Below are 45,149 nucleotides of genomic sequence, written 5' to 3'. Positions count from 1 at the left end.
GGCTGTGGAGATAAACGGCCACCGAAACGGTGGCACCAAGGGTTGGGGCCGCGTTAGCGACCCCGTTTTGCCGCTTTGAGCGGCTCACAATTTGAAAGCCCCCGGCTTTGCCGGGGGATGGTTACTACGCGCTTCCATCAGTCCTCTCGTGAACATAGGTATGACCTCCGCTTAACCAATTTGTAGTACGCCCAATGTAGTACTGAAAGGTCTGAAATGGGCCCGTTTCCGAATTTGCATCAGCGCAGCTGTACGACCGGTTCCAGCCTATACCGGGCAGCCACACGCCGACCAAAGGGGCGAGTTTGCGTGAACGATAGACGAATTGCGAGACTAAGTTTCGCGACAGGCCAGAAACGACCGTTTTTGAGACACGGCATAACCCGCTTAAGGGCCCAGTCACGAACCGGTAGCCTTTGTATTTAGACATCAATTTACTGTCAACACGATAAGCCAACCACCCTAGGCGATACACCGCGGGCGACAAGAAGGCTTTGGGCATCGTCCTTACGCCGCGTCACGTAGCGGAGTTGTTTTCTTTGATTGCCAACGTGGGCCCGAAGTCGAAGGTATTGGATACCAGTTCGCCAGGCGCAAACAAGCAAAAGCTAACGATTGGCAATCCTGACGTGACATTGCTTCGCAGTTGTGACTCGTAACTCAACAAATGCAAGCAGTATGCTTGCATTTTGCTTTTATATGCTAATATGCAAGCTCATTAACTTCATGAGCTTGCATTCCATGGATGAAACAAACAGTCGTGCCGCAGGGGGGTTGGCAAGAGCGGAAAGCCTGACAACCGAGCAACGCAAAGAAATAGCGGTGAAGGCAGGGAAGGCCAGATGGGCTGCCGTCAAGAAGGCTCAAACGCTCCCGGCGGTGCTCTACAAGGGCGTCGACCTGAACTTGGCGGGCATCTCCATTCCTTGCGCTGTCGTCACCGCAGACGACGGGTCCGAGCCAATGCGCGTACTCACGGAGCATGGCATCACTACGGCGTTGCTGGGCAGCCGAAGTGGTGCGTCCAAGCGAATTAAGAAGAAATCTGAAGAAGAAGGAATTCCTTTGCCTCTGTTCGTAGCGCCCGGACAGTTGAGCGCCTTTATTGATGATGACATGCGCAATGGCCCCCTGCGGGTTATTGAATACATGGACGGCGGCAGACTTGTACGGGGATACGACGCCCAGGCGCTGCCCACCATCTGTGAGATTTGGCTCAAGGCTCGTGAGGCCGGCGCCCTGCAAGCCCAGCAACTGGATAAGGCGCAGAAAGCCGAATTGCTGACAAGGGCTTTGGCCCATGTTGGTATCGTGGCGCTGATTGACGAGGCCACAGGTTATCAAAAGCACCGCGCCAGTGATGCTTTGGCAAAAATCCTGGAACAGTTCATTGCCAAGGAACTGCAGCCCTATGTCAAGACGTTCCCCACTGATTTCTATGAGCACTTGTTCAGGCTTCGCGGCCTGCCTTTCCCGCCTGAAAAACCGCAACTCAGGCCCCAGTACTTTGGAATTTTGACCAACGATATCGTCTATGAGAGGCTTGCGCCTGGGTTGCTGGAAGAGATGAAACGGCAAGCAGCCAAGGACGAAAAGAAGGCGCACCTGCACCGTCGGCTGACTCAGGAAGTCGGCCACCCAAAGTTAAAGGACCACCTGACCTCTGTTGTGACGGTGATGAAGCTGTCTGACACGTACCCCGAGTTCATCAACAAAATGAACCGGGTTCATCCCCGGTTTGGACAGACCTACTCCCTTGGCTTGGAAGACCAGGACCGATAACTGACGTATCAAAATCCACATCGGCCAGCGCTAATGGTGCGGCCTTCGCTCAACCGGGCGTTCTCGCCGGTCAAGCACGTGCTGCTGGCAACTTACCTTGAGGCCACCAGGCCTATGCCTTCTTCGCTTTTAGGGGAATCAGCTCCGACTTCGGCGAGCACACCAGCACCTTCCTTGCGCCGCGTGTAAGCGCGACATACAGGTGTGTTGCGGTCATCTTTTCCGGGTGCATAACCACCGCGACATCTGCCTCCAGTCCCTTGAGGAGCAACGTGCTCCCCACCGCGCGCTTTGGAAGCACTCGCACCTTATGGCGTTGGAGTTCTCGTACGAATATTGCGGCTTCGGCAAATGACTTTCCCGATTCAGCCACGTTAGACAGTGCATCGAGGGCACCGTAGTAGATGGCCGGACGGTAAGCACGGGCGCCGGGGTTCTTGCCGAGTGCTCGTAGCAGCCTGTGGGCAGCGTCAAGGGTTGGCTGCGCGACGTAGGCTTGAGCCGCTCGCTCAGCGACGGTCGCTTCCTTTTTCGCGCGCGTGCCGCTGAGTGCTTTCAGTCTCGCGCGCATTCCATCGGGGTCAACCTTCGTCATGACGGCTGCTCCGAATTCAAGCAACTGGTCCAGACAACCGGCAGACCCGGGCTTGTAGCTCGTCGCGAATCCAGTCAGGTCTTTCAGGTCGACTGCCTCTACGGTGGCAGCACCAGGTGTCCGCTTCGCGAAGTTCTGTTGGCCCGCCTTATCGCTGCCTTCCGCGATGATAAGCAACGAGCCGTCACCATCGGGGTGCTTGTACGCCGCCGCTGCCATCCTTCCCTGCACATCTTTCTCGCCCTTCACCTGGACCCAATTAACGCCCGGATGGCCTTTGAGCAAGTCAACGGCGCTACCGGCCTTCAAGTCCTTGCGAATTTCGATGAGCCACTCACCGAGCGGCTGAGCACCTGTTTTTATCCAGCGCCATGGCTTGTCGAGCTGCCCGACGCCCGGAAATGCGGACTCCACGTCATTCCAGTCCACCAAGACATTGCCCTTAAACCCGAAGATAGCTTGCAAGGGGTCCCCGAGGACCACGGTCGGCAGGGTCTTGCTGATGCCCAGGACCACGGCGTGCTGCACGGTGCTGCAGTCCTGGTACTCATCCACGAAGAGCCTGGAGTACGTTGCTGCTAGAAGAGGGTCGATGTTTCCGCTGGCAAGTAAGTGCGCGGCGCCCCGTCGAATCGCTGGATAGTCCAGCGACCAGCCCCCTGTTTGCAACTGGTACCCGCTCCCGGCAGGAAAAGCGACAACCATCCGCATGGCCCAGCCATCGATGGTGAAGATGCGATATTTGGCAGGCGGTATCCCGTGTTTCACAAGCCGTTGCTGCAGCGCGTTGGCGCCTGCGTTGGTATGCGTTAGGACCAGAACTGGCTTGTCTGCCGACTGGCATCTGCGCAGCGTAGATGCGATGAGCTCCGTCTTACCGCATCCTGCGGGAGCTTCGACGCTTCCGAGCCGCACTTCAAGCAGGTCAAGTTCAGTGGCCAACTTTCGTCCACCTGAAGATGTCGAATACAACCTGCGTCAGAGGCGTCTTATCCGGGGACATGGCCGGCCCCACAAGTTCGCGACCGACCCGCTCCATCCGGTCGATGCTTTTAAACCAGCCGGACTTCTTCTCGGCCTCGCCGCTCTTGCTCTTCTTCTTCGTTCTTGAGGCCAGACCTAGCTTTTTGCGTTCGGTATTCGTGTACCCGGCAAGTTCCGCGCCCTCGAGAATGCTTGAGACGCTGACCTCCGACCCGAACTGCTCTTTAACCTTCTCATCCACCGAGCCGCGGCCCACGTTCTCCAACGCGAACTCGAGCAGCTTGTCGACGCTTTCATCAGGCAGATGGACGAACAGCGCGTCCTCCAAAGCAAACCCGTCTTCCCAAGTGAATAGGCGCCCACCCGCTTCGGTGAGTCGGTCACACACTTTCGAATCGACCTCCACATCGTTGTCGATAAAAGCGGCCACCTCGTAGCCCAGCTTGGCAAACAGCACGGCTTTCTCGATGCAACCCTTCGGCGAGCCGCCGCCTGCGTCAAGAAGCGAGACCCCTCGTGCAAGCAGAGAGTCGTGTCCTCTTGCCTCGTTCCAATCGTCCACGCCGCGCAAGAGCCCTTGTTCGCTGGCACCCTCGCACACGATGACCTTCTTGGCCAAAAACGAACTCGGCGACTTCCGAAGCGTGCCCTGAACGTCGTCACCCTTACCGGCCGCATTGACGGCGTGCCCATCCCTGCCCTTGCGGACGATGTGCAGGTGCTCGGCTTTGAGCTGCTGCAACGTTACTGGTGAGTGCGTCGTAATGAACACCTGCGCTGTAGGCTCCTCAAGCTTTGAGCCGAGGGCGTTCAGCAGCCGCGTGAGTCGATGCGGCTCCAGACCGAACTCGACCTCATCGACCAATACGACGGCCGCAGCCTGGGTGGCGTCGCGCTGCAGACCGGCAACCAGAAGCCTGGCCGAGCCTGTCCCCAGGCATCGCAACGGCACGCCATCACTACCGTGCAACGCTACGGCGCCCTCCTTCAGCCAGAACCCCTGTGTGTCCAGTGAGGCCTTGACGGAGCCGCCCGTCGGCACGCCCAAGCTACCTGCAGTCCTTTCCACGATGGCAAGCGCTTCCATGAGTTGGTCGTTCGCGTTCTCGCCAAATGCAAACTTTGCACCGCGCGCGATATCAATCAACACCGAGTCGACGTCGAGTTGTTCCTCAGTTAGTCGCGTGAGCACCGAGCCTTTGCCCCAGGTCAAGTTCTGCGCGACGTTCGATACACCGAGTCGTGACGAAAAAAGCCGCGCGCGCTCTTTCTGAGAAAGTTTCTTCTGCTGGTTCTTGGCCGTGGCACGTATCGAGGTCAATCCCCATACTGGGTCGCGATAGGAATCGACCGATACATTCAAGGTGATAACGGTCTCCAGACCCTTCTGCGGCTCATCCTTTAGAGCACCTGTCTTCGAATCGAAAGCACGCAGATAAAGCGCATACTCGTCGAGGTCGAGTAGAGAATCATCGAGGCCGCCGAGCGTTAGCGATATTGAAATCGGCTCGTCCGTATTCAGTCCATGAAAATCGGAGTCGGAAACTGCGATGGTTCTGCGGGCCGCGCTACCCAAGCAAAGCTCAATTGCATCGAGAATACTGGACTTCCCGCTGTCCCCCGGTCCAATAAGACAGTTTAGGCCTGAGTTTGGACGCCAAACAAGCTTCTTGATAGCACGGTAGTTTTCAATTTCTATAAGCCTGATACTTATCAAGGGTTTTCTCGCTTAAGACCATGTTTTCGTGGATGGTGCGATTTACGAGGTCATCCTGACCTGACGTTCGGCGCCACATGGCAAATGACAGCAACTGGCCGAATATAGCCTGTCGAGTGGTCTCGGTGTCGCAACGCTGGCCTTCTTAAAGGTGAGGCATGAACACGGCGTGGAACTCGTCGTATGCTTTTTTCGGGTCGTATGCGACGCCCACGGGGAGAAAGCCGTCCATGTCACGCAAAAATTTCCGAGACTTCATCCTGCGCGCAAGCTCGACTTCCAGGTGCGCTTTTTTGAATGGACTGCTTTCCTGCTGCAGATAGAACCGAAATGCATTGGCTACCCGAGCAGGGTCAACGTTTGCCGAGGCCCCCGGCTGCTGACTGCACGTCCAGGCGTACCAGAGGTCGAACAGGTCCCGACCTTTGTCTCGCTGTACGAGAGCCCGTAATTTGGTCCCAAGCATTTCGTCCAGGTCATACGACACCACTGGAACCTTGACCGGGCCACTCGGGGAAGGCACATCGATATCGACGGACGTCAGCGGGTAACACGTTCCTTTCTCATTGAGGTTGACTTCAATTTTCAGGCGACATCCAGGGCGCGGAATTGCTCGCCGCATAGCCGACATTTTCGACGTAGAAGCTCAGCGTCGGTCGATAAGTCGATGAAGTGAAGAGCGCTCTTGTTGTATTAGCTGAACTGGCACCGCACGCACTACTTGAACGCCAACTTTGCGCTCACCTAGGTCTAACCAGCCACACCCCTCGAAGCCCCGCCTATCGGGGCTTTTTCAGTTCTCGCCGTGCTTCTTTAGCTGATTTCGTTCGCCTTCTGCTTGGCATTCCATTGTGGACTTGCTCGGTACACCGCGCGCCTGGATGGAGCCGTGGCCAGGTGGGACTCTCACCCACAGGAAAGCGCCGCCTTTCACTGCGCACACCAACAGCGGACATTCGCAATGTGTGGTCGACGGCAGTCATTCAGCGCCGCGCAATGCGCTCGAACTCTCGATGGCACGAGAGGCAACTGCGTGAGACATGCATCCGGGTAGCGCTAGTGGTGGAGGCGGCGACCGAATTTTTCCACGCCCTGCCGGAACGCCTGCAGGTCTTCGAGCAGGAAGTTCGAGAAGCGCTGTGCATTCCGCCGAATCTCTTCATACGGAGAGTTCGTCGCCTGGGTCGACCAATGCGCGAGTCCGTCTAGGTAGGCCTTTTCCATGAACCCCATCGCATCTTCCGTGTTTGGGCGTATAGCGACGAAGGGCAGCCCAACCATCACGTAAGGACGTCGTCCCGAAGCACCATAGATGTCGCGTTGGGTCGACCACAGAGCCCTCGGTAGCTCCTGTCCGAGGTACTTGCCGAACAGCGCCTGACCGACCTCTTGCGCCTCTGCGTCAGTGATGGGGAAGAGGCTACCGACATAGCCGCGCGCGCCCGCGAACGTTGTGCGCTGGCTGAGTTCGTGCCAAGACCAGCACGAGTTGTTAATGATGAGCGGTGCAGCGCCAGGGGCAAATCCGTGCGAGGCAAAGAGCCATACTCCATCGTGAAGTTGGATGGCCATCGAGCCGACGACTCGAGAAATCGGCTCCTGCTTGACGATGTGGTCTGTGCGGTCCATAGGCCCACCGATGGCGCCCCAGCTGGTGAGGGCTGAACCCACCGGCAAGCCTGCTTTACCAACTTTGTCACTCCAGTGGACACCATCCAGCGAGTGAAAGCGGTGGTATTCGGTAACCATGAATTTGTCGTCAAACCGGTCGTACCCGATGCCAAGCGCCCGGTCAACAGTGAGGCTCCGCCGTCGTTGGTCTGCGTCGACGTACTCGTAGGTGATGCGCGTCCCAGGCGCGTCGCCTGCATGACTGGACAGCACAATGATGTCGTGGGGGAGCAGGTCCAGTAGGAACTGGACCCTGGTGCTGGTTGCGGCCGGCCCGCTCACGACCCGGGTCAGCGAACCATTTTTTAGCAACGCCTGGTTGATGGATGGAATCTCGGACCCCTGTACCGTGTGAGGGTCGATGAGCAACGCGGTCTTGGCGCTGTGGGCAGCCGACTGCGACGCCCACAATCCCTCAACAATGGCTCGTCCAAAGTCGGGGTAGCGATATACGTGTGTGGTCGCGACCTCCGGCGTGGCGATGCCCCAAGGAAAACCCGCCGTCACGAAGAGGACTGTCTTGAAACGTGGAAAGTTTAGTGGGCCAAGGTGGACACGCGCTCGCTGGGCCAAGGAGCTAAATCGGCCGGTCAGGTCGCCACCCTCTCCAAGGGCGTAGAGCTCCTCGAGCCAACAATCGCGGTCATCCTCGGACAATTCGGGAAACACCGCGAATGAGGCGTCGCAAGCGAAAGCTAGGTTGCTAGCTAGGACTTCCCCGAGGTCGTCGCCGCACTCGCACGCGACGAGTAGATGGGTTCCCCTCTCTATCAGGACTAACTCGGGCGATGAAGCAAGGTCAAAAAGCAGCTCTTTGCGTTCGAGACGGGCCCTGTAGAGTCCGACGCCAAGGTTGGCGCGCCCCCACCGCAACGTTCCAGACGGTCGCCTCACAACGCCACGCAGGGCTTGTACGTGGTCCTCATACTCGTCCGATACGGAACAGTTCTTCCAGCCTGGCCGCATCGCCGAGGTCGCTTGAGGAATCAGCCCTCCCAGCAACACGTGCCGGGCACCGGCCATGACCATGGCATTTCGACGGCGTAGAGCTTCGTTATTGGCGTCTGGCCGGAACATCCGCGGGCCATCCATCACAGGGAAGTAGCTACCCGGGCGAGTGAACAGGGCCGAAATCTGCGCCGCCAAGAGAACATCGTCTGTGACCAGAACGGAGGGCTCGAAGGACGGTGTGCGAAGCATTCAGAGGGGCGCGAGAGACTAATGCGGTCGATTGTCGCCGTCTTCGCCGCAGCCCGTCGAGTGGGAGAGGGAGGTTCGCAACGTACTTGCACCCGGGTGAACGACCGAAAGACGAATGGGACCGCGTTGGGACCGCTGGCGTCGATAAAGATGTGGCGGGATTCGACCGACCAGTTGCAGTAAGTCATCAACGACCGGTATCGGGAGGTACGAAATTAGTGCGCGAAGTTGTCGGAACGGTCTAGTTCGCCTACAGTCTGTCGATGGGCCTACATATCGGCCTATCTCCCAGGGAGTCGAACCATGTGGGGTGGCGTGTCCGGCCTCATCGCCGAAATCAAATGCTGCGAAAAGGCAGGGGCAACCACGGCCGCAGTTGTCATGGCCTACGTCTGCATCGACACCATGGCTTTCCTAGCTCTGCCGACAGGGCACGACAAACAGGGCCGCACGGAATTCATCGCCTGGGTCGACAAGTACCTAAGAGGGCACCCGGAGCAACCGTATCAATACCGTGGCTTGGATGTGTATGGCGCCCGATGCGCGTTGCTGCACGCGTTCGGGTCAGAGGCGGATTACCACCAAAAGTATCCAGAAGCGAAAAAGTTTGGCTACCACGACGGCGGCAAACATGCATACGACCAGGCTCAGGATGAGCACCTAGTCATCATTGGGACAGTGTCGTTTATCAACGATGTCGTGCGCGCGGTAGGTGCCTTTGCCGAAGACTGCAAGGCAGATGCTGACTTACGAGCTAGGGTCGAGAGCCGCCTTCCTGCCGTTCTGGCCACTTTCCCAGTGAACCTGATGTAGCCTGACGGGCGGTGGGTGGGCTTGTACAGTCGCATGTTCAGGCGCTGTTGCAATAGCCCTGCGCCGCATACCCTCCTCAGGTTTTGTCACTTTCCAACGAATGAGACTGGCGGATTGACTTCTCACGGAACGGATGACAAATCCCGGCCACAAACTGAGGCACGTTCAAATGCCTTAGGGCTGATGCCGCCGAGGTGAGTGTGGCGATGACTCCGATTGCAGAATATTTCAATGTTGTCAAACACATCCGATTAAGCAGCAATTCTTGCGGCGCTGCAAAGCAGTTCCAAACATCCTTATAGGGCAGTTGAGGTAAACCAAAGAAGCAGGGACACGGTGGCGTCGCGCAAATGCTTTACTGATTCATTGAGCGACAGCCCCTTTTCGTGTATTCTGTAAAGGGCGTCTAACAAAATAAGTAAGTGGCCATCTTAGGCTGCTCAGAGGAGGAAAGCGTGGCTCAAGACAATTACCCGCTGTACATGCCGGCCCTGAAATGGAAGCAGGGCGAGCACTTCGCCGTCAAACCACTTACAGCATCTCAGAAGTCCCGAGTTCAACCTGTCGCTGAAGTCCCGGACAGAACGTACGACTGGGGCAAGGAGAAATACACCAAATCATGGGACAAGCACATCGACGACATTGTCACAGCCACAGTGAAAAACTGGGGGACAACCCACGTGCTTGCGGTTGACCAGGTCATTGATGAGAAAGATGCTCTTTCTTCGAATCCGGGGACCCCTTGGGAATACCTGTTTGACAATATGTGGGCGGCAGGAGTCAAGGCGGTCCCGGTCCTCAGCACTCGAGCGAGCGCTTCGGAACAAGCCGCCCTCATCAAAGTGGCTAAAAAAAACAAGCACACCCGATGGCTGCTACGCTTTCGCGTTGAGCAGGATGGAGAGGTACCTGCGACTGCGCACGTCCAGACTTGGTTTGCCAACAAAATGGCCGCGCTTGGTGTCAAGCACGGGCAGGTGGACGCAGTCCTGGACCTCGGGCACATCACCGGCGACCCAAAAGTCATGGCGGCCAGCACCGCTCAGGTTCTGCAAACCATAGCGGCACTGGGTGCATGGCGCCAAGTGGTGCTCCTGTCAGGTGGATTTCCCATCAATCTGGCGGGCGTCCAGAAGGGTAATAAACAACTTTCTCGTGCTGACTGGGACCTATACAAACGAGTCGCCGTGCGTGCAGAGCTCAAGGAAGTGTCTTTAGGCTATGGCGATTTTGGGGTGTCTCACGTCGATGCCTTCGACGGGGACCCGCGCAAGATGGTAATGTCTGCTGCCTTGCGTTACACGCACTGGAAGGATTGGAATGTCTTAAAGGCGAAAAGCGTACGGCACCACGGCTTCGACCAGTACAAGGACCTTTGCCAGATTTTGGTCTTACTACCAATCTACATGCATCGGACCTTCAGCCAAGGAGACGCCAACTATGACAAGGTGGCGAACGACCCGAAAGTGGGGCCCGGCAACGCTACACAATGGCGACGGGATGCGACGAGTCACCACATTCACGTGGTTTTGCACCAGCTCGCCAGTCAACCCGAGTTTTGAGGCAATTGCGGACATAGTCGGCGAGCTCATCGACCGGCAGTGCTGCGGCGAGGGCCGCGAAAAGCGCAATTTTCGGTTTGGACTTCAGGCCCTGGCTTAAACCGAGCTCTGTGAGCTTTGCGAGCAGTTCGTCGCGCCAGAGCAGGCGAGCCAAGTGATTCCCGTCCCGTCGGCCATTCCGCTTAGCTGTCCTGACAGACTTCAGAGTGCTGCCTAAGTCGTTCGCATGGGCAACCAACAGTCCCCACTCGCGCGGCACCAGATGGCGCGCGTCGGCAAGGTGAGCCTTGGTGGTCACTACCCAGCAAAACTCGAACACCTTGTTGTATGCCACCACTTGGTGAGGTAAACGGGTAAGAGTGTCTTTACCTGCCTTGATTTCGAAGCCCTCAAGGTGACCATTGACCAGAGCCAGGTCCGCTCTAACGGCGCCAAAGGCCAATTGGAATTCCTCCACCAGCAAGTCGTTGACCGTCACACGCTCACTGAGATAGGTCCTCAGAAGGGTGCGTAGCTGATGGTCGTGGGCGACGGCGTCCATATAAGGGGGAGGATGATTACGGCTTGGAATGCTATTTCAGTGTACTCACGACAATTGTGGCATGCATGTGCATAGCGTAGTCGGGAAAATCCACGCCTTCCCGCTCGGCCAGGGGCATAGTGAGTCTTACCAGTCCAGAATGATACTTGTTCTGCAGTCTATTGCTCTTCGTGCGCTAAAGAGTCCAATACGCCTCATCAAGGCGCACCTTGTCCCATGCAAATTCGCATGCATGGGTCTCACGACGGGGTAGGTCATCCTGAGACTCAGGAACAGTTGATTCAGGAACTGTTGGATATATGGGACGACGGCCGTGAGCATGGCCATTCTCTTGCTAAACTCAACCAGGCAGTAGCCACGCTCCAAGTGCGCGGAGTCAATCGGCTTGGCCGCACTCGATGAACCCCCATGGCATCCACCAAGAACCCAGCCAAAGCTCTCATGGGCTCCTTCAAGGAGCTCGGATTGACAGCGGCCCAGGTACGGCATTTCGTGCCGGAGTGGTGGGATGACGACGCGGCCGCTGACGAAGGTGGCCTGCTGGAACTGCAGATTGTGTTGGCCCGCCGCCTTAACGTGGCACTCGAGAGCCTGCACGCGACAGCGCCAAAGCCGGAGTTCCGGGCAGCAACTAGGCGGTTCAAGACAATACATCCCGAAGGTTCAACCCAGCTCGCCGCCGCTGCAGGAGTTGGGCATGGCCTCGCACATGTTCTGGCCGGCGCCTGCAAGACTGAGGCTTTGCAAGAGCGCCTATCGCCGACAGACCTTCGTGCCCGCATTCTCGAGACGTACCCGGCGGTGACTTTGGAAGGTCTTTGTCGATGGCTCTGGGAGCACGGCGTACCAGTTGTGCACATCCTCAATTGGCCAAAGCAACTGCGTCGTCCTGATGCGATGTGCTTGCGGGTTGGCGCACGTCCCGTCGTACTGGTCGTACGAAAGGAGATTGCGCCGGCTAGGCTCGCCTACCTCGTAGCCCACGAGACTGGTCACTTCATGTCTGGTCATCTGGCGGCGGACAACAACGCTGTGCTCGTCGACGACACACTCCCTGTGGACGAGCAGGGCTTTGCGAAGGACGAGGACGAAAAGGTCGCTGACACTTACGCGATGGAGCTCCTCGGCGGCGACGCATTGCGGAGCGCCTGCAGAGACGTCGGTAAGCAGTCCGAGGAAGTAAAGCTTGCCGCTGCCGCCCTCAAAGCCAGCAAGGGCACTGGACTGGATGCCGGACAGGTCATTCTTGGTTGGGCACGCCTTACCGAAGATTGGAAGCTTGCCGGAATGGCCATGCGATATCTCATGACCACTCAAGCAGCGCCTATTGTGGTGAACGATGTGGCGAAGAGCTACATCGACCTGAACGCCTTGTCCTCTGACGGCATGGACCACCTCGCCCGGCTGACGAGCATGCGGTTCGACGACGAATGAAGGTCTTCATCGACAATGACATTGCGGTGAAGCTTGCCCAGTGGGGGCTGCTAAAGCGCTTTGCCCAGCACCTCACCAAAGTGGGTGGGGCTGAGCTGTATATGGTCAGCACCCTGAAATACCGATTCAAGCTGGCAGAGCCCGCCAAAGCTGCCGCGTTACTCGGTTCGGCTGCTGCAGTGACACAGCTCACCGACTTCGCGGGGATGTGCACGCCAGCGAAGGGGCACAGCGCGGCGGTGGCGGCTGCCCTGACAGACATGCCGTCCGTTGACGCTGGCGAGGCGACGCTATTTGCGGCCGCTGCGCACTTCGATGCCGCGCTCATTGACACCGGGGACAAGAAGGCCCTGCGCGCCGTTGGGAGCCTCGGTGGCACGCACCTGGTAACCAAGGCCTTGGCCGGAAAGATTGCGTGCCTGGAACAGACCATGCATTACTTAGCGGGGCGCTGGACCTTCTCGGAGGTCAGTAAGGCGGTGCATTCCGTGCCTGACGCCGACAAGTCCACCTACAACTGCTTTAACGGGCTGATACAGACAGCAGCACTCGCAGCCTTGCAGGAAAGGGTCGACGAACTGCGGCCTCACTGCGCGGGCACGCTTTCTATGACTCCGTTTGGTTGGATTGCATAGAACACGTGGTCGGAGTTAGCGAGGTCCGGGGCGCCCCTACAGGATGCTGACCTTCATAATAGATGGCCGTTATGGAGCGCGTCGTGCAACGGCAAGGCAGTGGCGTGCTGACCTTCGCCTTCAGCCGGCGGATTCACGCGGTCGGCCAGGAGCTGTCGCTTGGTCACCATGTCGAACGTTGAGCATTGAGCATCCCAAGCGCTCATCCCAATGGGTTCCAGCAAGATTTTGTCATCAAGACAATGAGCGCACTTGCCGACAAATCAAACGCGAAGCGCACAGTGCACGGCAGCCCTGACGCCTTTACCGCTGCGTTGGCTGGAAGCTCAAAAGCCGGGCCAGCGTTGACAACAAGTATTGAGGCTATTAAAATAGCTTTATATGTTCTACAAATCCATATTTATAGTTTGGTCGTCGATTTTTGTTTTTTCGTGTATTTAGTGCCTTCGGTACCTATACGTTATGTCCTGCTCTAGATGTCGGAGTGGACACAACCACAAACGGAGCCCAACATGTACCCTGTCATCACCCTTTACGTAATTGCATGGCGTCTCAAAGATGGCGCAAAAATGACGGTCAAGGCTTTCGAGCACAAGCAAGGAGCCGAGGACTGGTGCGCAAAGCATGCAGTACCGCACATCGCAATTCGTCAGGTCGATGTGCCAGACCAGCAAGTGGGAGTCTGACATGGCACACCCATCGGCGCACGGCGTCAAACCATTCGTGCGCCAATGGCACGACACTGACAACGGGTACGTCGTGAGTTACAGCCCGCGCCTGGCGCGAGTGCGCAACGGCTGGTGCAGCTACCCATTGACAGAGCTCGAAGTGCTGGACCTCGGCAACGCATACGACGCGCAGAGCCTACGCCGTGCGCTTGAGGTCTACCACACCGCAGCGCAGCGGTGCTGCAAAAGCATGAGAGACCTGCAATCGCCCAAGTTCACACGGGCATTTACCCGCGAAGAGGCAGAGCGATGCCTGCGGCGAACCTTTGCAGAGAAGCCAGCCGAGCGGCCGTCCACCACCCATACAAGTGGCTATATGAGCCAGCTCGGGCAGGCTGCGCTCATCGCGCCGGAAGTCGCCGCAGAACTCTGGCCAATGGGGAGCCAAGCGTGAGCCGCAAAATCGAAGACTTCCTGCTGCTGTGCAAGCACACCGGCACGACGATGCAAGACCAACTTGATTTCAAGCGCGATGCGCTGCAAGTGATGCGTGGGCTGTCAGAGCAAGCCACGGCAGATACCGCATACCACGCTCGCTGCGCGGCGCAGACTCTTGTGATACTCGAAGAGATAGCGATGATTGAGAGCTACATCGCAGACCAGCAGCGCATCGCTGATGCTGCCGAAATGCTGGTGCCAACGGCGCCGGCCGAAGCCCCGGCACTCCCTGTAGCAGACATTGACCCGTACACCCTGCGCAGCGACATCAAAGCACTGTGCAAGCGCGGGGTCGTCGTCGGCGTGCATCCGGTGCGCGAGAAGGGCTGCACACATGGCATCGTCTACGCTTGCTGCCCGATGGCCGGCAGCTGCGCCAGCACTATGCACGCACACAGCGGGGCTGGAAGCCAGGCACAGATGGAGACCCGATGAGCTTTTACGGGGGTCCAAAGTGCGATGCGCTAGCCAGGGTCGCTGATGCTGCTAAGACTGCCCTGATGTAGCTCTTTGACAGCCCGGCTGGACGGGACAGGCAAAAGCTTTTATTATGAGCATGGCGCCCGCCACAAAGCAAATTTGAGTTACACCGCGGTCTGTTTTCAGTCATTAGCACTGCGAAAATTCTGCAAAAACATCACATTGTCTGAATATAAAACCCCTGCGAGCCTTGATTTCATTGGGTTTTCTATCTATACGTGGTAGGACACGCTGTAACTAGGGGTTTGCCCGCATCCACGTTCCAAGCCCGACAGGCTGCTGGGGTTTGAAGCGCGGCGCGCGCTGGGCTACCATGCGGTATCTGCTGAGCTTGCCGTTTTTATTGTTTTTCAGCTTTACCCGGAGATGCCATGAGCGCTGCCCCACTTGCCACCCCCACCGGTTTTGAAGTGCTGGATGCATGCCATCAGCAAATCCTTCAGCACTTGACGCTGTTGACCGAGTTGGTGCAACGCATCGAGGCCGAGGGTGTCGACAGCCAGGCGCAACAGGTGGCTGCCGCCGTCGAGGCTTTCTTCTCTGGTACTTCGCGCCAGCATCACCAGGAGGAAGAAAAAAACGTGTTCCCGCTGCTGCTCTCGAGCGGTAATGCCGAGCTGGTGGCGCTGGTGCGTGTGATGCAGCAGGATCATGGCTGGATCGAGGAAAACTGGCTGGAGCTGGCGCCGCAACTGCGCGCCATGGCCTCCGGCAACGCCTGGGTCGATGGGGCGGAGTTCCAGCACAACGCGGACGTGTTCCTGACCCTGTGCCGCAGCCACATCGAGCTGGAAGAAAAAATGATCTACCCGGAAGCCAAGGCGTCCCGGGCGCGCAGCGTGGCCAGTCGGCTGGCGCGCGTGCCGCTTTGAGGCACCGTCCAGGGCGCGGCAGCGCCGATGGCCGCCCATGAAGCCACCCAGGAGACTGCAAGCGCTGGTGGAGGAGGGCCTGATCGACAGCGTTGTGCGCCAGTTGATGAGTGGCAAGGAGGCGATGGTCTACGTGGTGCGTTGCGGCACCGATACTCGCTGCGCCAAGGTCTATAAGGAGGCAACCCAGCGCAGCTTCCGCCAGGCGGTGGACTACACCGAAAACCGCAAGGTCAAGAATACGCGCCAGGCCCGTGCCATGGCCAAGGGCACGCGCTTTGGCCGGCAGGCGCAAGAGGCGGCCTGGCAAAGCGCCGAGGTCGACGCGCTGTACCGCCTGGCCGACGCCGGAGTGCGGGTGCCCAAGCCGTACAACTTCTTTGACGGCGTGCTGCTGATGGAACTAGTGACCGACGAGCAGGGCGACGCGGCGCCGCGGCTGAACGATGTGCTGCTCACGCCCGAGCAGGCGCGCAGCCACTACGCCATGCTGCTGCGCCAAGTGGTGCGCATGCTGTGCGCCGGCGTCGTGCACGGCGACTTGTCGGAGTTCAACATCCTGCTGGCGGCGGACGGCCCGGTGATCATCGACCTGCCGCAGGCGGTGGACGCGGCCGGCAACAACCACGCCCAGCGCATGCTGCTGCGCGACGTGGCGAACCTGCGCGCCTTCTTCGGCCGCTTTGCGCCGGAGTTGTTGAACACAAATTTTGGCCCCGAGATCTGGGACCTGTACCAGCGCGGCGTGCTACAGCCCGAGCTGCCTCTCACCGGCCACTTCGAGCGCAAGAACGCGGCGGTGGATGTGGGTGGCGTGCTGCGCGAGATTGACGACGCACGGGCCGAGAACGCGGCGCGTCATCTGCGTTCGCCGACGGCTGGGTGACTGCGAGGGTGGGGACTTGGCGGACCACACTGCCTTCCATTTCAACCCTGCCCAGACGTTTTGAGCAAGGGTAAACACCTAATATTTCCCTTCAAATTCGCCTTTATTTAATTATTGGTTATAACCATAATTCAACAAAATACAAATTGCTCGCAAGTTTGTGACGAGGAAGACAAATCGTGAATATCGCTGACGATCTTGAGCCCACTGCGGCATTGACGTCCGGTCGAATCGCCTGACACCGAAGCCGCCGCGGCAACCATGTTTTCATCGCTTCCGAGGGGCGCACCCCAACGAGCGAACACCGTATCTACAACAGGAGACGATATGAAAGTAAAGAAGTTCGCGCTGGCGCAAGCCCTTGCATTGGTTGTGGTGACCGGTTCGGCCTGGGCCGACGTGACCATTGGCGTTATTGTTTCGGCGACCGGTCCGGCGGCCTCGCTGGGCATTCCCGAAAAGCAGACCTTCGCCCTGCTGCCGCAAACCGTCGGTGGGCAAAAGGTCAAGTACATCGTGCTGGACGACGCCACCGACCCCAGCATGGCGGTGAAGAATGCCCGCAAGTTGACGACCGAGGACAAGGTCGATGCGATCATCGGCGCTTCGGCGACGCCGACCTCGATGGGCATTCTTGAAGTGGCGTTTGAAGCCAAGACGCCGCAGATTGCCATGGCGCCCTTGCCACCGGCCGGGGAGAAAGCGCCCTGGGTCTTCACGACGCCGCAGAGTTTCCCGCTGATGGCCGTGGCGATGGTGCAGCACATGGCGGCCAACAACGTCAAGACCCTGGGTTTCATCGGCTACGCCGATGCCTACGGTGAACTCTGGCTGAAGGCGATCCAGGACGCGGCGGCAGCCAAGGGCATCACGGTCAGTCCGGTGGAGCGCTACCAGCGCAACGACACCAGCGTGGCCGGGCAGGCGCTCAAACTGTTCGCGGCCAAGCCGGACGCGATCCTGATCGCCGCTTCGGGCACACCGGCGGTGCTGCCGCAATCGACCTTGATCGAGCGCGGCTACAAGGGCAAGTTCTATCAGACGCACGGCATTGCCAACCGTGATTTCCTGCGCGTCGGCGGCAAGAATGTAGAGGGCACGCTGTTCCCGGTCGGTCCGATGCTGCTGGCCGAGCAACTCCCTGACAGCCACCCGTCCAAGAAGGCCTCGCTCGAGTACATCAAGGTCTACGAGGGCGCGCATGGCGTCAACAGCCGTTCCACCTTTGGCGGTCATGGCTGGGATGCCTATCTGCTGCTCAATCGCGCCGTGCCCGAAGCGCTGAAGAAGGCCAAGCCCGGCACGGTCGAATTCCGCATTGCCCTGCGCGATGCCCTGGAGAATGTGAAGGAACTGCCGGGGGTGCACGGCGTCTTCAACATGTCGGCCAAGGACCACAACGGCTTCGATGGCCGTGCCGCCATCATGGCCACGGTCGAAAACGGCGACTGGAAAATTCTGAAGTAAACCCGCCCTTGCATCGCTCGACTTGGCCCGACCAGCGGCCAAGGCCGGGCGGCGCCCTCGCAGCGCTCCAGCCAAGGGTAAACATTTATCTACTGGCCCCTTTACTTCGTTATGAAATATAACCATAATTCGACAAAATGCAGATTGTTCGCAAGGACGTGACGAGGAAGACGAATCATGAATATCGCTGACTATCTTGAGCAACATGCGGCGCAGACGCCGGAGCGGATCGCCATCCGCTTCGAGGGTCGCTCCATCACTTACGGGCAACTCAACCGCGATGCCAACCGGCTGGCGGCCAGCCTGCGCGCGGCCGGCGTCGCGGTGGCCGACCGGGTCGCCCTGTACCTGCCCAACGTGCCGGAATTCGCCGTGGCCTATTACGCGGCGCAGAAGCTGGGTGCCATTCCGGTGACCATCAACGCCATCCTGAAGACCGAGGAAGTGCGCTACCTGCTGGACGATTCGGGTGCCGCCGTGGTGATCACCATGGACGAGCTCAAACGCTACGTTCCGGACGACTGCGCTGCTTTGCGTCTGCGCGTGGTGGTGGACCCGAAAGCAGAGTTGACGGGATGGGTCGCCCTGGCGCAGCTGCTGCAACGCGGCGCCGACACGTTCGCGTCGGTGCAGCGCTCCGGCGACGATGTGGCGGCACTGCTCTACTCGTCGGGGACCACCGGTTTTCCGAAGGGCGTGGCGCTGACCCAGCACAACATCCATAGCAATATCGCGCTGCCGCCGCAAGCCAGGTATTCCGACTACCGGCCGGGCGACCGGCTGGCGGCCTTCCTGCCGCTGTTCCATGTCTACGGCCAGAACTACATCATGAACGCGGCGATCCTGGCCGGCGCGACCATTGTGCTGTTCCCCCGCTTCGTGCCGGACGTCGTCTTGCGTGCCATCGGCGAAGAACGCATCACCCACTTCTTCGCCGTGCCGACCATCTTCATCAATTTGCTGGCGATGGACTTGTCGGGCTACGACCTGAGCAGCTTGCGCTATGAGATGTCCGCCGCCGCCACCATGCCGGAGGAAATTTCGCGGCGCTGGACCGAGCGCTTCGGGCGCCGCGTCTACGAGGGCTACGGCCTGACCGAGTGTTCGCCGTTCTCCTGCTACAACGACGTCAAGGAACATCGATTCGGCTCCGTCGGGCGCGCCATCGAAGGCTTTGAATTGAAGATCTTCGACGAATCGGATCACGAAGTGGCGGCCGGTGTGCAGGGTGAAATCGTGATTCGCGGCGACGGTGTCATGCAAGGCTACTGGAGGCGCCCGGAAGAAACCGCAACGGCGCTGCGCGGCGGCTGGCTGCACACCGGCGATGTCGGACGCATGGACCAGGACGGCTACGTCTACATCACCGACCGCGTCAAGGACATGATCAACGTGTCGGGCTTCAAGGTCTGGCCGGCGGAAGTCGAGCAGTACCTGTACAAGGTGCCCGGCATACAGGAGGTCGCCGTCTACGGCATCCCCGCCGCGGCGCAGGGTGAAAAAGTCGCCGTCGCCGTGGTGCTCAAACCTGGCGCGACACTGAGCGCCGACGGCATCATTGCCTACTGCCGGGAACACATCGCCGCCTACAAAGTCCCGGCCCGAGTCGATATCGTCAGTGAACTGCCCAAGAGCGCCAGCGGCAAGATTCTCAAACGCGTGCTGCGCCAGCAATCAGCCACCTAGCCGGATATCCAATTCTCTTCATGAAAACGAAATCTCCCATGACCGACACCGTAAGCTACTCCCTCCACGACGGCGTTGCCGTGATCACGATCGACAGTCCGCCGGTCAACGCCGTTGATCAGGTGCTGCGCGCCGGTCTCAAAAAAGTCCTGCTCGAACTGCGTGGCCAGAGCGCCGTCAAGGCCATCGTGCTGGGCTGCGCCGGCAAGACCTTTGTCGCCGGTGCCGATATCAAGGAGTTCGACACCGGCATCGCGGAGCCGGGTTATCACGAGGTGCTGCGGCTGATCGAAGACAGTGCCGTGCCGGTGGTGGCCGCCGTGCACGGTACGGCGCTGGGCGCCGGCACCGAGATCGCACTGGCCTGCCACTACCGCGTCGCGCAGGAGAGCGCCCGCTTTGGCCTGCCCGAACTCTCGCTGGGCATCATCCCGGGCGCCGGCGGCACCCAGCGTCTGCCGCGCGTCGTGCCCCTGGAGCTGGCGCTCGACATGATGCTCAGTGGCAAGCCCCTGCCGGCCGGCAAGGCCAAGGACGCCGGCCTGGTCGATGCCGTTCTGGAGGGCGAGATCGTGCCCGCCGCGATCGCCTATGCGCGTGAGCTGGTGCGCCGGGGCGCCGGCCCACGCCGCACGCGCGAGCAAGCCGTCAAGGGCGCGGCCCAGGCCAGCGAATTGTTCGCCGCCAAACGGGCGCAGGTGGCCAAAACGATGCGCAACCGCCTGGCACCGCTGGCCCTGATCGATGCCTTGCAGGCCGCGGCGGAGCTGGATTTCGACGCCGGCTTGAAAGTCGAGTCGACCCTCTCGGCGCAGCTTGAACAAGCCACCGAGGCCAAGGCGCTGCGCCATCTGTTCTACGCCGAGCGCGAGGTGCGCAAGATCCCCGGACTGCCGCGCGAGATCGCGGCGCGGCCGGTGGCGCGCGTCGGTATCGTCGGCTCCGGCACCATGGGCGGCGGCATCGCCATGTGCTGCGTCAACGCCGGCTTGCCGGTGACGCTGGTGGACGCCACGCAGCAGAACCTGGATCGTGGCCTGGCAACGATCCGCAAGAACTATCAGCGCTCCGTCGAGCGTGGCAGCCTGCGCCCGGAACAAATGGAACAGCGCATAGCTCTCATCACGCCCAGCCTGGACTTCGCGGCGCTGGCCGATGCCGACCTGATCATCGAGGCGGTGTTTGAGAACATGGCGCTGAAGAAGGAAATCTTCGCCAAGCTCGACGCCGTCGCCAAACCAGGCGCCATTCTGGGCACCAATACCTCCACGCTGGACATCGACGCCATCGCCGCCGTCACGCAGCGCGCGCCGGACGTGATCGGCCTGCACTTCTTCAGCCCGGCCAACGTCATGCAGCTGCTGGAAATCGTGCAAGCCAGCCGAACAGCGCCGGACGTGCTGGTCACGGCGATGGAACTGGCCAAGCGCATCAAGAAGACCGGCGTCGTCGCCAAGGTTTGCTACGGCTTCATCGGCAACCGCATGATGGACCCCTATGGCCGCGAGGCGGAGCGCTGCCTGCTCGAAGGCGCAACCCCCGCCGAGGTCGACGGGGCGCTGGAGCAATGGGGCATGGCGATGGGCATCCTGGCGGTCTACGACATGGCCGGCGTCGACATCGGCCACCTGACCCGGCTGGAGCGTGCGCATCTGTTGCCAAAAGACCCCAGCTTCTACCGCCCGTCGGCCTTGCTCAACCAGCGGGGCTGGATCGGCCAGAAGGCCGGGCGTGGCTACTACCGCTACGACGGCGCCGAGCGCAAGCGCACACCCGATCCCGAGGTGATTGCCATGCTGGCCGAGGAGGCCCAGCGCCTGAACATCCCGCAGCGCCACCCGGACGCCCGGGAAATCCAGGAGCGCTGCCTGTACGCCATGATCAACGAAGGCGCGCTGCTGCTGGAAGAAGGCATCGCCCTGCGCGCCAGCGACATCGATGTGGTCTACACCGCCGGCTACGGCTTTCCGCGCTACCGGGGTGGGCCGATGTTCTACGCCGACACACTGGGGCTCAAAGTGGTCTACGACCGCATCGTCGAGTTCCAGAAGACCCTCGACCCGCAGTACTGGCAAGCGGCACCGCTGCTGAAGAAGCTGGCACTGAGCGGTTCCAGCTTTGCCCAGTGGCAAGCCGAACAGACCCGATAAACTGGAGTAACCCATGACGCGCGCATTCATTCCCTACGGCATCTACTGGTCCACCCCTTTTGCCAAATGGCAAGGACCGATCGGCCACCTCAACAGCTTGCGGCTGGCCGCCAATGTCGGCAAGCAGGCGCTGGCCGCCAAGCGCTTCCCGATGGACCGGATTGATCTGGGCATTCTTGGCCACACCAATCCACAGCATGGCAGTTTCTATGGTTTGCCATGGGTCACCGGCATGATGGGCATCGACCAGGTGGCCGGTCCGTCGGTGCAGCAGGCCTGCGCCACCAGCGCGCGCGCCTTGCAGATGGCGGCGGCGCAAGTGGCCGACGGCTCGGCCCAGTGCGCCCTGCTGATCACGGCCGACCGCTGCTCCAACGGCCCCATTGTTTACTACCCCGACCCGTCAGCCCCCGGCGGAACCGGCATCACGGAGCGCTGGGTGCTGGACAACTTCGCCATGGACCCCTACGCCAGGAACGCCATGCTGGACACGGCCGAGAACGTGGCCGCCAGGTTCGGCGTCAGCACCGCTGAGCAGCACGAGGTGGCACTGGCGCGCTACGCCCAGTACCAGCAGGCGCTGGCCAATGACCGCGCCTTCCAGCGCCGCTACATGGTCGATGTGGCGATCACCGACTCGGGCTTTCGCAAACAGACCGGGACGCTGAGCGCCGACGACGGCATCTTCGCAACCACGGTGGAAGGACTGGCCAGGCTGAAACCGGTCAAGCCGGACGGCACGGTAACCTTCGGTTCGCAAACCCACCCGGCCGACGGCAATGCCGGGGTCATCGTCACCACCCGCGAACTGGCGCGCGAAGTGGCGAGCGATCCGGCCATCGTCGTCGAGTTGCTGGGCTTTGGTCAGGCACGGGTGGAAAAAGGACATATGCCCATGGCGGTGGCGCCGGCGGTGATGGCGGCACTGAAGAATGCCAAGCTCGACATCGGAGAAGTCGATGCGGTCAAGACGCACAACCCGTTTGCGGTCAACGACATCGCTTTTGCGCGCGAGACCGGTTTCCCCCTGGAGAAGATGAACAACTACGGCTGTTCACTGATCTGGGGTCACCCGCAGGGCCCGACCGGCTTGCGCAGCGTGATTGAATTGATCGAAGAACTGGCACTGCGTGGCGGCGGCGTCGGCGTCTTCGGCGGCTGTGCCGCCGGCGACTCCGCCGTGGCGTTGGTGCTGCGCGTCGCTGGCGCCTGATCGGAGCGCCATGAGCCGAGTCATCGTCTACGAGGTCAACGTGATGTTTGGCGACTGCGATCCGGCCGGCATCGTCTTCTTTCCCAACTTCGCCAAGTGGATGGATGCCTCGTCGCTGAATTTCTTCATGCAGTGCGGCGTGCCGCCCTGGCGCGAACTGGTCAAGACCACCGGCATCATTGGCAACCCGCTGCTGGAGATCCAGGTCAAGTTCATGCGCCCTGCCACCTATGGCGAGACGCTGCAGATCCACACCAACATCCAGGAATGGCGCGCCAAGGCCTTCATGTTCCGCCACGTCATCAAGCGCGGCGACGATCTGCTGTGTGAAGGCATTGAGACGCGGGCCTTTTGCATCCGCCCGCCCGGCGAGCCGGACCGCATCAAGGCGATTGCCGTGCCGGAAGATATCAAGGCCCGATGCATGTGACTTGGTATCATCAAAGCCGCCGCCGTCTGCCCGCCGCCAGCTCTGTCGGCGGCCGAAAAACACCCCTGATCCAGCCCGCCCATGCCCACCGCAAGTCCAACGCAACACGCCGCCGTCGACGAAGTGGACACGCGCTACATTGAAACGCTGCTGGGCTACAACGCGCGCCGCGTCTCGTTGGCGGTGATCGAAGTGTTCCTGCAGCGCATGGCGGTCTACAAGCTGCGGCCGGTCGACTTTTCGGTGGCCTCGCTGATCGTGCACAACCCGGGCATTACGTCGCGCCAGCTGTGCGGCACGCTAGGCCTTCTGCCGCCCAATCTGGTGGGTCTGATCAATGGCCTGGAAAAACGCGGCTTGATCCGCAAGCGGCCGCACCCGCGAGATGGACGTGCCAGCGGCCTGCATGCCACCGCCGCCGGAATGGCACTGATGCGAGAGGCTGAAACCGCCGCCACCGCGCTCGAAGACGAGGTCGCCGCGCGCCTCACCGCCAGCGAGCGCAAGACCTTGCTACGGCTGTTGCAGAAAGTCTATTTGTAGGGCTTCGAGGCAAGGGGACGGGACCACCCGTGGCGGACGGCGCTTGCGGCTGGCGCCACGCCACTTTGAAGAATCACTCGACCGAAATCCCTTTGGCCTTGACCAGTTTCGACCAGAGTGCCATTTGCGCCTGGATGAAGTCTTGCGCCGCTTTCGGTCCGCCTTTCTGGAACTCGCCGCCGAGCTGGGCAATGCGGGCTTTGACTTCTGGGGCATCCAGCGCTTTTTGCAGCGCCGTCGAGACCTTTTCGACGATGGGCTCAGGTGTGCCGGCCGGCGCAAAAACGGCATTCCATTCGTAAATTTCAGCACCTGGCAGGCCGGCCTCGGCCAAAGTGGGCACCTCGGGAAGCATGGCCGCGCGTTTGCTGGAGGTGACCGCCAGGGCACGCAGGCGGCCCGACTGAACGTGCTGCAAGGTCGAGGCCAGGTTGCCGAAGAACAGGGGCACCTGGCCGCCGATCACGTCGTTCAGGGCCGGGCCGCCGCCTTTGTAGGGCACGTGCACCATGTCCACCTTGGCGGCGGATTCAAACAGTGCGCCGGCCAGATGCTGGGCCGAGCCGTTGCCCGACGAGGCAAAAGAGACAAAATTCTTGCGTGATCTGGCCAGCGCCGTCAGCTCCGAAATATTTCGGGCCGGGAACTGCGGGTTGACCAGCACCACATTCGGAAACAGCGCAATGATGCCAATCGGGCGGAACGCCTTGGCGCTGTCATAAGGCAGCTTCGGGTAGAGCGATGGATTGACGGCGAACGACGAGGCGTCCAGCATCAGGGTATAGCCATCCGGCGCTGCCTTGGCCACCGCGGCCGCGCCGATCTGGCCACCGGCGCCCGGGCGGTTTTCGATCACGATGTTCTGGCCCAGGGCCTCGCCCATCTTGGGCGCCAGCAGCCGGGCCATGGTATCGGCACCACCGCCCGGCGGATAGGTCACCACCAGGACGATCGGTTTGCTGGGCCAGGCATTGCCCTGGGCCAAGGCGCACGTTGTCGACAGCAGGCCCAGCGCAACGAGGGCGGCCAGACGGCGGGTCATTGCCAGGGGCTTGGGCGGGGTGAGGTGGTTCAAGGCGGTCTCCATGAGGGGTCGTGGCAGTTATTGACGGACAAGTTCTTAGCGCACCTGCGCGGTGTACTCAAAGGCAAAGGCATCACCCAGGGTGGTTCGCAGTTCAACGCAGCGATTGGCCAAATCGAAGGCCCGGCGCTGCACCCGGGCGCACGGGTGTCCTGTTTCCAGGGCCAGACGCCTGGCCTGTTGCTGTGTCAGTTGGTCGAAGCTCAATTGATCCTCGGCACGGTGAATCACGACGCCGCAAACACGCTGGTACATGGGGTAAAGCAGATCGTCCCAGGCCGTGGTGTCGGACTCGGCCAGCGCCTCGAACAGCGGCAAGGGCAGCACCAGCCTTTCCAGCAGGCACGGTTGCTTGTCGATGCTGCGCAGCCGCTCAAGCACCAATACCGAAGCTCCGGCCGGCAAACCCAGGGCATCGGCTTCGTCGAGGTTCGCCAGGCGACGTTTTCGACTCAGGATGCGTGAGCTGGGGGAGGTCTGAAGTTCGCCACTTTGGCGAAACCGGAAGAAGCGCAGCATCGAGGCGCCGCCCAGACCGGCTTTCACAAAGGTGCCCGTGCCGTGCCGGCGCTCCAGCAAGCCATCGGACACCAGCAGCGCGAGCGCCTGCCGTATCGTACCCAGGGCCACGCCGTAGGATTTGGCCAGCAGGGCTTCGGGCGGGATGGCTTCGCCCGGCACCCATTCGCCTTGCAGGATGCGCGAGCGCATGGCCGCGGCCAGCCAGCCGTAGCGGCTCTGCCCTGGTTCGGGTTGCTGGCTCCGGCCTGGGCTGGCGGCAGAAGTTTTTTGCTGAGAGATCATTGCTTTAGTCATCTAGAGGACTAGAATTTACACCATGATGACCGCACTGTCAAAAACTTTCGTCGACAGCCATTTCCACGTCTTTGATGCCGCCGCGGCACAGCCGCAAGCCCGCTATGTCCCGGCTTACGATGCGCCCCTGCAAGCCTGGCAAGCAGCCGCCCAACCGCTGGGCGTCCAACGCGGCGTGCTGGTGCAGCCCAGTTTCCTGGGAGCAGACAACAGCCGTCTGGTGCAGGAGCTGACGCGCCACCCGGAACTGCTGCGCGGCGTAGCCGTGGTGACCCCCGACACCGGCCGGGAGACACTTGAGCGCTTGCATCAGGACGGTGTTCGCGGCATCCGTCTCAACCTGGCCGGTCGGTCGCACCGGATCGAGTCATGGAGCGACGCCAGTCATCTGTGGGACGTCTTGTTGGCACTGGGCTGGCATCTTGAACTGCATACCGATGTTGGCGCGTTGCCGCGAGTTCTCCAACAACTGCCCGCCGCCTTGCCGCTGGTTATTGACCACATGGGCAAGCCCGATTCGGTGGCCTCGACCGACCCCAGTGTCGGTGCGCTGGTGCGGCGGGCGCGGCAGGCACCGGTCCATGTCAAGCTGAGCGGCGCCTATCGGCTCGGCGGACGCGACCCCGGCGCACTGGCCCGCTTGTGGCTGACCGAGCTGGGTCGGCAGGGCCTGCTGTGGGGCAGCGACTGGCCCTGCACCAACCATGAGTCGGAAGCCAATTACCCGGAACTTCTGAACGCGCTGTACCGATGGTTGGGAGAGGACGCGGCGCAGGCCGTGCTGGTTGACAATCCGCATCGGCTGTATTGGGCATCCGCAGCCCTGCCCGGCACTCGACTCACTGCGAAAGCAGCACCTCGTTGAACTGGATCACCGGCGCAATATTGGTGTAGTTGGGCATGTCCCCCTGAAGCGTCGCCGCGTGCGGCGTGAAGGCGGCGATGAAACTTTCAACGGCGTCGAACAGGAAGTGGCACATCGCGACGTAGGGTAACTCGGCCTGCGGATCTGCACTGGCCAGTCCGCGCTCGACCGACACACTGTTGAAACCGGGATGGGCGCGCAGCAGGCTGATCGACAGGGGCATGTGCTGGTTCACGTAGTAGGCAAAATCGAAATGCCCGTCCGGCGTGTGGGGGTAGAGGATGCTGACTTTGATCATGGGTTTGGCTTGGTTGCGGGTTTTACCCGGTAGTGGACGAAGCAGCGCAGTCTATCGTTCACAATACCCTGGATCAACAGCGTGGAAACGAATTGATTATTCCGTTTACCGAACAATCTAGATGAACAAATTGCAGGCGATGGAGGTTTTTGTCCGCGTGGTGGAGACCGGCGGCATCACGCGCGCCGCCGACAGCCTGCGCCTGCCCAAGGCCACGGCCAGTACCCTGCTGCAAAAACTGGAAGGGGCGTTGCGCGTCAAGTTGCTCAACCGTACCACCCGGCGCGTCAGCGTGACGGCCGATGGTGCCGCCTACTACGACCGCTGCGTGGCGATCCTGACGCAGTTGCGGGAAACCGAGGAAGCGCTGGCGCAGCAGCACGCCACGCCGCAGGGCCGCTTGCGGGTCGACGTGCCGACCTTGATGGCGCGCTGCGTCATCGTTCCGGCACTGCCCGATTTTTTTGCCCGCTACCCCGGCATCGAGCTGGAACTGGGTTGCAGCGAGCGTCATGCCGATCTGATCGAGGAGGGCATCGATTGCGCCCTGTGGAGCGGCAAGCTTGAAGACTCAAGCCTGATTGCGCACCCGGTCGGTCAACTCTACTTTGCCACTTGCGCCGGACCGGGCTACCTGGCGGCGCACGGCCAGCCGCGCCATCCGCGGGATCTCAAACAGCACCAGTGCATCAACCATTTTTCGCCGCGCACGGGAGAGATTTTTAACTGGGTGTTTGAAAAAGACGCCGCCCGGATCAGCGCCGCGCTGAAGGGTCACATTGCGCTGAACGACGAAAACAGCTACGTCGCCGCGGCCGAAGCTGGGCTGGGCGTGGCGCAGGTGCCGGCTTTCATCTTCAAGGAAGCGAGCGAGCGCGGCACGCTGGAGCTGGTGCTGGGCGACTGGTTGGCCGACCCGTTGCCGCTGCAACTGGTGTACCCGCAGAACCGGCACCTGTCGGGCAAGATCCGTGTTTTTGTGGACTGGATCGCCGAACTGTTCAGGGAGCACGACGGCATTCAGTTGCGTTCCACCTTGCGCCGTCCCTGATGCCGCACACAATGACAGCAGGCCGGCCCCCGGGTGAATACCGTGGACAGCAGTGCGCCGGGTGCGGTAATGTTGGGCTGTCCCTGAATTATTGAATAGGCAACATGTTCGGCTACCTTCATCTACCTGAAGCCGGTGCGCTCAAAGGCTTGCTCGACAAGCTGCTGCAAGCGCAAAGCCGCACGGCGGCGTTCGCCACCTTTGCCCATGCCATGGCCGACATCGGCTTCCAGGGGGTGATGTACATTCACCGCGACGACGGCATCTGCCAGGGCATCACCGCCACCACCTATGACAAGGCCTGGATCGAGCACTACGTGGCGCGCAACTACACGCGCACCGACCCGACCCGCCAGCACGCGATGTACCGCCAGCAGCCGTTCTTCTGGAAAGAAATCTATCCCTTGCTGCGCAAGAAGGAGAAGTCCATTTTTCAGGAGGCCAGGGATTTTTCCATGGTCGGCGGCATTGCGGTACCGATCTTCGAGGGCGGCATCCTGATTGGCGGCGTCGGTCTGGCAACCGACCGGGCGGCGCTGGAAGACAGCCGGCTGAAGGTGTCGCTGGGCATGGCCGCCAGCATGTTTTGCGCCATCGACAGCGACCTGTACCGCCACGAAAAAAAGGACCGGAACGTCCCCCCGTCCCTGGCGCTGCTGACCCGGCGCGAAATTGAAATCGTCCGGCGCATGGCCGACGGTTGCAGCAATACCGAAATCTCCAACAAGATGAACATCGCCATCGGCACGGTCGAATACCATGCGCGAAATATCGCCACCAAACTGACCGCACCGAACCGCACCGCCGCCGTCGCCAAGGCGTTCCGGATGGGCTTGATCTAACGCCCGACCGAGGTTGCCGTGACAGCGCGTGTCGCGCGCGCGAGTGTCCAAAGTTGATACCGGACTAATGTCTTTCAGAAAATGTGGACAACGTTCACTATCTTTGATAATCTATTGTGTACAGCGTTCACATTGTTTATTGGAAAGGACTCTCAAATGAAGCGGTTTTTGGCAATCTTTACCGGCAACTCTGCGGCCATGCGCAACTGGATGGCTGAAGACGAGGAGGCACGCAAGCGGAAAACCCAACAAGGCATGCGGGCGTGGAACGCCTGGGTGGAGCAGCATCGCAATGCGATTGTCGAGATGGGGGCCCCTGTGGGCAAGACCAAGCGTATTGGGCCAGACGGTGTTTCCGATATCACCAACAACATAGGCGCCTATAACGTGGTCCAGGCCGAGTCCTATGACGCGGCGGCGGCCATGTTCGTCAACCACCCGCATTTCACGCTGTTCCCGGGCGACGCGGTGGAGATCATGGAGTGCTTGCCTATTCCGCAAGCCAATTGATGTTAGGCCGTCAATCGAAAGGAAGGCATGAAAATGACACGCGTCCGAGTTGAGGGCTTTACCCTCTCGCTTGACGGATACGCCGCCGGTCCGAATCAGGACATCAACAATCCGCTCGGCCTGGCCGGGACAGATTTGCACCAGTGGTTAGTCCCGACACGCACGTTTCAGCGCAACCTGTTTGGCAGCGACGGTGGCACAACGGGGATTGACGACGACTTCGCTGCGCGAGGCTTCCGACATGTTGGCGCCTGGATTCTCGGAAGGAACATGTTCGGACCGATTCGGGGTCCCTGGCCAGACCTGAACTGGAAAGGCTGGTGGGGGGACAACCCGCCCTATCACGTTCCAACTTTCATCTTGACGCATCACGCGCGCGCGCCGATCCAAATGGAAGGCCAGACGACATTCCACTTCGTCACCGGCGGTATTCACGAGGCGCTTGACCGGGCGCGCGAGGCAGCCAACGGCATGGATGTGCGCATTGGCGGCGGACCCAGCACCATTCGGCAATATCTTCTTGCGGGCCTCATTGATGAACTGCACATCGCTATCTCGCCGGTCCTGCTGGGCCGGGGAGAGCGACTGTTCGAGGGGATTGACGCGCGCGCTCTGGGATACGAATGCGTTCAGTTCGTTGCGTCGGAGAAAGCCACCCATGTGGTACTCCGGCGCCAAGGCCACGATGACCAACCTGTCAATCAAGCGGGACGCGCTAAACCGCGCATCTCAATTTAGCGTTCGGTTACAGGAGAAGTCATGACGCAGTATTTGGTTGCCATTCACCACCCCGACAACTACGACCCGTTCGTCGCGGAGGACGAAGCGATGTCCCGCGATATCGACGCGCTCAACGATGAAATGAAGGCTGCTGGTGTCAGGGTTTTCGTGGGCGGCCTGCGCCCGGCAAGCAGCGCGAAGTCCCTGCGGACGCAGCCTGATGGTCAGGTGCTCATCACCGACGGACCCTACCTGGGGACCACGGAGCACGTCGGCGGTTTTTGGGTGCTGGAAGCTGCTGACCAGGACAAGGCGCTGACGTGGGGGCGCAAGGCCGCCGTCGCCTGTCGGGCACCGGTAGAGGTGCGTCCGTTTAACTGATCGGCGCCGGTCGGCTCATCACAATGGAGAAATGACATGGATAAGCAAGCAAAGAATACGATTTGCCTTTGGTACGATGGCGGCGCCGAGGACGCGGCGCGGTTTTATGCCAAGACCTTTCCCGATTCATCCGTTGGCGCGGTGTACCTTGCGCCGGGAGACTTTCCGTCCGGGAAAAAAGGGGATGTATTGACGGTCGAGTTTACGGTGATGGGAATTCCCTGCCTCGGGCTCAATGGCGGCCCCGCGTTCAAGCACAACGAAGCATTCTCGTTTCAGGTCGCAACCGCTGACCAGGCCGAAACCGATCGTTACTGGAACGCGATCGTCGGCAACGGCGGCGAAGAGAGCGCGTGTGGGTGGTGCAAGGACAAATGGGGCTTGTCCTGGCAGATTACGCCGGTCGTTCTGACCAAAGCGATAGCCGATCCCGACCCCGCCGCGGCCAAGCGCGCGTTCGATGCAATGATGGAGATGAAAAAGATCGACATCGCTGCAATCGAGATGGCGCACCGCGGTTGAACCAGTCCGCCAGTGAGGAAACTCAAAATCATCGAACACATCTCGCTGGACGGCGTGATCCAGCATTCCGCCGATGACGACGATTTCCCCTACAGCGACTGGACCGCGCCCTATCGGACCCCCGCTGGCCGGGACGCAATGCTTGCGGCGTATGGCGGGAGCTTCGATCTGCTGCTTGGCCGTCGCACCTACGATATCTGGTCGGGCTTCTGGCCAAAGGCGCCGAGCAGTCCGATGGCGGACGGTCTCAATGCGGCAACGAAATATGTCGCGACCCACCGCTCGGAAAGTCTTGAGTGGGGCCCGTTCGAGGGCCTTGGACCGGACATCGTCGAGGGCATTCGCCGCATCAAGTCGCGGGACGGCCCGGACCTCATCCTCTCGGGCAGTTCCACGCTGACCTCGACGCTGCTCGAACATGGGCTTGCGGATGAAGTCCTGCTGGTCGTCTACCCGGTCCTGTTGGGCACGGGGAAGCGCTTCTTTGCCGAGGGAACCTCGCCACGTTCATTCGAGCTTGTCGGGACGAATGCATTCCCGTCCGGCATCATCTTCAGTACTTACAAGGTCGCTGGACCTTTGAAGAAAGGATAAGGCTTCTTCTTGTTCAGCCGCCGCTGCCGGAAGGAACCAAAACTAAGGATTTCATGAGGTGTTTATTGCCTCCCGAATCCCTACACTGCACCTCCATTCACGTTGCCTGCCTGGAGATGTTCATGTCTATTCCCAAGAGTATCAGCCGTTCCACTTGTTTGTACCTCGCCTCGGCGCTGCTGGGCTTGGCGCCGTTGGCACCGGCCCTTGCCAAGACGGTCAAGATCGGCGTGTTGGCGCCGCTGACCGGCCCCAGCGCGGCCGATGGCCAGGAATTTGTCAACGGCGTCAAGTGGGCGGTCGACGAGGCCAATGCCGCCGGCGGCGTCGCCGGCCACACCTTCGCAGTGGTCACTGCGGACGTGAAAGACGGCTCGGCTGCCAACGTCACCAGCGCGGTGGAACATCTCACCGGCACCTCCGGGCTGGAGGTGGTGATCACCGGCTACGCCAACCTGTCGATGTTCGAAATCGACTTGTTCAAGGAGGCCGGCATTCCCTACCTCTCGGCCGGCCCGTCGCCCTCGGTGGCGGCCATCATCGGCAAGGCGCCGGCCGACTACTGGTGCTGCTGGTCTTACACCGCCGACTTCACCGGCTATGCCACCGACCTGCTGCCGGCGGTGAAGGAATTCGCGGCCCAGGGCAAGATGAGCATTGCCGACCAGACGGTGGCCATCATCTCCTCCGATAACCCGTTTTCCAAGGGCATTTCGGAAGGCATGAAGAAAGTCTTCGGTGGCAACGGCTGGAAGATCACGGTCGACGAGATCGTCCCCTATGGCCCGGTCGGCGACTGGCGCGCCATCCTGGCCAAGGTGCGCGCCAGCAAGCCCAACCTGATCGTCAACACCGATTACCTGCCCAGCAACTCGGCGCTGTTCCTGAAACAGTTTCTGGAGAACCCGACCAACAGCACGGTGTTCCTGCAATACGCCCCGTCGGTGCCGGAGTTCATCAAGCTGACCGGCGCCCAGTCTACCGGCGTGCTCTACGACATGATTGGCGCGCCGCTGGACAGCCCGAAATGGCCGCGTGCGCCCAAGTTGCTGGCCGGCTACAAAGCCAAGTACGGCGTTGAAAGCGGCGCTTATGGCGTCGGCCTGTACGAGATGACCCACATGTATTTCGATGCGCTGAAAAAAGTCGGCAATCCGGCCGATCACAAAGCCATCGGCCTGGCCATCGGTGCCGCCAGCAAGGAATCGGCCGCCGGCGTCATCAAGTTCGACCCCAAGACCCACGTGGCGCTGATCGGGCTCGACTATGTGCCGACCTCGTTCTGGCAAATCCAGAATGGCAAGCGCGTCCTGGTAGGCCCCGGCAAATACGCCAGCGGCTCGTTCCAGACGCCGCCCTGGGTCAAGAAATAAGGTTGCAGCGTCTGCCTGTTCGCGCTTGAAGAGGGCTGGGCGCAGGTGTCTTGATTTATCCGAAGTAGCTCGCTTTGCCGCCCATTCTTGAAGTCCGGGGTCTGTCGAAATCGTTCGGCGGCCTGCATGCCGTGGCCGCTGTCGATTTCAGCGTCGCCGCGCGCGGCATCCTGGGCATCGCCGGACCCAACGGCAGCGGCAAAAGCACCCTCTTCAACGTGCTGACCCGGATTCCGTTTGGCGCCGATAGCGGTGTCGTGCTGTTCGAGGGCCGTGAAATCCAGTCGCTGCAAGCGCACGCAATAGCCCGGCTGGGCCTGGCCCGGACCTTTCAGCGCGAGAGCGTGTTTCCTGGCCTGAGCGCCATCGACAACGTTTTGCTGGCGGTGGAAAACTCCGGCACCACGGCGCGCTTCCCGCAGCGCGTGGCGCAGGCCCAGCGCAGCCTTGATGAGGTGGGGTTTCCCGCCACCTTGCACAACAGCCCGGCCGGCCAACTGCCGATCTTCCTGCGCAAGCTGGTCATGATCGCTTCGGCATTGGCCCTCCAACCGCGCCTGCTGCTGCTGGACGAGCCGGCCTCCAGCCTGACGGCGCAGGAAATCGAGCGCATCAAGCAACTCATCCTGCAACTCAAGGCCCATGGCATGACCATTCTGCTGATAGAGCATGTGCTGCCCTTGCTGACCTCGGTCTCGGACCAGTTGATGGTGCTGGACCAGGGCCGGGTGATCGCGCGCGGCGACCCGTCCCAGGTGATCGCCGATCCGCTGGTGGTGCAAGCTTATCTGGGCCGCAAACCATGACGCCGCTGCTGCTCATCGAGTCCTTGAGCGGCGGCTATGAGCCGGTACAGATTTTCAAGGAGGTCAACCTGGCGGTCGAGGCCGGCGCCTGCATCGGCCTGTTTGGCCCCAATGGCCACGGCAAGACCACGTTGCTGCGCACCATCAGTGGCCTGATCGATCCCTGGGCTGGCCGCATCGTGTTTGACGGCGTGCAACTGAACCGCCCCGGCGAACACCGCAGCCGCCGGTCGCGCCAGTTCAATTACGACGTTCTGCAACGCCGCCGCATGGACCCCAAAAAAGTGGCGCGCGCCGGTCTGATCCAGGTGGCGCAAGGCTCCACCCTGTTTCCTGAATTGACGGTCGCCGAGACCTTGTCGATGGCGCCGCTGGTGGCCCGCGCCGGCGGGCGCAGTGCCGATGCGGACCGGGTGCTGGCACTGTTTCCGCGCCTGAAAGAGCGCTTGCGTTCGAAAGCCCGCTTTCTTTCCGGCGGCGAGCGCCAGATGCTGGCCATGGCTTGCGGCTTGCTGGCGGCGCCGCGATTGTTGATGCTGGACGAGCCGACGCTGGGTTTGTCACCGAAGTTGCGGCTGGAACTGGCCGACGCCATTCACGCCATACGCGCCAGCGGCGTGCCCATCATCGTGGTCGATCAGGACGTGGAATTCCTGCGCGAGCTGGTCGACAGCTTGCATGTTTTCGACCACGGCTCGATTTCCCGCGTCTTGCCGCGCGCCGAAATTCCGCGGCACGAGGCCTTGATGGCTGAAATGTTTGGCGCGGGCCATTGAGTCATGAGTGCGCAGACCTTGATGTCGATCCTGACCAGCGGCCTGATGCTGGGCGTGCTGTATGCCTTGATGGCGTTCGGGCTGGCGATTGTCTGGACCACCCTGGGCATCTTCAACTTCGCCCACGGCGCCTTCATTGCCGCCGGCGCCTACATCGCCTGGCAGTTCGGCAGCGTCGACGCTTTCGGCCTTGGCTTCTGGCCGGCACTGCTGGCTTCGGTGCTGCTGATGTTCGGTCTCGGCGTGCTGCTGCAGTACCTCTTGATTCGCCCGTTCGAGCGGCAGGCCCAGATGGTGCTGCTGACCGTCATCACCACGCTGGCCGGCGCCACCATCATCAACAGCTTGCTCAACATTGTCTGGGGGCCGCGCGCCAAGCAGATCGCGAACGCGTTCGACGGCGATCTGGTCTGGGGCCTGCTGCGCATCAGTTGGCAGGAACTGATGATGATCGCGGTGGTCGGCGCGACCCTGCTGGCGCTGGCCTGGTTTCTGCTGCACACGCCGCTGGGGCGCTGCATGCGCGCGGTGGCGCAGAACCGCGAGGCGGCCCAGCTGATGGGGCTGGATGTGCCGCGCCTGTACGCCCTGACCTTCGGCCTCTCCGCTGCCATCGCCGGGCTGGCCGGCGTGCTGATCGGCTCGATCCGTTTCATGACACCCACCATGGGTGACGACCCCTTGCAGAAAGCCTTGGTGGTGGTGATCCTGGGCGGCGTGGCGCGCTTCACGGCGCCGGTCTATGCCGCCTTTCTGGTCGGCTTCGCGGAGGCTTTTCTGACCTATTTTGTCGGCCTCTACTGGACCCCCACCCTGCTGTTCATGGGCATGATTGGGGTGCTGGTGCTCAAGCCCGAAGGCTTGTTCGGCCAGCGCCAGAGGTCGGTCTGATGCGCTACGACCCACCGTTCCATCGCAGCAACGGCCTGTGGCCCGCAGTCGCCTTGGTGGCTCTGCTGGCGCTGCTGCCGCTGTGGATCAGCAACAGCTATCTGCGCCACCTGCTGGTGCTGGCCATGATCTATGCGGTGGTGGCGGCCAGTTGGGATTTGAGCCTGGGCTTCGGCGGCCTGTTCAACTTTGCCCACGGCGCCTTGTTCGCCGTCGGTCTTTACACCTTTGCCCTGACGGCCAAAGTGCTGGGCGTCCCGCCCTGGCTGGCGATCGGGCTGGCCGGCTTGGCGGCGGTGTTGATCGCCGCCCTGATTGCGCTGCCGATCCTGCGGCTGGACGGCATCTACGTGATTCTGGTCACCATCGCGGTGGCGCAACTGCTGTACCAGGCGACCGTCAGCCAATCGCAATGGACCGGCGGGACCTCCGGCCTGGTCTCCCTGCCGTCCCTGAAGATCGGGGAGTACCGTTTGCTCAGCAACGGCAAGATCGGCTATTACTACCTGGCCTTGCTGCTGCTGGTGCTGTCCACCGCCTTTCTTCACCTCATCACCCGCTCATCCCTGGGGCGCTCCATCGTTGGCCTGCGCGACCACAAGTATTTCGCCATTGCGCGCGGCGTTTCCGAAGCCCGCACGCGGCTCCTGACCCTGACCGCCAGCGCCTTGTTCACCGGCATCGCCGGGGGTTTCTACGGCTCCTACGTGCGGGTCGCCTCGCCCGACGTCTTTGGCATCGGTTTCCTGAATCTGATTCTGTCCATGATTCTGGTGGGCGGTGCCGCCACCTTGTGGGGCCCCATCGCCGCCGCCTTCATCATGACTTTTCTGGCCGAGGCGCTGATCGACCTAGGCCCCTGGCGCGAAGTCATCATGGCGCTGCTCATCATCCTGGTGGTGGTGTTCTATCCGGGCGGTCTGTGGGCGGCGATCCAGGAACTGCGCGAGAAGCTGCACGGGGGCCGCAGCGCCTTCATCGCCGCGCTACGGCGTCGCCGCGGACGAGCCGCGCGGATGGCGCGCATGGGCGGTACCCAGGAGTTGCTGCTGGCAACCCGGCACGGTCTGATTGCCGTCTCCGACACCGGTGGCGGCCAGCCGCCCCTGTTGCTGCTGCATGGCAACTCGGCTTGCAAGGAAGCCTTCACGCACCAGTTCACGGGGCTGCGCCAGCAGTTCCGTCTGATTGCTTTCGACCTGCCGGGGCATGGCGCCTCCGGCAATGCCGATCCGCAAACCAGCTACAACCTGATCGCCTACGCCGAAGTCGCCGAGGCTGTGCTGGAACTGCGCCAAGTCCAGCGGCCGCTGGTGTTCGGCTGGTCGCTGGGCGGTTACGTGGCGCTGGAACTGGCGGCGCGCAAGAAGGTGGCGCTGGCGGGCCTGGCGATCTGCGGCACCGCACCGCTGAGTGTGGTGCCGGACGACTATGCCGCCGGCTATGACCCGTCCTCGCATCTGTTCCTGGCCGGCAAGCAGTATTTCACGCGCCGCGAAGCCGCCGACTATGCCGGCTCGGCCACGGCGCCCCTGTCGGCCGACAGCGCTTTCCTGCACCGCAACCTGGGCCGCACCGACGGCCGCGCTCGCGCCTACCTGATGACCAAGCTGGGGGTGCTGAACTGGCCGCGCCAGATGCGCATGCTGCGTGATGGTCAATTACCGTTTGCCATCATCAACGGCGCCGACGATCCGTTCCTGAATCACGACTATCTGCGCGCCCTGTGCGCCAGCGAGGGTTGGCCGCATCCGCTGCTGAACATCGAGGGCGGCAAACACGCGCCGTTTTTCAACCGGCCGCGGGAATTCAATGCCGCCCTGTGCTCGCTGTTCCTTGCGCCGAGGCAGTGCACCGATGCCTGAGCCAGCGCCGGGATCAGCGCCCGGCGGCCTGGGCAGCACCGGCACAACGGCCAAGCGGCATTGATATTTGTCAACGCAGTGACGCCGCGCGGCGCTGACACTGAGCCCATTGCAACTCAATGCCATTGGCAGAGGCTTCTCATGTACCAGCGCATTCTCGTTCCCATTGATGGCAGCGCCACGTCCAACCAGGGGCTCGATGAAGCCATCAAGTTGGCAAAACTCACCGGTGCCAGCATTCGGCTGGCACATGTCATGGACACCTGGTCGGTCGCCACCGGCTTCGAACCCTACGGCGTCTATGTCGCGGACGTGATTCCACGCATGAAGGAGGCCGGCGAACAGCTTCTGGCGCAGGCCAAAACCCGGGTCCAGGAGCAAGGAGTCAAGGTCGACTCCCTGCTCCTGGACAGTCTGGCGACCCGCGTTTCGGAAGCCGTGATCGAGCAGGCCAAAGCCTGGGGCGCCGATCTGATCGTGATCGGCACCCATGGCCGGCGCGGCGTCGGGCGCTTGCTGCTGGGCAGTGACGCCGAACAGATCGTGCGCATGGCGTCGGTGCCGGTGCTGCTGGTCCGGGCACCGGAAGTCAAAGACAGCAGTGCCGCAGCGGCGTAGGCAAGAAACCCTCATACCGGTTCTGTCCGCGCAATATCCTCTGGCTTTGAGAATTCGCAATGAATTCAGCGCAGACAGGGCTACAGTGAAAGCGTACCTTGCATGGATGCCCAAGCGAACCAGAGAGGTGCAGAGTTGGGGGGCTCAAGCCATTGAGCCAAGTCTCGATGTCCTACATTGAGACGGATGGGAACGTCCCCAGACGTGTCAGGCCGACGAGCTGACCCGGGGTTCCCACTACCACCGCCAGCCCCTGAAAAGGCTGGCGGGTCTGTTTCAGGGCGGCCCGACACCGGGACCAAGTCGAAGTATCCCTTCATGAAGCAGCAGCGACCGCTGGCCCGTCGGTCCACCGGGTCGCCGAAAACACCTCGATGAAACGCTCCAGTTGCGCCGCCGGCAGATGGTCGATGCCGGCCGCGCCGGCGCGCCCGTCGCCGCCGAATTGGCGGCAAAACTCCGCCGCCCCGGCCTGGGTGCGCAGCGGCGCGCGCACGCTGACCCTGAAGTCGCCGGCCGCCGTGGCCGTCAGCAAGGCATGTGCCTGCGGCGGTTGCGCCGCCGCCAGGAAGTTCGCCAGGCTGCCCGACACGCGCCGGCTCCAGGCGGCGTCGGGCAACAGGTAGACGCTGCCCCTGGCGTGTTGAAGATAAGGGGGTAGGGCGCGTGCTCGGCGCATGTCGTCCTGCCGCAAGGCGTCGAGTTCCTGTCCGACGACCTCGTGTTGAAGAAAATCCAGCGGGTCGCGGTAGCGCAGCATCATTTCGTACAGGCGCCCCGGTGCCATGTGAACATCCTGCTCGCTGTCGCCGTAAGCGTTGTAGTTGATCGATTCGCCCAGGGTTTGCAGACGTCCTCGATCCTCCAGCGACAGCCCCAGCGTCAGCGCCAGACCGTGCGCCACGGTCGTCAGGTTGTCGCCGAAAGCGCCGACCAGCGCCCAGGCCCGAAACCTGCCACCCAGATAGCGGTCCACCAGCAGGCTGGTGCAGGCGCCGCTGGCAACGTCAATGTGCGCGTCGAGCAGTGGGTGGACCGGGATATCGTCCACTTTGTGATGGTCGAAGTAGCGCACCGACACGCCGGCCTCCAGCAGGCGCAGCAGCGCCGCCCGGTTGCGCCGCAGCGACAGGTCGCACACCAGCAGCTGATCGCCCCGGCTGGCCGACACGCGTTCCAGCAGGGCAATGTCGCGTTTCAAACCGGTCACCAGGCGGGCCGTTTGCGGCGCGTGCAGACGCCACTGCACGACCGCACACAAGCCGTCGGCGTCGCCGTTGCAGACATCGATGTAGTGGTCATTCATGGTCGACTACCGGCCATCAGCCAAAAACACGCGTCACGAACTCGTCCATGGCCAGCCGTTTTGCATCGGCCGCCTGTTCCAGCTGCTCCGCCAGTTCGAGCTGACCGGTGGTCGGGCCGGACCCCTCGCCGGCAGCGCAGCGCTCAAACTCATGCGTGACCCTGAAGCGGGCGGTGCGCGCTTCCTGATTGACGGCCAGCCATTCCGCCTGCATCGCCGCCCATTTCTCGCCGTCCTGGATCGTAGCCATGGCAATCTCCTTCAATTCGAGCCGGCCGCACGACCGGCCGGATCACTCCCGCCCTTGCGTGGGCGGCGAGTGCTTTCAGGTTGGCGGCCGAACGCCTTGCGCAGCTCGACCAGTTCCGCCACCCGCGCCGCCACCCGCTGGTTGATGCTGCCGGCCGGATAGGCGCCGCTGGCGTCCGCCGCGCCGGCCGGCTGGCCGGTCAGCAGGGCGATCGCCTGATCCACATGCGCCACGGCATGGATGCGGAACTGCCCGGCCTCGGTCGCCGCCACCACGTCGCGGCGCAGCATCAGGTGCTCGATGTTGGCCACCGGAATCAGCACGCCCTGCTCGCCGCTGAGTCCGCGCGCCTGGCAGATATCGAAGAAGCCCTCGATCTTTTCGTTGACGGCGCCGATCGCCTGCACCTGCCCCAGCTGATTGACCGAGCCGGTCACCGCCAGCGACTGCTTGATCGGCACATTGGCCAGATTCGACAGCAGGGCGCACAACTCGGCCAGCGAGGCACTGTCGCCGTCGATCTGGCCATAGGACTGCTCGAACACCAGGCTGGCGGACAGCGCCAGCGGCTGGTTGCGCGCATAGCGTGAGGCCAGGAAGGAGGAGAGGATCAGCACGCCCTTGGAGTGGATGGCCCCCGAGAGTTTGACTTCTCGCTCGATGTTGACCATTTCTCCTTCGCCCAGGCGGCTGGTCGCCGTGATCCGGGTCGGCTGGGCAAAGGCGAAGTCGCCCAACTGGAGCACCGACAGAGCGTTGATCTGTCCCGTTACCGCCCCCTGCGTGTCGATCAACAGGGTGCCGCGCAAAATGGCTTCATGCAGTTGGCCGCGCACCCGGTCCTGCCGGTGTATCTGGGTGTCTATGGCCTGTTGCACGTTGCTCACCAGGACCACGCCATGGCCCGCCTGGCGCGCCCAATAGTCGGCCTCCTGCAGCAGATCGGCCACGCTGCGCATGTGCGTGGACAGGCGCCGCGCATCGCCCACCAGGCGCGCGCTGTGGTCTATCACCCGGGCCACCGCGCTGCGGTCGAACGGCAACAGTTTTTCCTTGGTGGCTAGCGTTGCAATCAGGCGCGCATAGAGCATGTGGTTATCGGCATTGCGCTCGATGCGATCCTCGAAGTCCGCCGCCACCTTGAACAGTTCGCCAAAATCCGGGTCGTATTGCTGCAGCAGGTAGTAAAAAAGACGATCGCCAAACAGCACGATCTTGATGTCCAGCGGAATCGGCTCCGGCTCCAGCGAGACGGTGCTCACCAGGCTGTACATCTGGCCCAGCGACTCGATGCGGATCTCGCGCGCTTGCAAGGCCCGTTTCAGGCCGTCCCAGGCAAACGGCTGCATCAAGACCTTGCGCGCGTCCAGCAGCAGGTAGCCGCCGTTGGCGCGGTGCAGGGCGCCCGGCTTGATCAGCGTGAAGTCGGTCACCAGCGCACCCAACTGGGCGGTGTGCTCGACCCGACCGATCAGGTTGCTGTAAGTCGGGTTGTCCTCGCTGACGATGGGGGCGCCGGCTTGTTTGCCGTTGGTGACCAACGCATTGACCTGGTAGCGGTGAAAGGTCTCGCGGGCGACGATGGTCAGGCCCGAGACGGTGCTCGATTCCTCCTGCTTGCGGAAGTCGTCCACGTTCTCCACCATGTCCTGCTGCACCACGTCCAGGTATTGCTGGATGATGGGCAGCTCGGAAAAACGGCCGCGCAGTTCGTCCACCACGTGCTTGACGGTGGACAGGGTGGTTTCCCGGTTCAGCAGCTTGATCTGTTCGCTGCGCTCTTTCCACCACTGCGGCACCAGGCCCAGCAGTTTTTCCAGGCGCTCCTGCAAACCGGCGATGGCGCTTGCGATGGCCTGCTTCTCTTCTTCCGGCAACTTGGCGTATTCCTCCGGCGGCAGCACCTCCTGGTTGCGCGTCGGGGCCAACGCGAAACCGCTGGGCGTGCGCAGCAAGACAATCTGCTGCTTGGCGGCCGCGTCGCCCAGCTCGCGGAACGCCTGCTCCTGGCGTTTGTTGAATTCGTTCTGGATGGCTTCGGCCTTGGCGCGGTATTCGTCGCTCTCGAACAGCGCCGGGATGGCGCTGCGCAGATAGTCCACCAGTTGCCCCATGTGGTGGCGCAGCTCGGCCCCCTTGCCCGACGGCAACCGGATGGCCTGCGGTTTGTGCGGCTGGGCGAAGTTGTTCAGGTAGCACCAGTCGGCCGACTCGTGTTCGCTCTGCGCCTTTTGGGCCAGAAACTGCCGCACCATGGTGCGCTTGCCCATGCCGGAGGGGCCAAGCACGAAGATGTTGTAGCCGGCGTGATGGATGCCGGCGCCAAAGCGCACCGCGTCCATCGCCCGCATCTGGCCGATCAGTTCGGTCAGGCCCTCCAGTTCGGCCGTGGTCTGGAAGCCGAATTGCGCCGGGTCGCAGGCGTGGTACAGCTGCTGCGGCGTCAGCGCCAGCGCTGAATTGGAAGTTCCAGGATCAATGCCGACGATGGTCATGGCGGTTCCTTGCTGGTATTCAAAAGATCATTTCAGGCGCTACGGCCGCCGCTGGTACCAGCCCATCAACTCGGCCCGCGCCAGCACGTGACCCTGCATGGCCGCCTCCAGCGTTGCCTTTGTCGGGTTCGCTAGATCGGCAAGCCGGGTGTCGAGCGCAAACAGCTTGTGGAAATAGCGATGCCGGCCAATCGGCGGGCACGGTCCACCGTAGCCGGTGCGCCGCCAGTCGTTGAGCCCCTGCAAGGTGCCCATCGGCAGGTCTTCGGCCGCGATGCCGTCCGCCAGTTGGTGCACTTGCGGCGGCAGGTTGTACAAGATCCAGTGCACCCAGGTCATGGTGGGCGACTTCGGGTCCGGCGCATCCGGGTCGTCGACCAGCAAGACCAGGCTTTGCGCATTGCCAGGCACCCCGCTCCAGGCCAGCGGCGGCGAGAGATCGTCACCCTCGCAGGTGTGGCGCGCCGGAATCGCGCCGCCGTGCTGGAATGACGCCGAGGCCAGAGTCAAGGGCATGGCCGCCTCAGGACACCGGGATCGACTTGGCGCTGTCGCCGCCGCTTTTTCCGGTCTGTTGCAAGGAGTTCAGCATGCTCATATCTCCCGAAAGTGAAGGTTGCTCCGGTCCCCTGCCATGATTTGCAGTCGCAAATTTCGCCGCGCTCCGAAAGAAGCAGGCAAGGCAACAGCATCACTCTAGGTCGCGCCGGAGCCGGCAACTTGATATTTCACAAGTGCCGTGCGCATCAAGATTTCCTGTTTCCCCGCGTGGCGGCCAATTGCGGAGCGGAAATAAACCCATGAACTGGGGCAAAGAATGCCCCTTGATTCCTGTTTTGACGGACCGGCATTGCGGTGTAATCCACCCCAATGCAGTAGCAAAGGCCGAAACTCTACGCGCCGACTACACCCCTCCCCCCGGCAGTAACAATCCTGGCGACGCAAATTGGCAAAGCAAGAACGGATCATGAAATCATGTTGTGAAGCAAACGCACCACCTGGCGGTTGCGAGTGCGGGCGTCTTTGCCCGGTGCGGGAAGAACGTGATATGGATCCCGGTCTGCTCCGGCTGGCCGGCATTTTCTGGCTGCCGTTAAAGTGGTTGCAAAGGATGTTCCGGGGTTGAAGGGGCGGCGCTGCCGGCTTGACCGTTGGGGGACAATGCAGCCACTTCCAGTCCAGACCCCATCACATGAAGAATCCCAAGGGCGGCGTGTCCCAACACACCGTCACATTGCACACCCCGCTGTTGCGCGGCGCGCGCCGGCTCCGTGTCGCCCTGGTGGGCCTGCCGGGTGCCGGTAAAACCACCTTGTTCGACGCGGTGTCGAGCACCGCGCCGCAGACCGGCGAGCTGACCGACACGCACCGGGTCTACCGTGCCTGCACGGTGCAGATCGGGTTCGACGAAGCCAGCGTGGTGGACCTGCCCAGCATGCGCTCCGTGCACCATTTGGAAGACGACGACCTGAGCGCGCTCAAATACCTGCTGTGGGGCAACGAGCGCCCGCCGGTGACGGCGCACGAGGCGGGCGCGCCGCCAGCGCCGTTCGAGCCGCCGGACCTGATCGTGCAGGTGGTCGACGCCAGCAACCTGCAAAGCCATCTTGAACTGACGCTGGAGCTGAGCCAACTGGGGCGCCCGGTGGTGCTGGCGCTCAACCACATGGACGAGGCGCGCCGCAAGGGGCTGCACATCAACGTCCGCGCGCTGTCGAGCCAGTTGGGCATGCCCGTGGTGCCCACCGTGGCCACCATGGGGCAAGGCATTGCCGAGCTTTTCAGCACAGTGATGAACACGGCGCGCCAGGCCATTTGCCCGCTGCCGCAGGCGCCCAGCCGGCACATTGCCAACTGCCTGGAGCCGCTCGGCAAGGCCTTGATGCGGCCGGAGATCGAGGCGGCTTTTCGCGTGCCGCAGCAACTGCTGTTGCTGCTGTTCGCCTCCGGGCACGGTTATTTCGAGCGCGAGCTGCAAGAGCACTTCAGTGCCCTGCTGCCGCAACTGCGAGCCCTGCGCGAGGCGGCGGCACTGGGCCTACCGCGCCCGCTGGCCGAAGAGATCCATGCCGACGGCCACCACCGCGCCGCCACCATCTTTGAAGCCGCCCTGCGGCCGGGGCCGGTGTTGCCGGGGCGCGGCTGGCGCTTCTGGCTGGACGAGTTTCTGCTGCACCCGCAGTGGGGCCTGCTGGCTAGCTTGATGCTGTTTGCCGGCGTGCTGTTCGTGGTGTTCGAGGTCAGCGGCTGGATCGACCGCCAGACCACGCAGCGCCTGATCGAAGCCACCCATAGTTGGCAGCCGCAGTCCACTCTCGGCGTTGTGGCGCGTGCCGTCATGGACGGCTTCATCGGTCTGATCGGCATCGTCGTGCCCTACATGCTGCCGCTGCTGCTGCTGCTGATCGCGCTGGAAGAAATGGGCTTGATGCAGCGCATCGCCTTTGTGGTGGATCGGGGCTTTCACAAGATCGGCTTGCACGGCGGCGTGGCGGTGCCGTTCTTGCTGGGCCTGGGCTGCAATGTGCCGGCCCTCTCCGCGGTGGCGCGTACCTCAAGCGGCCGCGAACGTTTCATCGCCTCGGTGCTGATCACCTTCGTGCCCTGTTCGGCGCGCTCGGCCATCATCCTGGCGGTGGCCGGAAAATACCTGGGCGTCATGGGGGTGATTGGCATCTACGCGCTGACGCTGCTGCTGGTGGCCGGCATGGGGCGGCTGCTGTCGCGCCGCCAGCGCGACGTCGGCCCCGGTCAGGTGCAGGAGATTCCGGCCTACCGGCTGCCGAACTGGCGCGCCATGCTGCGCGAAACCTGGCTTCGCTCCAGCGACGTGCTGACCATCGTCACGCCGCTGCTGGTGGGTGGCAGCGTGCTGCTGGCGTTGCTGGGCCATTTCGGCGCCGACGCCGCCATCAACACCTTGCTGACGCCCCTGACCAGCTGGTGGCTGGGCCTGCCCCTGGTGCTGGGCCTGCCGCTGCTGTTTGGCGTGCTGCGCAAGGAGCTGTCCCTGCTGATGATTTTTCAGGCCCTGGGCACGCAGAACATAGACACCCAGCTGCAGCCGGTGCAGATCATCACCCTGCTGGTGTTCCTGACCTTCTACGTGCCCTGCATTTCTACCTTCGCCGTCATGCACAAAACCCTGGGCCGCAGGGAGGCCTGGTTCTCGGTGCTGCTGTCGGTCGGCGTGGCCTTGCTGCTGAGCGCGGCAGTCCGGCTGCGGATGCTGGTGGGGTGAGGGGTGGGGGGTGGGGGG

Annotated in this window: 43 protein-coding genes; 31 read left to right on the top strand and 12 right to left on the bottom strand. The window is 61.8% G+C overall.

The genetic code is table 11. The features are described 5' to 3' along the window. Positions 1-741: 741 nt before the first annotated feature. Entirely contained in the window at positions 742-1,782 is a 1,041-nt protein-coding gene (locus PHS32_RS17450; protein ID WP_301080348.1) for a P63C domain-containing protein, read from the top strand. Positions 1,783-1,894: 112 nt separating this feature from the next. On the opposite strand, the gene PHS32_RS17445 is transcribed toward PHS32_RS17450, so the two are convergent. From PHS32_RS17445 to PHS32_RS17435, 4 genes are all read right to left on the bottom strand, one after another. Continuing rightward, positions 1,895-3,319 (bottom strand): UvrD-helicase domain-containing protein, encoded by a 1,425-nt coding sequence (locus PHS32_RS17445; protein WP_301080347.1) that lies wholly within the window; start codon positions 3,317-3,319, stop codon positions 1,895-1,897. Beyond that, positions 3,309-5,078, bottom strand: coding sequence for an AAA family ATPase (locus PHS32_RS17440; protein ID WP_301080346.1), 1,770 nt, complete (start codon positions 5,076-5,078; stop codon positions 3,309-3,311). The genes PHS32_RS17445 and PHS32_RS17440 overlap by 11 nt, the downstream gene beginning before the upstream one ends. A 145-nt stretch (positions 5,079-5,223) precedes the next feature. Continuing rightward, complete coding sequence (locus PHS32_RS24270; protein WP_366143492.1) at positions 5,224-5,700, bottom strand: nucleotidyl transferase AbiEii/AbiGii toxin family protein; 477 nt, start codon at positions 5,698-5,700, stop codon at positions 5,224-5,226. A 434-nt stretch (positions 5,701-6,134) separates the two neighbouring features. Then, positions 6,135-7,895 carry a hypothetical protein gene (locus PHS32_RS17435; protein WP_301080345.1) on the bottom strand — a complete coding sequence of 587 codons (1,761 nt, stop codon included), beginning with the start codon at positions 7,893-7,895 and terminating at the stop codon, positions 6,135-6,137. 357 nt (positions 7,896-8,252) lie between these two features. On the opposite strand from PHS32_RS17435, the gene PHS32_RS17430 reads away from it, so the two are divergent. Then, positions 8,253-8,762, top strand: a complete 510-nt coding sequence (locus PHS32_RS17430; RefSeq protein ID WP_301080344.1) for a hypothetical protein — start codon at positions 8,253-8,255, stop codon at positions 8,760-8,762. Positions 8,763-9,217: 455 nt separating this feature from the next. Next, positions 9,218-10,324, top strand: a complete 1,107-nt coding sequence (locus tag PHS32_RS17425; RefSeq protein WP_301080343.1) for a beta family protein — start codon at positions 9,218-9,220, stop codon at positions 10,322-10,324. Here PHS32_RS17425 and PHS32_RS17420 read toward each other — a convergent pair. Then, complete coding sequence (locus tag PHS32_RS17420; protein WP_301080342.1) at positions 10,245-10,865, bottom strand: sce7726 family protein; 621 nt, start codon at positions 10,863-10,865, stop codon at positions 10,245-10,247. The two genes, PHS32_RS17425 and PHS32_RS17420, sit on opposite strands and share 80 nt — an antisense overlap. Positions 10,866-11,273: 408 nt before the next feature. Here PHS32_RS17420 and PHS32_RS17415 point away from each other — a divergent pair, with 408 nt between their 5' ends. From PHS32_RS17415 to PHS32_RS17355, 13 genes are all read left to right on the top strand, one after another. Next, a complete protein-coding gene (locus PHS32_RS17415) occupies positions 11,274-12,299 on the top strand; it encodes a hypothetical protein (protein WP_301080341.1) in 1,026 nt (341 codons plus the stop codon). Beyond that, a complete protein-coding gene (locus PHS32_RS17410) occupies positions 12,296-12,934 on the top strand; it encodes a hypothetical protein (RefSeq protein ID WP_301080340.1) in 639 nt (212 codons plus the stop codon). The genes PHS32_RS17415 and PHS32_RS17410 overlap by 4 nt, the downstream gene beginning before the upstream one ends. 512 nt (positions 12,935-13,446) lie before the next feature. Continuing rightward, positions 13,447-13,620 carry a hypothetical protein gene (locus PHS32_RS17405; RefSeq protein WP_301080338.1) on the top strand — a complete coding sequence of 58 codons (174 nt, stop codon included), beginning with the start codon at positions 13,447-13,449 and terminating at the stop codon, positions 13,618-13,620. A gap of 1 nt (position 13,621) precedes the next feature. Then, entirely contained in the window at positions 13,622-14,056 is a 435-nt protein-coding gene (locus PHS32_RS17400) for a hypothetical protein (protein ID WP_301080336.1), read from the top strand. After that, positions 14,053-14,535 (top strand): hypothetical protein, encoded by a 483-nt coding sequence (locus PHS32_RS17395; RefSeq protein WP_301080335.1) that lies wholly within the window; start codon positions 14,053-14,055, stop codon positions 14,533-14,535. The genes PHS32_RS17400 and PHS32_RS17395 overlap by 4 nt, the downstream gene beginning before the upstream one ends. A gap of 416 nt (positions 14,536-14,951) precedes the next feature. Further along, positions 14,952-15,452, top strand: coding sequence for a hemerythrin domain-containing protein (locus tag PHS32_RS17390; RefSeq protein ID WP_301080334.1), 501 nt, complete (start codon positions 14,952-14,954; stop codon positions 15,450-15,452). Between the two features lie 37 nt (positions 15,453-15,489). After that, on the top strand, positions 15,490-16,338 hold the full coding sequence (locus PHS32_RS17385) for a PA4780 family RIO1-like protein kinase (protein WP_301080333.1): 849 nt from the start codon (positions 15,490-15,492) through the stop codon (positions 16,336-16,338). Positions 16,339-16,665: 327 nt separating this feature from the next. After that, positions 16,666-17,805, top strand: a complete 1,140-nt coding sequence (locus PHS32_RS17380; RefSeq protein ID WP_301080332.1) for an ABC transporter substrate-binding protein — start codon at positions 16,666-16,668, stop codon at positions 17,803-17,805. Positions 17,806-17,982: 177 nt separating this feature from the next. Further along, positions 17,983-19,491 (top strand): long-chain fatty acid--CoA ligase, encoded by a 1,509-nt coding sequence (locus tag PHS32_RS17375; RefSeq protein ID WP_301080331.1) that lies wholly within the window; start codon positions 17,983-17,985, stop codon positions 19,489-19,491. 38 nt (positions 19,492-19,529) lie between these two features. Continuing rightward, entirely contained in the window at positions 19,530-21,641 is a 2,112-nt protein-coding gene (locus PHS32_RS17370; protein ID WP_301080330.1) for a 3-hydroxyacyl-CoA dehydrogenase NAD-binding domain-containing protein, read from the top strand. Positions 21,642-21,654: 13 nt separating this feature from the next. Continuing rightward, a complete protein-coding gene (locus PHS32_RS17365) occupies positions 21,655-22,854 on the top strand; it encodes a thiolase family protein (RefSeq protein ID WP_301080329.1) in 1,200 nt (399 codons plus the stop codon). Positions 22,855-22,864: 10 nt separating this feature from the next. After that, positions 22,865-23,284: an acyl-CoA thioesterase gene (locus tag PHS32_RS17360; RefSeq protein WP_301080328.1), complete on the top strand. Its 420-nt coding sequence runs from the start codon at positions 22,865-22,867 to the stop codon at positions 23,282-23,284. Between the two features lie 81 nt (positions 23,285-23,365). Beyond that, positions 23,366-23,827 carry a MarR family transcriptional regulator gene (locus PHS32_RS17355; RefSeq protein ID WP_301080327.1) on the top strand — a complete coding sequence of 154 codons (462 nt, stop codon included), beginning with the start codon at positions 23,366-23,368 and terminating at the stop codon, positions 23,825-23,827. Between the two features lie 73 nt (positions 23,828-23,900). Here PHS32_RS17355 and PHS32_RS17350 read toward each other — a convergent pair whose 3' ends face one another. Further along, a complete protein-coding gene (locus PHS32_RS17350; protein WP_301080351.1) occupies positions 23,901-24,869 on the bottom strand; it encodes a tripartite tricarboxylate transporter substrate binding protein in 969 nt (322 codons plus the stop codon). Between the two features lie 78 nt (positions 24,870-24,947). Further along, complete coding sequence (locus PHS32_RS17345; RefSeq protein ID WP_301080326.1) at positions 24,948-25,715, bottom strand: GntR family transcriptional regulator; 768 nt, start codon at positions 25,713-25,715, stop codon at positions 24,948-24,950. Between the two features lie 34 nt (positions 25,716-25,749). Between PHS32_RS17345 and PHS32_RS17340 the strand changes: the two genes are divergently transcribed. Then, the gene (locus PHS32_RS17340) at positions 25,750-26,592 is read left to right on the top strand and encodes an amidohydrolase family protein (protein ID WP_301080325.1); all 843 of its coding nucleotides are present in this window, start codon (positions 25,750-25,752) and stop codon (positions 26,590-26,592) included. Here the strand turns inward: PHS32_RS17340 and PHS32_RS17335 are convergent. Further along, positions 26,567-26,890 carry an EthD family reductase gene (locus tag PHS32_RS17335; RefSeq protein ID WP_301080323.1) on the bottom strand — a complete coding sequence of 108 codons (324 nt, stop codon included), beginning with the start codon at positions 26,888-26,890 and terminating at the stop codon, positions 26,567-26,569. The two genes, PHS32_RS17340 and PHS32_RS17335, sit on opposite strands and share 26 nt — an antisense overlap. Before the next feature lie 121 nt (positions 26,891-27,011). Here PHS32_RS17335 and PHS32_RS17330 point away from each other — a divergent pair, with 121 nt between their 5' ends. The 13 genes from PHS32_RS17330 (at position 27,012) to PHS32_RS17270 (ending at position 37,839) form a co-directional block, all read left to right on the top strand. Further along, entirely contained in the window at positions 27,012-27,941 is a 930-nt protein-coding gene (locus PHS32_RS17330; protein WP_301080321.1) for a LysR family transcriptional regulator, read from the top strand. Between the two features lie 104 nt (positions 27,942-28,045). Beyond that, the gene (locus PHS32_RS17325; protein WP_301080320.1) at positions 28,046-28,783 is read left to right on the top strand and encodes an autoinducer binding domain-containing protein; all 738 of its coding nucleotides are present in this window, start codon (positions 28,046-28,048) and stop codon (positions 28,781-28,783) included. A 156-nt stretch (positions 28,784-28,939) separates the two neighbouring features. Continuing rightward, positions 28,940-29,293 carry a hypothetical protein gene (locus PHS32_RS17320; RefSeq protein WP_301080318.1) on the top strand — a complete coding sequence of 118 codons (354 nt, stop codon included), beginning with the start codon at positions 28,940-28,942 and terminating at the stop codon, positions 29,291-29,293. A 33-nt stretch (positions 29,294-29,326) separates the two neighbouring features. Beyond that, positions 29,327-30,031, top strand: coding sequence for a dihydrofolate reductase family protein (locus tag PHS32_RS17315; RefSeq protein ID WP_301080349.1), 705 nt, complete (start codon positions 29,327-29,329; stop codon positions 30,029-30,031). 21 nt (positions 30,032-30,052) lie between these two features. After that, entirely contained in the window at positions 30,053-30,394 is a 342-nt protein-coding gene (locus tag PHS32_RS17310) for a YciI family protein (RefSeq protein ID WP_301080316.1), read from the top strand. 36 nt (positions 30,395-30,430) lie between these two features. Further along, on the top strand, positions 30,431-30,916 hold the full coding sequence (locus PHS32_RS17305) for a VOC family protein (RefSeq protein WP_301080315.1): 486 nt from the start codon (positions 30,431-30,433) through the stop codon (positions 30,914-30,916). A 12-nt stretch (positions 30,917-30,928) separates the two neighbouring features. Then, complete coding sequence (locus tag PHS32_RS17300; RefSeq protein ID WP_301080314.1) at positions 30,929-31,510, top strand: dihydrofolate reductase family protein; 582 nt, start codon at positions 30,929-30,931, stop codon at positions 31,508-31,510. 122 nt (positions 31,511-31,632) lie between these two features. Next, positions 31,633-32,883 (top strand): ABC transporter substrate-binding protein, encoded by a 1,251-nt coding sequence (locus PHS32_RS17295; protein WP_301080313.1) that lies wholly within the window; start codon positions 31,633-31,635, stop codon positions 32,881-32,883. A gap of 74 nt (positions 32,884-32,957) precedes the next feature. Continuing rightward, positions 32,958-33,689 carry an ATP-binding cassette domain-containing protein gene (locus tag PHS32_RS17290; protein WP_301080311.1) on the top strand — a complete coding sequence of 244 codons (732 nt, stop codon included), beginning with the start codon at positions 32,958-32,960 and terminating at the stop codon, positions 33,687-33,689. Next, positions 33,686-34,465, top strand: a complete 780-nt coding sequence (locus PHS32_RS17285; RefSeq protein ID WP_301080310.1) for an ATP-binding cassette domain-containing protein — start codon at positions 33,686-33,688, stop codon at positions 34,463-34,465. Before PHS32_RS17290 ends, PHS32_RS17285 begins: the two co-directional genes overlap by 4 nt. Before the next feature lie 3 nt (positions 34,466-34,468). After that, entirely contained in the window at positions 34,469-35,356 is an 888-nt protein-coding gene (locus tag PHS32_RS17280) for a branched-chain amino acid ABC transporter permease (RefSeq protein ID WP_301080309.1), read from the top strand. Next, positions 35,356-37,221 carry an alpha/beta fold hydrolase gene (locus PHS32_RS17275; protein WP_301080308.1) on the top strand — a complete coding sequence of 622 codons (1,866 nt, stop codon included), beginning with the start codon at positions 35,356-35,358 and terminating at the stop codon, positions 37,219-37,221. The genes PHS32_RS17280 and PHS32_RS17275 overlap by 1 nt, the downstream gene beginning before the upstream one ends. Before the next feature lie 141 nt (positions 37,222-37,362). Beyond that, positions 37,363-37,839: a universal stress protein gene (locus PHS32_RS17270; protein WP_301080307.1), complete on the top strand. Its 477-nt coding sequence runs from the start codon at positions 37,363-37,365 to the stop codon at positions 37,837-37,839. A gap of 316 nt (positions 37,840-38,155) precedes the next feature. Here PHS32_RS17270 and PHS32_RS17265 read toward each other — a convergent pair whose 3' ends face one another. The 4 genes from PHS32_RS17265 to PHS32_RS17250 are packed head-to-tail and all read right to left on the bottom strand — an operon-like array spanning position 38,156 to position 42,406. Further along, positions 38,156-39,145 carry a hypothetical protein gene (locus PHS32_RS17265; protein WP_301080306.1) on the bottom strand — a complete coding sequence of 330 codons (990 nt, stop codon included), beginning with the start codon at positions 39,143-39,145 and terminating at the stop codon, positions 38,156-38,158. A 16-nt stretch (positions 39,146-39,161) separates the two neighbouring features. Next, positions 39,162-39,395 carry a hypothetical protein gene (locus PHS32_RS17260; protein ID WP_301080305.1) on the bottom strand — a complete coding sequence of 78 codons (234 nt, stop codon included), beginning with the start codon at positions 39,393-39,395 and terminating at the stop codon, positions 39,162-39,164. 11 nt (positions 39,396-39,406) lie between these two features. Then, positions 39,407-41,890 (bottom strand): AAA family ATPase, encoded by a 2,484-nt coding sequence (locus tag PHS32_RS17255; RefSeq protein ID WP_301080304.1) that lies wholly within the window; start codon positions 41,888-41,890, stop codon positions 39,407-39,409. 39 nt (positions 41,891-41,929) lie between these two features. Beyond that, entirely contained in the window at positions 41,930-42,406 is a 477-nt protein-coding gene (locus tag PHS32_RS17250; RefSeq protein WP_301080303.1) for a YbhB/YbcL family Raf kinase inhibitor-like protein, read from the bottom strand. Between the two features lie 676 nt (positions 42,407-43,082). Here PHS32_RS17250 and PHS32_RS17245 point away from each other — a divergent pair. Beyond that, on the top strand, positions 43,083-45,131 hold the full coding sequence (locus tag PHS32_RS17245) for a ferrous iron transporter B (RefSeq protein WP_301080302.1): 2,049 nt from the start codon (positions 43,083-43,085) through the stop codon (positions 45,129-45,131). Positions 45,132-45,149: the final 18 nt, after the last annotated feature.

The organism is Rhodoferax sp. (assembly GCF_028714215.1).
GTDB lineage: Bacteria > Pseudomonadota > Gammaproteobacteria > Burkholderiales > Burkholderiaceae_C > Rhodoferax.
Note: the sequence above shows the minus strand (reverse complement) of the source record. Positions and strands in the feature narration are given on the sequence as shown.

What these genes read in the sequence shown, in the direction of transcription:
- PHS32_RS17380 (WP_301080332.1), top strand. Translation starts at nt 16,666, where the DNA reads ATGAAAGTAAAGAAGTTCGCGCTGGCGCAAGCCCTTGCATTGGTTGTG.
- PHS32_RS17245 (WP_301080302.1), top strand. Translation starts at nt 43,083, where the DNA reads ATGAAGAATCCCAAGGGCGGCGTGTCCCAACACACCGTCACATTGCAC.
- PHS32_RS17370 (WP_301080330.1), top strand. Translation starts at nt 19,530, where the DNA reads ATGACCGACACCGTAAGCTACTCCCTCCACGACGGCGTTGCCGTGATC.
- PHS32_RS17365 (WP_301080329.1), top strand. Translation starts at nt 21,655, where the DNA reads ATGACGCGCGCATTCATTCCCTACGGCATCTACTGGTCCACCCCTTTT.
- PHS32_RS17420 (WP_301080342.1), bottom strand. Translation starts at nt 10,865, where the DNA reads ATGGACGCCGTCGCCCACGACCATCAGCTACGCACCCTTCTGAGGACC.
- PHS32_RS17390 (WP_301080334.1), top strand. Translation starts at nt 14,952, where the DNA reads ATGAGCGCTGCCCCACTTGCCACCCCCACCGGTTTTGAAGTGCTGGAT.
- PHS32_RS24270 (WP_366143492.1), bottom strand. Translation starts at nt 5,700, where the DNA reads ATGCGGCGAGCAATTCCGCGCCCTGGATGTCGCCTGAAAATTGAAGTC.
- PHS32_RS17410 (WP_301080340.1), top strand. Translation starts at nt 12,296, where the DNA reads ATGAAGGTCTTCATCGACAATGACATTGCGGTGAAGCTTGCCCAGTGG.
- PHS32_RS17340 (WP_301080325.1), top strand. Translation starts at nt 25,750, where the DNA reads ATGATGACCGCACTGTCAAAAACTTTCGTCGACAGCCATTTCCACGTC.
- PHS32_RS17405 (WP_301080338.1), top strand. Translation starts at nt 13,447, where the DNA reads ATGTACCCTGTCATCACCCTTTACGTAATTGCATGGCGTCTCAAAGAT.
- PHS32_RS17375 (WP_301080331.1), top strand. Translation starts at nt 17,983, where the DNA reads ATGAATATCGCTGACTATCTTGAGCAACATGCGGCGCAGACGCCGGAG.
- PHS32_RS17350 (WP_301080351.1), bottom strand. Translation starts at nt 24,869, where the DNA reads ATGACCCGCCGTCTGGCCGCCCTCGTTGCGCTGGGCCTGCTGTCGACA.
- PHS32_RS17270 (WP_301080307.1), top strand. Translation starts at nt 37,363, where the DNA reads ATGTACCAGCGCATTCTCGTTCCCATTGATGGCAGCGCCACGTCCAAC.
- PHS32_RS17285 (WP_301080310.1), top strand. Translation starts at nt 33,686, where the DNA reads ATGACGCCGCTGCTGCTCATCGAGTCCTTGAGCGGCGGCTATGAGCCG.
- PHS32_RS17415 (WP_301080341.1), top strand. Translation starts at nt 11,274, where the DNA reads ATGGCATCCACCAAGAACCCAGCCAAAGCTCTCATGGGCTCCTTCAAG.
- PHS32_RS17255 (WP_301080304.1), bottom strand. Translation starts at nt 41,890, where the DNA reads ATGACCATCGTCGGCATTGATCCTGGAACTTCCAATTCAGCGCTGGCG.
- PHS32_RS17355 (WP_301080327.1), top strand. Translation starts at nt 23,366, where the DNA reads ATGCCCACCGCAAGTCCAACGCAACACGCCGCCGTCGACGAAGTGGAC.
- PHS32_RS17265 (WP_301080306.1), bottom strand. Translation starts at nt 39,145, where the DNA reads ATGAATGACCACTACATCGATGTCTGCAACGGCGACGCCGACGGCTTG.
- PHS32_RS17330 (WP_301080321.1), top strand. Translation starts at nt 27,012, where the DNA reads ATGAACAAATTGCAGGCGATGGAGGTTTTTGTCCGCGTGGTGGAGACC.
- PHS32_RS17360 (WP_301080328.1), top strand. Translation starts at nt 22,865, where the DNA reads ATGAGCCGAGTCATCGTCTACGAGGTCAACGTGATGTTTGGCGACTGC.
- PHS32_RS17345 (WP_301080326.1), bottom strand. Translation starts at nt 25,715, where the DNA reads ATGATCTCTCAGCAAAAAACTTCTGCCGCCAGCCCAGGCCGGAGCCAG.
- PHS32_RS17315 (WP_301080349.1), top strand. Translation starts at nt 29,327, where the DNA reads ATGACACGCGTCCGAGTTGAGGGCTTTACCCTCTCGCTTGACGGATAC.
- PHS32_RS17385 (WP_301080333.1), top strand. Translation starts at nt 15,490, where the DNA reads ATGAAGCCACCCAGGAGACTGCAAGCGCTGGTGGAGGAGGGCCTGATC.
- PHS32_RS17325 (WP_301080320.1), top strand. Translation starts at nt 28,046, where the DNA reads ATGTTCGGCTACCTTCATCTACCTGAAGCCGGTGCGCTCAAAGGCTTG.
- PHS32_RS17450 (WP_301080348.1), top strand. Translation starts at nt 742, where the DNA reads ATGGATGAAACAAACAGTCGTGCCGCAGGGGGGTTGGCAAGAGCGGAA.
- PHS32_RS17295 (WP_301080313.1), top strand. Translation starts at nt 31,633, where the DNA reads ATGTCTATTCCCAAGAGTATCAGCCGTTCCACTTGTTTGTACCTCGCC.
- PHS32_RS17260 (WP_301080305.1), bottom strand. Translation starts at nt 39,395, where the DNA reads ATGGCTACGATCCAGGACGGCGAGAAATGGGCGGCGATGCAGGCGGAA.
- PHS32_RS17335 (WP_301080323.1), bottom strand. Translation starts at nt 26,890, where the DNA reads ATGATCAAAGTCAGCATCCTCTACCCCCACACGCCGGACGGGCATTTC.
- PHS32_RS17275 (WP_301080308.1), top strand. Translation starts at nt 35,356, where the DNA reads ATGCGCTACGACCCACCGTTCCATCGCAGCAACGGCCTGTGGCCCGCA.
- PHS32_RS17250 (WP_301080303.1), bottom strand. Translation starts at nt 42,406, where the DNA reads ATGCCCTTGACTCTGGCCTCGGCGTCATTCCAGCACGGCGGCGCGATT.
- PHS32_RS17320 (WP_301080318.1), top strand. Translation starts at nt 28,940, where the DNA reads ATGAAGCGGTTTTTGGCAATCTTTACCGGCAACTCTGCGGCCATGCGC.
- PHS32_RS17310 (WP_301080316.1), top strand. Translation starts at nt 30,053, where the DNA reads ATGACGCAGTATTTGGTTGCCATTCACCACCCCGACAACTACGACCCG.
- PHS32_RS17305 (WP_301080315.1), top strand. Translation starts at nt 30,431, where the DNA reads ATGGATAAGCAAGCAAAGAATACGATTTGCCTTTGGTACGATGGCGGC.
- PHS32_RS17280 (WP_301080309.1), top strand. Translation starts at nt 34,469, where the DNA reads ATGAGTGCGCAGACCTTGATGTCGATCCTGACCAGCGGCCTGATGCTG.
- PHS32_RS17430 (WP_301080344.1), top strand. Translation starts at nt 8,253, where the DNA reads ATGTGGGGTGGCGTGTCCGGCCTCATCGCCGAAATCAAATGCTGCGAA.
- PHS32_RS17400 (WP_301080336.1), top strand. Translation starts at nt 13,622, where the DNA reads ATGGCACACCCATCGGCGCACGGCGTCAAACCATTCGTGCGCCAATGG.